The organism is Pseudoalteromonas sp. L23 (assembly GCF_021728455.1).
In the GTDB taxonomy this organism is placed as follows: domain Bacteria; phylum Pseudomonadota; class Gammaproteobacteria; order Enterobacterales; family Alteromonadaceae; genus Pseudoalteromonas.
In genome coordinates, this window is the sequence record NZ_JAKKCW010000002.1 from 288,358 (window position 1) to 346,028 (window position 57,671).

The 57,671-nt window shown below is 42.5% G+C and carries 61 protein-coding genes (2 of these 61 only partly in view); 34 read left to right on the forward strand and 27 right to left on the reverse strand.

Features of this window, described 5'->3' with window-relative positions; genetic code table 11:
- Positions 1–646, reverse strand: partial view of a hypothetical protein gene (locus tag L3V43_RS05065; protein WP_237116072.1) — the 5' portion only. Its footprint begins 59 nt before the window's first position; only the first 646 of its 705 coding nucleotides appear in the window; its start codon is at positions 644–646; its stop codon lies beyond the left edge, outside the window.
- Positions 647–896: 250 nt separating this feature from the next.
- Here L3V43_RS05065 and L3V43_RS05070 point away from each other — a divergent pair, with 250 nt between their 5' ends.
- Positions 897–1,571 carry a hypothetical protein gene (locus tag L3V43_RS05070; RefSeq protein WP_237116073.1) on the forward strand — a complete coding sequence of 225 codons (675 nt, stop codon included), beginning with the start codon at positions 897–899 and terminating at the stop codon, positions 1,569–1,571.
- 34 nt (positions 1,572–1,605) lie between these two features.
- On the opposite strand, the gene L3V43_RS05075 is transcribed toward L3V43_RS05070, so the two are convergent.
- From L3V43_RS05075 to L3V43_RS05085, 3 genes are read right to left on the reverse strand one after another with little or no spacing between them, the layout of a single operon-like run.
- Positions 1,606–4,332, reverse strand: coding sequence for an ATP-binding protein (locus tag L3V43_RS05075; protein ID WP_237116074.1), 2,727 nt, complete (start codon positions 4,330–4,332; stop codon positions 1,606–1,608).
- A gap of 14 nt (positions 4,333–4,346) precedes the next feature.
- Positions 4,347–4,880 carry a hypothetical protein gene (locus L3V43_RS05080; RefSeq protein ID WP_237116075.1) on the reverse strand — a complete coding sequence of 178 codons (534 nt, stop codon included), beginning with the start codon at positions 4,878–4,880 and terminating at the stop codon, positions 4,347–4,349.
- Positions 4,881–4,889: 9 nt separating this feature from the next.
- Positions 4,890–5,393, reverse strand: coding sequence for a hypothetical protein (locus L3V43_RS05085; protein ID WP_237116076.1), 504 nt, complete (start codon positions 5,391–5,393; stop codon positions 4,890–4,892).
- A gap of 140 nt (positions 5,394–5,533) precedes the next feature.
- Here L3V43_RS05085 and L3V43_RS05090 point away from each other — a divergent pair, with 140 nt between their 5' ends.
- The 31 genes from L3V43_RS05090 (at position 5,534) to L3V43_RS05240 (ending at position 34,111) form a co-directional block, all read left to right on the forward strand.
- A complete protein-coding gene (locus L3V43_RS05090; protein ID WP_237116077.1) occupies positions 5,534–5,857 on the forward strand; it encodes a hypothetical protein in 324 nt (107 codons plus the stop codon).
- A gap of 29 nt (positions 5,858–5,886) precedes the next feature.
- The gene (locus tag L3V43_RS05095) at positions 5,887–6,309 is read left to right on the forward strand and encodes a hypothetical protein (protein WP_237116078.1); all 423 of its coding nucleotides are present in this window, start codon (positions 5,887–5,889) and stop codon (positions 6,307–6,309) included.
- Positions 6,310–6,366: 57 nt separating this feature from the next.
- Positions 6,367–7,266 carry a hypothetical protein gene (locus tag L3V43_RS05100; protein WP_237116079.1) on the forward strand — a complete coding sequence of 300 codons (900 nt, stop codon included), beginning with the start codon at positions 6,367–6,369 and terminating at the stop codon, positions 7,264–7,266.
- Positions 7,266–8,912: a Mu transposase C-terminal domain-containing protein gene (locus L3V43_RS05105; protein ID WP_237116080.1), complete on the forward strand. Its 1,647-nt coding sequence runs from the start codon at positions 7,266–7,268 to the stop codon at positions 8,910–8,912. The genes L3V43_RS05100 and L3V43_RS05105 overlap by 1 nt, the downstream gene beginning before the upstream one ends.
- Positions 8,912–10,144 (forward strand): AAA family ATPase, encoded by a 1,233-nt coding sequence (locus tag L3V43_RS05110; protein ID WP_237116081.1) that lies wholly within the window; start codon positions 8,912–8,914, stop codon positions 10,142–10,144. The genes L3V43_RS05105 and L3V43_RS05110 overlap by 1 nt, the downstream gene beginning before the upstream one ends.
- 9 nt (positions 10,145–10,153) lie before the next feature.
- The gene (locus L3V43_RS05115; RefSeq protein ID WP_237116082.1) at positions 10,154–10,615 is read left to right on the forward strand and encodes a hypothetical protein; all 462 of its coding nucleotides are present in this window, start codon (positions 10,154–10,156) and stop codon (positions 10,613–10,615) included.
- A gap of 61 nt (positions 10,616–10,676) precedes the next feature.
- Complete coding sequence (locus tag L3V43_RS05120; protein WP_237116083.1) at positions 10,677–11,027, forward strand: hypothetical protein; 351 nt, start codon at positions 10,677–10,679, stop codon at positions 11,025–11,027.
- Positions 11,024–11,431 carry a phage protein GemA/Gp16 family protein gene (locus L3V43_RS05125; RefSeq protein ID WP_237116084.1) on the forward strand — a complete coding sequence of 136 codons (408 nt, stop codon included), beginning with the start codon at positions 11,024–11,026 and terminating at the stop codon, positions 11,429–11,431. Before L3V43_RS05120 ends, L3V43_RS05125 begins: the two co-directional genes overlap by 4 nt.
- On the forward strand, positions 11,409–11,600 hold the full coding sequence (locus L3V43_RS05130) for a hypothetical protein (RefSeq protein WP_237116085.1): 192 nt from the start codon (positions 11,409–11,411) through the stop codon (positions 11,598–11,600). The genes L3V43_RS05125 and L3V43_RS05130 overlap by 23 nt, the downstream gene beginning before the upstream one ends.
- A complete protein-coding gene (locus L3V43_RS05135; protein ID WP_237116086.1) occupies positions 11,593–11,988 on the forward strand; it encodes a Mor transcription activator family protein in 396 nt (131 codons plus the stop codon). Before L3V43_RS05130 ends, L3V43_RS05135 begins: the two co-directional genes overlap by 8 nt.
- Positions 11,989–12,108: 120 nt before the next feature.
- On the forward strand, positions 12,109–13,557 hold the full coding sequence (locus L3V43_RS05140) for a P-loop NTPase fold protein (protein ID WP_237116087.1): 1,449 nt from the start codon (positions 12,109–12,111) through the stop codon (positions 13,555–13,557).
- A 152-nt stretch (positions 13,558–13,709) separates the two neighbouring features.
- Positions 13,710–13,949: a hypothetical protein gene (locus tag L3V43_RS05145; RefSeq protein WP_237116088.1), complete on the forward strand. Its 240-nt coding sequence runs from the start codon at positions 13,710–13,712 to the stop codon at positions 13,947–13,949.
- The gene (locus L3V43_RS05150) at positions 13,939–14,355 is read left to right on the forward strand and encodes a glycoside hydrolase family protein (RefSeq protein WP_237116089.1); all 417 of its coding nucleotides are present in this window, start codon (positions 13,939–13,941) and stop codon (positions 14,353–14,355) included. Before L3V43_RS05145 ends, L3V43_RS05150 begins: the two co-directional genes overlap by 11 nt.
- The gene (locus L3V43_RS05155) at positions 14,352–14,603 is read left to right on the forward strand and encodes a hypothetical protein (protein ID WP_237116090.1); all 252 of its coding nucleotides are present in this window, start codon (positions 14,352–14,354) and stop codon (positions 14,601–14,603) included. The genes L3V43_RS05150 and L3V43_RS05155 overlap by 4 nt, the downstream gene beginning before the upstream one ends.
- 1 nt (position 14,604) lies before the next feature.
- Positions 14,605–15,108: a DUF1804 family protein gene (locus L3V43_RS05160; protein WP_237116091.1), complete on the forward strand. Its 504-nt coding sequence runs from the start codon at positions 14,605–14,607 to the stop codon at positions 15,106–15,108.
- Positions 15,108–16,847 (forward strand): hypothetical protein, encoded by a 1,740-nt coding sequence (locus L3V43_RS05165; RefSeq protein WP_237116092.1) that lies wholly within the window; start codon positions 15,108–15,110, stop codon positions 16,845–16,847. Before L3V43_RS05160 ends, L3V43_RS05165 begins: the two co-directional genes overlap by 1 nt.
- Complete coding sequence (locus L3V43_RS05170) at positions 16,840–18,321, forward strand: DUF935 family protein (RefSeq protein WP_237116093.1); 1,482 nt, start codon at positions 16,840–16,842, stop codon at positions 18,319–18,321. Before L3V43_RS05165 ends, L3V43_RS05170 begins: the two co-directional genes overlap by 8 nt.
- The gene (locus tag L3V43_RS05175) at positions 18,314–18,928 is read left to right on the forward strand and encodes a DUF3164 family protein (protein ID WP_237116094.1); all 615 of its coding nucleotides are present in this window, start codon (positions 18,314–18,316) and stop codon (positions 18,926–18,928) included. Before L3V43_RS05170 ends, L3V43_RS05175 begins: the two co-directional genes overlap by 8 nt.
- Before the next feature lie 8 nt (positions 18,929–18,936).
- Positions 18,937–19,461 (forward strand): hypothetical protein, encoded by a 525-nt coding sequence (locus tag L3V43_RS05180; protein ID WP_237116095.1) that lies wholly within the window; start codon positions 18,937–18,939, stop codon positions 19,459–19,461.
- Positions 19,462–19,468: 7 nt separating this feature from the next.
- Positions 19,469–20,605, forward strand: coding sequence for a phage minor head protein (locus L3V43_RS05185; RefSeq protein WP_237116096.1), 1,137 nt, complete (start codon positions 19,469–19,471; stop codon positions 20,603–20,605).
- A 540-nt stretch (positions 20,606–21,145) separates the two neighbouring features.
- A complete protein-coding gene (locus L3V43_RS05190; protein WP_010372856.1) occupies positions 21,146–21,529 on the forward strand; it encodes a response regulator in 384 nt (127 codons plus the stop codon).
- Entirely contained in the window at positions 21,526–22,431 is a 906-nt protein-coding gene (locus L3V43_RS05195; protein WP_010604759.1) for an AAA family ATPase, read from the forward strand. The genes L3V43_RS05190 and L3V43_RS05195 overlap by 4 nt, the downstream gene beginning before the upstream one ends.
- A 14-nt stretch (positions 22,432–22,445) precedes the next feature.
- Positions 22,446–23,375: a DUF58 domain-containing protein gene (locus L3V43_RS05200; protein ID WP_237116097.1), complete on the forward strand. Its 930-nt coding sequence runs from the start codon at positions 22,446–22,448 to the stop codon at positions 23,373–23,375.
- Positions 23,365–25,308 (forward strand): DUF3488 and transglutaminase-like domain-containing protein, encoded by a 1,944-nt coding sequence (locus L3V43_RS05205; RefSeq protein WP_237116098.1) that lies wholly within the window; start codon positions 23,365–23,367, stop codon positions 25,306–25,308. Before L3V43_RS05200 ends, L3V43_RS05205 begins: the two co-directional genes overlap by 11 nt.
- Position 25,309: 1 nt before the next feature.
- Entirely contained in the window at positions 25,310–26,638 is a 1,329-nt protein-coding gene (locus tag L3V43_RS05210; RefSeq protein WP_010604756.1) for a Na+/H+ antiporter family protein, read from the forward strand.
- A gap of 149 nt (positions 26,639–26,787) precedes the next feature.
- Positions 26,788–27,387: a response regulator gene (locus tag L3V43_RS05215; protein ID WP_237116099.1), complete on the forward strand. Its 600-nt coding sequence runs from the start codon at positions 26,788–26,790 to the stop codon at positions 27,385–27,387.
- A gap of 2 nt (positions 27,388–27,389) precedes the next feature.
- On the forward strand, positions 27,390–29,288 hold the full coding sequence (locus L3V43_RS05220) for an EAL domain-containing protein (RefSeq protein WP_010604754.1): 1,899 nt from the start codon (positions 27,390–27,392) through the stop codon (positions 29,286–29,288).
- Positions 29,278–30,417 (forward strand): response regulator, encoded by a 1,140-nt coding sequence (locus tag L3V43_RS05225; protein ID WP_010604753.1) that lies wholly within the window; start codon positions 29,278–29,280, stop codon positions 30,415–30,417. The genes L3V43_RS05220 and L3V43_RS05225 overlap by 11 nt, the downstream gene beginning before the upstream one ends.
- On the forward strand, positions 30,389–31,366 hold the full coding sequence (locus tag L3V43_RS05230) for a response regulator (RefSeq protein ID WP_045989674.1): 978 nt from the start codon (positions 30,389–30,391) through the stop codon (positions 31,364–31,366). Before L3V43_RS05225 ends, L3V43_RS05230 begins: the two co-directional genes overlap by 29 nt.
- Before the next feature lie 2 nt (positions 31,367–31,368).
- Positions 31,369–33,660 carry a diguanylate cyclase gene (locus tag L3V43_RS05235; RefSeq protein WP_102056799.1) on the forward strand — a complete coding sequence of 764 codons (2,292 nt, stop codon included), beginning with the start codon at positions 31,369–31,371 and terminating at the stop codon, positions 33,658–33,660.
- A 61-nt stretch (positions 33,661–33,721) separates the two neighbouring features.
- A complete protein-coding gene (locus L3V43_RS05240; RefSeq protein WP_010604750.1) occupies positions 33,722–34,111 on the forward strand; it encodes a hypothetical protein in 390 nt (129 codons plus the stop codon).
- A 34-nt stretch (positions 34,112–34,145) separates the two neighbouring features.
- On the opposite strand, the gene L3V43_RS05245 is transcribed toward L3V43_RS05240, so the two are convergent.
- The 16 genes from L3V43_RS05245 to L3V43_RS05320 all read right to left on the reverse strand — a co-directional run bounded on the left by L3V43_RS05245 (position 34,146) and on the right by L3V43_RS05320 (position 48,965).
- Positions 34,146–34,997: a lysozyme inhibitor LprI family protein gene (locus L3V43_RS05245; RefSeq protein ID WP_237116100.1), complete on the reverse strand. Its 852-nt coding sequence runs from the start codon at positions 34,995–34,997 to the stop codon at positions 34,146–34,148.
- A gap of 54 nt (positions 34,998–35,051) precedes the next feature.
- Complete coding sequence (locus L3V43_RS05250) at positions 35,052–36,104, reverse strand: chemotaxis response regulator protein-glutamate methylesterase (RefSeq protein ID WP_102056797.1); 1,053 nt, start codon at positions 36,102–36,104, stop codon at positions 35,052–35,054.
- Positions 36,104–36,604 (reverse strand): chemotaxis protein CheD, encoded by a 501-nt coding sequence (locus tag L3V43_RS05255; RefSeq protein ID WP_233525237.1) that lies wholly within the window; start codon positions 36,602–36,604, stop codon positions 36,104–36,106. The genes L3V43_RS05250 and L3V43_RS05255 overlap by 1 nt, the downstream gene beginning before the upstream one ends.
- Positions 36,598–37,398, reverse strand: coding sequence for a CheR family methyltransferase (locus L3V43_RS05260; RefSeq protein WP_102056795.1), 801 nt, complete (start codon positions 37,396–37,398; stop codon positions 36,598–36,600). The genes L3V43_RS05255 and L3V43_RS05260 overlap by 7 nt, the downstream gene beginning before the upstream one ends.
- Before the next feature lie 11 nt (positions 37,399–37,409).
- A complete protein-coding gene (locus L3V43_RS05265) occupies positions 37,410–39,644 on the reverse strand; it encodes a methyl-accepting chemotaxis protein (RefSeq protein WP_102056794.1) in 2,235 nt (744 codons plus the stop codon).
- 14 nt (positions 39,645–39,658) lie between these two features.
- A complete protein-coding gene (locus L3V43_RS05270; RefSeq protein ID WP_237116101.1) occupies positions 39,659–41,635 on the reverse strand; it encodes a chemotaxis protein CheA in 1,977 nt (658 codons plus the stop codon).
- 1 nt (position 41,636) lies between these two features.
- The gene (locus L3V43_RS05275) at positions 41,637–41,921 is read right to left on the reverse strand and encodes an STAS domain-containing protein (RefSeq protein ID WP_010604743.1); all 285 of its coding nucleotides are present in this window, start codon (positions 41,919–41,921) and stop codon (positions 41,637–41,639) included.
- A gap of 10 nt (positions 41,922–41,931) precedes the next feature.
- Positions 41,932–42,297, reverse strand: a complete 366-nt coding sequence (locus L3V43_RS05280) for a response regulator (protein WP_010604742.1) — start codon at positions 42,295–42,297, stop codon at positions 41,932–41,934.
- A gap of 8 nt (positions 42,298–42,305) precedes the next feature.
- Positions 42,306–43,493: a methyl-accepting chemotaxis protein gene (locus tag L3V43_RS05285; protein WP_237116102.1), complete on the reverse strand. Its 1,188-nt coding sequence runs from the start codon at positions 43,491–43,493 to the stop codon at positions 42,306–42,308.
- Positions 43,493–44,008 carry a chemotaxis protein CheW gene (locus L3V43_RS05290; protein ID WP_237116103.1) on the reverse strand — a complete coding sequence of 172 codons (516 nt, stop codon included), beginning with the start codon at positions 44,006–44,008 and terminating at the stop codon, positions 43,493–43,495. Before L3V43_RS05290 ends, L3V43_RS05285 begins: the two co-directional genes overlap by 1 nt.
- A gap of 325 nt (positions 44,009–44,333) precedes the next feature.
- Positions 44,334–45,632, reverse strand: a complete 1,299-nt coding sequence (locus tag L3V43_RS05295) for an ATP-binding protein (RefSeq protein ID WP_237116104.1) — start codon at positions 45,630–45,632, stop codon at positions 44,334–44,336.
- 2 nt (positions 45,633–45,634) lie between these two features.
- Entirely contained in the window at positions 45,635–46,216 is a 582-nt protein-coding gene (locus tag L3V43_RS05300; protein ID WP_010604738.1) for a chemotaxis protein CheX, read from the reverse strand.
- Positions 46,213–46,578 (reverse strand): response regulator, encoded by a 366-nt coding sequence (locus tag L3V43_RS05305; protein ID WP_010604737.1) that lies wholly within the window; start codon positions 46,576–46,578, stop codon positions 46,213–46,215. The genes L3V43_RS05300 and L3V43_RS05305 overlap by 4 nt, the downstream gene beginning before the upstream one ends.
- 284 nt (positions 46,579–46,862) lie before the next feature.
- Positions 46,863–47,297, reverse strand: a complete 435-nt coding sequence (locus L3V43_RS05310; protein ID WP_010372783.1) for an acyl-CoA thioesterase — start codon at positions 47,295–47,297, stop codon at positions 46,863–46,865.
- Positions 47,294–48,118, reverse strand: a complete 825-nt coding sequence (locus tag L3V43_RS05315) for a M23 family metallopeptidase (RefSeq protein ID WP_235367436.1) — start codon at positions 48,116–48,118, stop codon at positions 47,294–47,296. The genes L3V43_RS05310 and L3V43_RS05315 overlap by 4 nt, the downstream gene beginning before the upstream one ends.
- Positions 48,111–48,965, reverse strand: coding sequence for a 6-carboxytetrahydropterin synthase (locus L3V43_RS05320; protein ID WP_010604735.1), 855 nt, complete (start codon positions 48,963–48,965; stop codon positions 48,111–48,113). The genes L3V43_RS05315 and L3V43_RS05320 overlap by 8 nt, the downstream gene beginning before the upstream one ends.
- Before the next feature lie 240 nt (positions 48,966–49,205).
- Here L3V43_RS05320 and fabA point away from each other — a divergent pair, with 240 nt between their 5' ends.
- On the forward strand, positions 49,206–49,721 hold the full coding sequence (gene fabA, locus L3V43_RS05325; RefSeq protein ID WP_010372774.1) for a 3-hydroxyacyl-[acyl-carrier-protein] dehydratase FabA: 516 nt from the start codon (positions 49,206–49,208) through the stop codon (positions 49,719–49,721).
- Positions 49,722–49,799: 78 nt separating this feature from the next.
- Here fabA and rmf read toward each other — a convergent pair whose 3' ends face one another.
- The 7 genes from rmf to lrp form a co-directional block, all read right to left on the reverse strand.
- A complete protein-coding gene (gene rmf, locus L3V43_RS05330) occupies positions 49,800–49,970 on the reverse strand; it encodes a ribosome modulation factor (RefSeq protein WP_010372771.1) in 171 nt (56 codons plus the stop codon).
- A gap of 488 nt (positions 49,971–50,458) precedes the next feature.
- Positions 50,459–51,754: a serine--tRNA ligase gene (gene serS / locus L3V43_RS05335; RefSeq protein ID WP_010604734.1), complete on the reverse strand. Its 1,296-nt coding sequence runs from the start codon at positions 51,752–51,754 to the stop codon at positions 50,459–50,461.
- A 7-nt stretch (positions 51,755–51,761) separates the two neighbouring features.
- Positions 51,762–52,142, reverse strand: coding sequence for a fluoride efflux transporter CrcB (gene crcB, locus L3V43_RS05340; RefSeq protein ID WP_102056789.1), 381 nt, complete (start codon positions 52,140–52,142; stop codon positions 51,762–51,764).
- Between the two features lie 2 nt (positions 52,143–52,144).
- A complete protein-coding gene (locus L3V43_RS05345; RefSeq protein ID WP_227387133.1) occupies positions 52,145–53,485 on the reverse strand; it encodes a replication-associated recombination protein A in 1,341 nt (446 codons plus the stop codon).
- Positions 53,478–54,116: an outer membrane lipoprotein chaperone LolA gene (lolA, locus tag L3V43_RS05350; protein ID WP_237116105.1), complete on the reverse strand. Its 639-nt coding sequence runs from the start codon at positions 54,114–54,116 to the stop codon at positions 53,478–53,480. Before lolA ends, L3V43_RS05345 begins: the two co-directional genes overlap by 8 nt.
- On the reverse strand, positions 54,116–56,725 hold the full coding sequence (locus tag L3V43_RS05355; protein WP_237116106.1) for a DNA translocase FtsK: 2,610 nt from the start codon (positions 56,723–56,725) through the stop codon (positions 54,116–54,118). Before L3V43_RS05355 ends, lolA begins: the two co-directional genes overlap by 1 nt.
- A 114-nt stretch (positions 56,726–56,839) precedes the next feature.
- Positions 56,840–57,319: a leucine-responsive transcriptional regulator Lrp gene (lrp, locus tag L3V43_RS05360; RefSeq protein WP_095726862.1), complete on the reverse strand. Its 480-nt coding sequence runs from the start codon at positions 57,317–57,319 to the stop codon at positions 56,840–56,842.
- Between the two features lie 139 nt (positions 57,320–57,458).
- On the opposite strand from lrp, the gene ald reads away from it, so the two are divergent.
- On the forward strand, positions 57,459–57,671 hold the 5' portion of the coding sequence (ald, locus tag L3V43_RS05365; protein ID WP_102056785.1) for an alanine dehydrogenase. 909 nt of this gene lie beyond the right edge of the window; the window shows 213 of its 1,122 coding nt (coding positions 1–213); its start codon is at positions 57,459–57,461; its stop codon lies beyond the right edge, outside the window.

The following is a 57,671-nucleotide window of genomic DNA, read 5'->3' on the forward strand; positions in this document are numbered from 1 at the left end:
GCTCCGGTAGTATATTCCGATTACCACCATTTCCATCTACATCATTACTAGAATCGATGATAAATCTTATGATCTCCTCTGCCTCAAAACTATTAAAACCATAAGCACCTGAATTAATACGAAACTTTAATACATAGCATTCCAATAGTTGAATCATAGCGAGAAGCCAGCATGACAGAATTGAATAGAAGTAAAGATCACTAGGATGCATTGAGTAAATAAACATGGCTAACAAAAATACGAAAGCGATACCTAAAATTAGGTTAACCTTATATGCTGTTTTAAATTTTTGACGCAGATAAACTTCCGATAAGGAATCTTTCTGAGGAGCACTCTTTAACTTTAAAGCCTTTTCAGATGGACGTTCAGAAAGCTCAAAATATGAAATACGAGCTTTTTCAAAGCCTTCTTTGGTTAAATTTTTCCGTGCTGCTACGAGCTGGCCTAGGAGCATTAATCGTTCTTCTCTTAAACTTCGTTTTAAGCTTCTTCTTGAGATGTAAAATTCTCTGCTAATGTGAAACGATATAGAACGCGGATATATACCTAGAAAGAAGCTAAGCACACAAGTAATGAAGAAGTATAAGCCCCCTAATAGAGTTACTATTCGTTCAAACAACGTATAATCTGATAGGTTTTCTAGCATTGATATTTTCCTCTGAGTGTTTTTTCTATATCCTTTTGAGCGTCATCTCGGCTTACTTTTCCAACTTCAGGTAACGGAAAAGTCACTTGTACCTTCGCCCTTTTTTAGATAACTCCAGCCCCTGGGTTCATATTTTCGTATGGCATATGCTTCAAGAAAACATATATCAACAACATGAAAATATTTCTTGGTTTACTAACTTGTTCATAAACTATACTCAAGCAGGCGCTAGATATAAAGGAGATAAATCATGGAAAGCGTATTTAAATTTGTAGAGCCAAAACAGGAAGCGGCATCACAGGGATTGATTAAGTTTTTTGGCCTAGAGCGATGGTGGCTCAATGAGATAGAGCCATACGAGCGAAAGCGCATACACGACCAGTACGACCCACTAGGTGGTAGCAACAAGATTGACGAAGGCAAAGTCCACAGCACATCAACCACCAAAGTTAGGTTCTTGCAAACCTTAGCGGGTTGGTTCCTAAGCAAAGAAGGTGACTTTGAGCTCTGCCAAAAGATCTTAAACAAAGCTGAAGACTCAGTGACCCCATACACCAGCTCTACCGACCTACACTTTTTGTACGGTCGCGCGGTTAAGTTTTACTACAAACATCGCAAGCAAGGTAACAACCTACAAAGGGCTATTTTCTATTGCCAAAAGCAAATAGACAACTCGGCCAAGGCCATACTCTCGATGCAAGGCGAACATAAAGCCATGTTAAAACGGTTAGACGAATGGGGGATGCCACCGAGGGAAACGCCGTTTTATATACCATCGCATCGCGGTTATTACCAATTAGCGATTATCTATAAAAAGCAGCAGGAATGGCAAAAGGTGATCGAGTTATGCCAACAGGCCGACGAACAAGGATGGGCAGGGGATTGGCAGAAGCGGATCGCTGAAGCTAAACAAAAATTAGGGTAACAAGTTAGGTGTAAGTAGCTGGCTCTTACACCTATTAGAAGCTAGCTACTTGCTGATTAACAGGCTTTTTACTCTTAGCTTCAATGAGAGGGAAGTTCATTAATATACAGGTACCATTACGACCCGTTTTAATTTTTAGCTTGGTTTTATACGCTTTTGCTATTTGTCTCATTGTGTAGAAGCCAGCCCCAAAGTGCAGCCTAGCTTTAAGTGGTATTCCTGTACCGTTATCTTCAATGCTTACTTCTATCCCCTCGCGCTGTAACAGCAGGTTGGCTCGCACTACAGTTGCATCTGAATGTTCAATAGCATTCTTAATAGAATGATAGAGAATAGAATATATGTCCCGTTCTAACTGAGATTCGAGTCGCGTATCACCTAGTGCAAATTTAAATTTGATATCCATAGCAGCTTGCATAGACGCTTGGATTTGTAAAAGGTTTAAGCCTGCAGCTAACGTATTATCTCCAAGACTAGCACCACTATGTGCAATCGGCTCCAACGAATCTAGCGTATCTTGAATTTTAACTAGACCTTCAGAAAGCATAGTATCGTTGCCACCACAAAGCGATTTCGCTGCATTTAAGTTCACAACAGCTTGAGTTACACGAGACTGTTGGAATTGAGTTTGGTTTTTCCTATAAACTTTGTGGAAGCTCTGAACCCAAAAGTACAGTATGCTTACACCCAATCCCACAAATAGGATTAGTAGACCAATTGCAGTAAATAGCGCAGCATTTGTGGCATACCAAGCTACAGGTACCTTAAACTCATAGCTTGTTACAGTACTTACTTTATTACCTTTAACATAACGAAAGTCGACTTTATGATGCGTTTCTTTAAGGCCGTTGAGTTGGAGCATTGGGGAGTTTAGGGTAATCCATTTTCCATTGTCTAATCGGTATTGATAGTGGCCTTTTCGTTCTGAATAATAGTCAAACGCGGATACAGCAATATTGAGCCAGTTACCCTCAAGTGAACCGATATAAGAACTAGGGCTTGTACCAGCGTTAGATTGAGTAAAAACGATAGTCGCTGGTGTAGGCTCGACTCCATCATCATTGAAAATAGTCAAAAGCCCACGATCACTAACTGCAAAAATTTTGTTGCCAATATGCCGTATGCTATTTGTACTAAAAGAATGATCTAGCGTTCCCTGAACCGCAACCGTAAAACCTAAGTCTGTATCTAAACTATGTATGCCATTGTTAGTTTGCAAATACATTTTATTTTGTAATACGTTCAGCTCGATAATGAACTTAGGTGACGGTATGCTTTTCCATACACCTTCAACTCTTTTAAAAAGTCCTTTTCCATACGTAGCCAGATAGATTGCATCGTTTAATTTCTCAACATCTGTTACAAGCACATTTTCATTGAAAACTAGTTTTCCATTTTGCGTTTCGTCAAATGCCATTAAGCCCTTTGAAGTGCTAACATAAGTTGTACCGTTAAACTTATCAATGTTAAGCACTTCTAAAGAGGGGAGGACACTGTTTAAGCTGCTGCTTCCTAGCACTTGATAGTTGCTGTCATATCGAATAACCCCCTCTTCATTAGTTGCTAGCACCACCTGATCATCAACCAATGCCACATTGATGATATAACTTGAGGTCAACTGTCTAACTGTTTTACTAGAGATGTTAATTTGGTATGCACCAGCGCTCGTTCCGATAACAACATAACCAGCAAAGACTTTGATGGCGGTGATATCGTATCTCTGTTTTGGCAAAAGCTCATTGAGCCAAGATAGCTTTTCAAGCCCTAAATGAGTGTACTTATAGACACCTTTACTAGTACCTAACCAAATATCACCGTTAACATATTCAATAGAGTTATACTGTGAGTCTAGATTGACATCCAATATTTTATTTTGACCATCAACTCTGAAGAGCTTATTCATAGTGAGGCCCCACAATACATCGTTCTTGTCTGAATAAAGATTTATGTATGAGTGGGTGTTATTTGCAATATTCTTCCTGCTAACTTCTAAAGTAGACAATTTTATTTCGTTCACTTGTCCACCTTCCGTGTAATACAAGAAATATGGTAGTTGGAAAGTTAAGTTCTCTGGGTTGGCGATATCAGAATTCGTGATTGTCACGCCTTGCGATAAAGAGTAATAGAACAACTGTGAATTTTTGGTATAGACAACCCCATGGGGTGTAGCTTCAACTTCACCTTTATCTATACTCTCATTATCTAAAAGGCTCGGACCAATATCACTAACCAGAAACAATCCATCATGAGCAATTACGTATAGATTTCCGAAACCTGCGTCTATGTCTAAAAGTTTTCGTTTATTAGCAAATATAGGCTTAGATGTAGAGCTTACTAAATCAAACTCAGTAAGTTGATTTTCCTCCATCACATAAACTTTGTCCTTCAAAACAGCTAACTTATAAGCGTTAATATTTGCAATTTTTTCTACTACTAAACTTTCAAGGTCGAGAGTCCATAAGTCACCATTTTGATACAGTGCAACCAGTAGTTTAGAGTTATCTGATATTTGTACATCTTTAACCATCCCTCTGGGCAACTCAGTGAAACTACTAAGATTTAGGGAGTGCTCACCATCGTAACGATATACGCCATCATGTGATGAAAGGTACATAAAGCTGGCTTCATCCTGAGCAACAGTATTGAGATGCTGGAGATCCAATGCGACAGACTTATAGCAGATGCATTGAAAAATGAACGCAAGCAAATATTTTAAAGCACGCATAGATGTTATTTCCGTGTATATGCGGCTCAGTAACAAAGCCGCTTTCCTAATTATTGCGCAACTTGAGGGTTGTGAATTTTCGTCCCACAGCCAGCTGCTAGGACAGGAATAAACTGAGCGTCCTCAAAGGACTCCGTTTTGTTAGCAAGTTGACGATCACTTATATATTTACCAAGTGTATCATAAGTTAAGTTATTGTGAATGTTTTGATTTGACTTATTTCTCCACGCAAATTCTTTTTCACGTGGTGCAATAGCAAAAAGGTAAGTTGGTTTTCTTGGGTCATCTTTATTCTTCTTTGTATTCCAAGCATCAATTACCTGTTGACCATACTTTTCTCCATATAAGTGTGTATAGGCAGCTGCTAGCAACATCGCACCTGAATCACTCATAACCATAACTGCAGTGTTATGATAATCACTTCCGCAATCAAATGAGACATCAACGTTTAAGATGCTACCGTCTGGTAACAGTAGATCAGTATTCATCCGTTGTACTACTGCACGATCTTCTAGTGGTTCTAGTGCTTGAGTATTAAAACCACAACTAGCCAAAATGAGCGTTAGTCCTGTTAAAATTTTCATGTAATTTCCTTACAGCATAACTAAAGCTCCCTCCGCGACAGTTTTAACCATAACCTCGTTAAATTGATATTCGAAAACTTTATCGAATAAAACAGGTCGTAACTTAGCACGTATAAAGAGCTCTTTGTCTGCTGATAAATTTTTAGTAAACATTAAGTCGTCAAGAATTTTCTCAACAAGAGTATTTGCTGCTTTAGCATCTTCAACATTCAGACTATTTCCTTCACTAGCAACATCGCCACGAGTTGATTCCTGATCTTTCTTTGTAGAGCTATTGACAGCTGTTTTTGACGCTTCAATACCAAACACATCGTCTAAGGATATTTGCCTTTTAATACACGCACTGACAATGGCCGCATACGGTAATGACCTTTTTCTCTTGGCCATTGCAATCCCACTTTGCGATAGACCAAGTTGTTCCGAAAGGGCTCTATTACTTGTTACACCAAATTTGTGCTGTAACCGACAAATCACCTCTTCAACATCCGTCTCTAAAATACTATCGGTAACCATAGTGACCGTCAACACCTTTTAAATTAAATAAAATAAGTTTCGTTACCGCTTGACGGTAAATTAAATTACCGCTAACCTTTTTCTCGAACTGATGGTAACGATATTTACCAAAACAAATTAAACATAAGGCTAAATTTATCATGACTGATAAGAAAATGACATTCGATGAAATTAAGAATGAGCTAGCTCGTTTAGATGTGAAGCTTGCAGATATAGCAGAGGCTAAAGGCGTTTCAGCTCCGCATGTGACAAACGTTGCTAAGGGGTTGGTCAAGTCAGAAAGGGTAGCGAAGGCCATCTGCCTATCTCTTAACAAAGAACTAGCTGAAGTTTTTGGAGACACATACTCAGCAAAAGGAAAAAGAGGTCCTAAAGATAGAAGCATTAGAAAATTAGAGATCATAACAGCCATTAAAGCCGGTAAGCCAGTACCTAAACCAAGCATGACTTTAAGTGCCAATTAAATCTAGGTTAATTTGGGGAGATTCTTACCATGACTGCAACCGACCTATTAGCAGATATTTTAGACTCAGATATTCCACCTGATTGCGATGTGTACCACCAATTTGTTCACACCGTAAATGCCTGTATGCGCCGCTGTGGATATACCAGAGCAGGGCTAGCTGCTCGAATGAACCAAGCACTTAAAGTGCTAGAAGTAGAAGTTGACGAAACAAAGTTAAACAAGTGGTTTGCACCAAGCCAAACAATGCACATGCCTATTCACCTGCTGCCAGCATTATGCTGGGCACTTAAAAGCATGGAGCCATCGAATATTCTACTTGGCCCTCTTATGTACAAAGCCGTAGATCTAAGAGCCCAAAAGCTGCAGCAGTCTGCTGAATACGATGTACAAATCGAACAGCTTAAACACCAAAAACAAGCACTCCTAGAAGAACTCACAATTAAGAACTAAGGCCAGTATTCACATGACTATCAAAGACCAAGATCTATCTAAAATTTGGGGGTTGCAATGAGCAAAGAGCTAGCCGCCATGGTAGGCGACGAGTCTGCAGAAGAGATTATGCATCAAGTTGAACTTCGGGCAAGTGCTTTACATATTGTAATGCCTTCGAGTGTTGATGAGTGTATGGAACGCATCACTTTTCTTGCAAACCGCCAGTTTACGGATGCTGCGGAAATGGGCTTTATTCTTTTAAAGGTAAAGGCAGCTGTACCACATGGCCAATTAAAAATAGAGCTAGCAAATCGTGGAGTACATGAAAGAACCGCGAGGCGTTCAATGGCCATAGCAAAAATGCTCCTTACATTGCCGAAAAGCAAAACGGACACGGTGTCCGTTTTGAATATGTCTCAAAAACAGCTCACTGAACTTACAAAAGTACCTATTGAAACGCTTAAAGAGCTAGACGACGAAGACTATGAGGTACTAGCAGAAACCGCAAGTAAGAACATTCGAGAACAAGTCGCAGAGCTTATCGACAAAAAGTCAGAGCTAGAAGACACGCTGGCCCACACCATCAATGAACTAGAGCACGAGCGCCTGCGCAAAGTGCCAACCACGCGATTTGATATGCCGGTCTTTGTAAGCGAAATCCGCAAAGACGCTATTTGTACCACCGAGCTATTAAACGACGCGCTGCAACAGGCCCAAGCAGGGGTGACGCAGTTAGTTGAGTTTCGCTCGCTTGATTTACCCGCACGCATTGCAGCGGCGCAAGTAGTGCACCACGCCTACGCCAGCATCTACACCCAAATAGGTAGCTTGCTAAGCCAGCTGCACATGGAATTTGGCGAGCACGTGCAAGGCATAGAGAACCTACCCAAATTCGACGACGCCGAATGGCAATACGTAGACACCGAACGCGAACGCCTACTGGAGTCGTTCCGCCTAAGTAAAGGAGACAAATAATGCATCCTGCCGTAGCTAAATTTAAAAACTTACCTAGCGTAATGACAAAAGCTGACTGGCAAAGCGCACCAGACACAGCGCGTAAAACCGCACAGAGTAGGGCGGCTGTGGTAAAGCATTTGTTGACCAGTAGCAAGGCGCTAGACAAAGCCTTAGAGACATTAAAAGCGGCTTTTGCAAACGGCACTATATCGCCAGCGTTGCACCAGGCATTAACCAGCTTGGGTAAGCTGCCAAGTAGGGCCACCATTTACAACTGGTGCAAAGACTACAAAAGCAATGGCCTTGAGGGGCTATTACCCAACCACAAGGGGCGAGTAGGCCAAGCCCCTATATGGGCCGCCCGAGCACTGGAGTTTTACCACTGCCCAAACTCGCCGTCTTTTGCGTTGGTAGCAAAAGACTTACGCGACGAAGGGTATGACGCGCAAGACTTTCAGGTACGTCGCTTTATTAACTCAATGCCGCACGAGCTAGGCCCGCAAAGCCCGTACCGCATGGGCGCTAAGCTTTACCGCGAAAAGCACAAAGACTTTAAGTTGCGCACCACGGCGCACATTCCATCTGGCTTTGTGTACAACGGCGACGGCCACACCATAGACGTATACGTGGCGCACCACAACAGCGGGCAACCGTTTAGATACGAGCTAACTGCGTTTCAAGATGTGCGCAGCCGTAAAATTGTGTCGTGGGACTTAAGCGAGGCTGAGAACTCACTGGCCACACTTAACGCACTAGTAGAGTCAATTAAAACATACCAACACGTGCCTGCCATTTTGTATGTGGATAACGGCTCTGGCTATAAGTCAAACATGATGAATGACGAGTGCTGCGGGGTGTATGCACAACTCGACATAGACACCATTTTTGCCATACCCGGTAACGCCCGGGCAAAGTGGATTGAACGATTTTTTAGGCACATGGAAGAACACGTAGGCAGACGATTTGAAACGTACTGCGGCCGTGGCCATGACGAAAACTTTAAGAAGTTAGTGCTTAAAGAAATTAAGCAAGGCAAACGTAAGCTGCCCACGCTTGAACAATGGATAACTGAGTTTAAAGCGTTTTTAGAGCACTACAACAATGCACCTCACCCTGAGGAGTCAAACCTTACTCGTAACCAAGTGTGGGAACAAAACCTGTTACAAGAGCGGCCAATTACCGTGGACTTTGACTTTTTACCTAAAGCAAAGATCAACGTTCGCCGAGGCCAAATTAAGCTACACAAGCGCATATACGCGGCAGACTATTTACACCAGTTTAACGGCCAGCAATTGGTAGCGGGTTTTAGCATGAAATCCGATAAGGCCATCAAGCTATACGAGCCAACGGGTGAATATTTAATGACGGCGCGGCTTAAGACTAAATCGCACGCCATTCCTGAGTCTCGTATTGAGCAACGCATTCAAGAGCGCAAAGTCACAAGACTTAAACGCCTAGCAAAACATCAGCGCGAGATTGAAACACAAGCTGCCGAGACCCGAGTGGTAGACGTAGCCTCGGTTGAGGCGCTAGCGGCAGCCACGCCAGAAATAGCACACCAAGAACCGCAAACCATAGACCTAAATATTAATGACTTTGCCGTGGAAATAGAGGAGCCGGCAGGCATTTCCGTGGCTGAGTTTTTTGAACTGGAGGACGAGTAATGAACTTTACGGAGCACTATAGCCCACTACAACAAATGCAAACCCGCATTCTGAACAATGAGATTGAGCTGTTTAATGTGCAACCTGCTGAGTACTGCAATGGTTGGGCATTGGATAACGTGAGCAAAATACTCAGTGGCAACAGCCCAGTAGACCCAAAAAAGGTGCTTGATGCACTGTGGAGCCGTTTTTTTGGTGACTTTGACGCTGAGCAATTTATGCCTGATGCGCCCATTAGTAATACCTACAGCGAAGACGACAAAATATTGCTTGCTCGCATTAAAAAGCGCATGAGCGACAAAGAACTACAAGGCCAAGGCGTAACGAGTAGCACACTTGCCAGCCGCTTACGTAAAAGCACAGCCACAGTAAGCCAATTGCTAAACGGCAAGTATGGCGCGTCACCGAGTAAATTTTTACATGAAATTTGGAGTTTAATTGAGCCTACAGAGGTTGAGGTGCCAGAGGCGTCAGCCACAGAGGTTGCGCCTATCCGCATTCGCTACGGCGAAGTGCCTTACGTAGAAACCAGCGTACCCCATTTAATTAAAATGGCGTGCGAGCAGGCCCGAGAGCGCCGCCGTATTACGGTGTTTAGCGGCCAAGCTGGTATTGGTAAAACCACCGGCGCTGAACGCTACAAAGAGTCGCACGACGATGTACTGCTGGTATACGGCTGCGAAGATACTTCATCCACGCAAGTACTTGAGAGCTTGGCCTTGCAGCTGGGCATATCTAAAACGGGTGGCAATAAAAAGCTACGCGAGAAGATTTCTGACACGCTGCGAGACCGTGGCGGGCTCATTATTTTAGACGAGGCCGACAAGTGTAAACCCAATGCGCTTGATCCGCTGCGCACAATATCAGACCGCGCCTATGTGGGCGTAGTACTCATCGGCAATATTCAATTGGTAGACAAACTACAGAGCATGGAGCGTTATGAGCTTATTTCTAGCCGCGTTTGTTTTTGGCCGCGCCCCGTGGGCGAGCTACCAGTTGAAGACATTAAATCGTTATTTGAGTCATTAACCCAAAACACATTAAAGCTGGCAGATGACAGTGAGGAGTTTTGGAAGTGGCTACATAAACGCGTTGAGGGTAACGCGCGCTTTTTAGTTGAAAACGTGCTGCCTCACATCCTCACGCATACCCGCAAAAACCCTGACAAAAAAGTCGACAAGTTGATGGTGAACTCCATCTGCTCGGCAGTGTTAAACAAACCTACTATTTAAGGACTTAACATGACTATCATATCAACACTTTATGACTCCGCTTTTGAACAAGCTAAAGCAACTGGCCGCTTTGCGGTGGTGTCTACAAATTTAGACGCTAACCAATACAAAGCGCATTGCGAAGAGCACTGCAAAAACAATGAAAATACAATGGTCATTGATGGAAAAGACCTAGTCGCTAGCACGAACATGACAGACTTTTTGCTGCTACACCTTGGATTAGACCCAGACGAAAGCGAACACCTTGACCGTAATAGAGTTATCAAATCACTCATCAACTCAAAATTCATTTTCACCGTTTACAACGCTGACAAATGTCGTTCAAACACTTTAGAGCAACTAGCGGCAATTGCCGATGCCGCTCGTGTAGGAATGGTACTTCTTTGTACCACTGAGTTTGCAAACGGACTAAAGACCTCTGAAAGATATCGTTTCATTGTAAACCGTACACTCACTTGGCTAGAGAGCTAAAACAAAACACAAAAGTAATCAGCCTTGCTGCAACAAGGCTAAGTAAACAGGAATAAAGACAATGGCATTTTCAATCGAAGTAAACGAAGGTTTTTTTAGCGCCAAATTTGCGGTTAGCGATACCAAAAACAATACCAAAATGTTGGCGGCAATTTGTAAGCACGACACACAGGGCATGATTCTCGACAGCGTAAACGGCAACATTAAAGCAGCGTTTGCCATCCTCTTGGGTATAAAGCTATACGAATGCAAGCAGTTAGAAAAGGTAAAATCATCGGTAAGTTTTACCAACGAATTTACCTTGCGTTATTCAGATATTGCCCGTTTACATACCAGTGACGACAAGCCATGGGATGTAAAAATCATTAAATTCAGCCTGTTACCAGACTTTACAATCGAGGAGGTAGCATGACGTTAGTCCAGCAAATTAAAGCCGCACAGCACTATGCAAACATTAGTGATGATGCCCACCGCCAAAATGTATTGGAGGTGAGCAAGTTTCGCGTGTCTACGTGCACCAAACTCACAACAGACGAGCGGAAAGTGCTGCTAAAGCGCTACCGCATGCTAAACCCAAACACGCGTAAACGTAAGCGCATGCCCTCAGCGCTGCGCCATATATACCGCTTGTGGGGATTATTGGCTAAGGCTGAGTTGGTAAAGGTAGACAGCAAAGAAGCATGCGAGACGTTTTGTAAAAAGCACACCGATGGCGTGCCGTTACAAGACGCTAGCGACAACTGGCAACAGCTGATTGAAATACTCAAAGGCTGGTTAGCAAGAGGGCAAGGCAATGGCAAACAGCAACGGCTTTAACAAATTTACGATTGTAGAAAACCGCGAGCGCTATAGCGAAAACCTAACCGCTCGCAAGCCAAGTAAAAAGGATATAGCGCTAAGCCGAGCCCGCCATCGTTTAGAAGCACTACAAGAAAGGCTCGACATAGAGCGCGAATACAGCTTGGAGGGCCTGTTTGATGAGTGACTTAAACATTGACTTACGGGCGCTGCCTGCAGGCATTAGGCAGTTTGTAAAAGTACTGGGCGTTGAAAAAACCATTTTTCTACTTAGTGAGCACCAGGGCCAGATGTTTTACATACCAAAAGCCGCCAACCCAGAGAGCCACTTTGTAAAGGTATTTGGCGAGGAAATGTGCCTAGCACTGGCCAACTATGCAGAGACTCAGTACCAAGTGCCCATGCTAAACAAGGTGCTAATACAGCTACGCGACCAGGTGATAGTTGAAGAGGTGAAAAACGGCGTAACCATTCAAGCTCTGGTTAAAAGGTTTGGGATCACTCGCCAATGGATAATGAAAATCCTAAACGAGCACAACGCTTACAAGGAGCAACAGATGGAGTTTAAGTTATAACAATTATCCAAAATCACAAGTTTCAATCGCTATGTGATTGAAACTTGGACTCTTCCAAGCTCACTCATTTTACTCTACTCTACCTATCTAAATCATAAATACAAAATTCGAAGGAAAGTTATGTCAGCAGATCAATTTCAGAACTGGAAAGAAGAGTACAAATGGGAAAACTGCCAACTTGGTAATAAGGAATACGGTATGTTCCTTAGCAATTACATTAAATCGCAGAAACAGGCATTGACTCTAAATATTAATGGCCAGTGGGGTATAGGAAAAACCCACTTTTTAAGACAGATATACACACAACTGCGCTATGAGGAAAAGCTACCAACTATCTACATAAATGCGTGGGAGTCTGACTTTTCAAATGACCCGCTACTAGTAATCTTTACAGAGATTCTAAAGCAAATTAAGACATTTGATACTAAACAAAAACTTAAAGGTCACATTGCGTATTGTTTTGACAAGCTAAATAGTTTTTACAATAAATCTATCAAGACCATTGGAGCAGCTGCGTCAATAACATTTGCAAATTCTGCGTTTTATGACATATCTAAAGACTTACAGACGAAGAAAAAAGATACTCCTGATGACTTGTCTTCCCTGTATTTAGAGCAACAGAGGTCATTTATTGAATTAAAAAACTTGCTTAAAGATGTTGTAAATGCCACGGAAAATAATCAAGTATTTGTCTTAGTTGATGAACTAGATAGATGCAGACCAAGCTATGCAGTAGAGTTTTTAGAAACTATTAAGCATATCTTCGATATTGATGGGTTAGTCTTTGTAGTCGCCACAGATACAGAGCAGCTAAGTCACTCTATTAAAGCTATATATGGCGCAACCTTTGATGGCAGTGAATATTTGTCTCGCTTTTTTGAGAGAAGTGCGAAACTTCCTGAACCTAATAAAACTATATTTTCAAAGTATTTAATCGTTCAATCCACTATCTATCCAAGTGTTGAAAAAATATTTTTACCTTTAAGGGGAGGGCAAGATAAGGTTGAGCATCTTGCTACTATTTTCGGCGACATAGGGACTTACTACGGGCTTTCACTTAGGAGGATAAAGCAGTTATTCGACAAATACGAGTCTATAGTATTAGCTTTGGAGCCAGGGGTAAAATTTGATTCTCATTTCTTAGTACAATTACTATGTGAGTTTTCTCACCCTCGATTCAACTTTTCTTATGAACAAAAAAAACAAGGGACTAATAGAGTATCTCGTGAAACAAAAAATCAGCTTAACCTTACTACGGTGCCTGAAGGCGGAACCATTCAAGCAGCTGCAAAACTATATGATATCGAAATTAGAAAAGAGAAGCTTGAGTTTTATAGACCTATTTTCCAACTTCTTTTCAGTGTTAATGAAAAAGGAGGCGACTTTAGTGTGAATCTGCGACGAGAAGTGATTGACTCTGCTCATAATTCAAGAAATAGGGACCCTAGTGTCGAAAGTAGATTAAATACACTTTATTTTCATGAGCTAGAAAAAAGTGGTGGTAAAATCTCTTTTTTAAAATTTGATGATTACTTTAAATATGTAGAACTTGCCGCTCATATCTCCTAGGCTTTGCGAACAATGGACAAATAGCTCAGATTTAAACGGCCAGTATTGCAGTATGGCCGATTTTAATTTAGCCTAATTTAACAATTTTATTCCTTCCTTTGAAAACTACTTTCCATATGTTTGGCCTCTGATGATTACGCGATCATCACCCCATGAGCAAAGCAAAATCATTGCCTGTGTGGGTGTTGGCGGAGCTAATCGTTGCAGCAAAAACGCGTGAAGAAAAGCAAGCGATTGCAGCAACTTGTGAGCCACGATATTTACAGCTGTTACGCAATAGTGTGAAAACACTGATTGCTAAAAAACGTGCCGTAAAACCACCTAAACCTGTGCCTGAGTGCTTTGTAACAGTTAAAACCAAACTCAAGCGTAGGACTGCCCATGGACTTTAACCTATTTAACCAATTAAAACGGCACGAAGGCGAGCGCCTAACGGTGTACAAATGCCCTACGGGGTACGCCACAATCGGTGTTGGTAGGAACTTGGAGCAGCGCGGCATCTCTGAAGCCGAGTCGGACTATTTACTCAGCAATGACATTAAAGAGTTCACCCAAGCCGTTCGCAACAACATTAACACCACAAAATGTAATCCGGCACGAGAAGCGGTGCTTATCAATATGGCCTTTAATCTTGGCATTACTGGATTGCTCAACTTTAAAAACACGATTGCAGCAGTTGAAGGCGGAGATTGGGAGCTAGCAGCCCATGAAATGCTTAACTCACGTTGGGCCTCACAGGTAGGCAGCCGCGCAGATGAGCTCGCCGAGCAAATGGCCTCTGGGGAGTGGTACCTATGACCCCAGAACAAGAAAACCAGTTATTCCTATCTATTGGCCAGATTCAAGCCACACAAACCGCAATCCTCAAAGAGGTCACCGACATTAAAGCCGATTTAACTAAGCGAGTTGACGGCCTAGAAACGCGTGTTGAAAAGGTTGAAGGCCATGTGACCAACAACCGTGTAAAAATCGCGGGTCTTGGCGGTGGTGCTGGGCTTGCAGTTGCCATAGCCGTTGAGCTGCTAAAGTTGAAAGCCGGAGGTTGATATGGCGCACTCTGCTGATATTAAAAATGCAGTGCGCCACAGCTACGTTAATGAGCTATTGGCGCTATCTGTTGCGGCTGTAAAACATAATGTAGCCGATGGCACAGCAAGACGCTGGAAAGCCGAAGCCAAAGCCAGTGGCGATGACTGGGATTTAGCCCGAGCAGCTGCTCGCAAATCAGAAGGCCCAGTAGGGGAGTTTACTCAAGATTTTATCGAAGAGTTTACAATCCAAGTAAATGAAACCTTCAATTTGCTAAAAGAACAAAGCGCTACGCTCACACTAGAACAGCGAACTAAAACACTAAACTCGCTCACAGATATGATGAGCAAAGTAATGAAAGTGAGTGGCGGGAATAAGCGCTTGGAAAAGCGCGCCATCGCTGCAGAGGTTATTAAAAAGCTCGCTCAGTTTGTTTCAACTCATCATCCTGATTTTGCTGAAGCGCTAGTACAAATACTTCAGGCATTCGGCCCACGTTTAGACAAAGAGCTAGACGACTAATGGCGGATATGAACTCAAAAGAGTTTTTAAAAGAGCTCGAAAGCATTACAGGCACACTACGCCGTGATATTGAAGCTAAAGAGCGCAATATTGATCCAAGCCCAGCCGCCATTTTAGAGCGCAGAAAACGTGTGCTAGGTGGCGACTTTGAGTTTTTTGTTTATACATATTTCCCACATCATATGTGGCTTGATGAAGGGCAAGAAGCCAGCGAATTTCAAACATATTTTATGAAATGGTTTCCAAAGGCCCTTGAACTAGATAATGGCTGGAAAAACTGGTTTGTAGCGCCTCGTGGCGAAGGGAAAAGCACATTGGCAGCAAAAATTGCACCTGTTTATGTGTGTATTCAAGCCCTAAGACAAGATGTAGAGCTGTGCGAGGAGCTGAATTTAACACGTCCAAATATCTTTATTGATAACGTAATTTTATTCGGCGCAGAGGCAAAAATGCCTGCAAAAACGCTGGAAGTGGTTAAAACAGAGCTGCTCAACAATAACAACTTAGCATTAGATTTCCCTGAAGTTTGCACCACATCAACCACCTGGAAGATTGGCGAGTTTGTGACAGCCCAAGGCGTTCGCTTTGAAAGCAGAGGTGCTGAACAAGGCGTAAGGGGGACATTCCACGGGGCTAGCCGTCCTAAACTTTTGCTATCTGACGACATCATCACTGACAAAGAAGCTAAATCACCTACCGAGAGAGACAACCGTTGGGGATTTCTTGAGGCTGCAGTTCAATATCTCGGTCCGCCAGATGGCTCCGTAAAGTTTCTAGGCATTAACACAGTGCTTAACAACGATGACCCTATTTCTCGTGCTGAAAACGCGCCCGGTCACATCGTTCATAGATTTAAAGCTATCACACAATATCCAGAAAACATGGAGCTTTGGAAGGAGTGTCGTGAACTCATGCTCTACGAAGATAAAGAGTTTGAAAAACGTGCTGCTAAAAATGGTGATGCTGTTAGCACCGAGGATAAACCAAGCTTTAAATTCTGGCTGAAGAACAAACGCGCGATGAGTAAAAAGGCAAAAACAAGCTGGCCCAGCGTTCGTTCACTATACAAAACGATGGAGATGTGGGCTTCAAATAAGCGTGAATTTAACCGTGAAATGCAGGGTATTGCTAAGAGCGATGAAGAGCAGATCTTCTTTCAATTTGAGTTTTGGGTAAACCGACTAAACCTATGGACGCCCTACGGCGCATGTGACCCAAGCATGGGTAAAACGGCTGGAGCAGACCCTAGTGCATTAGTTGTTGGCCTGTTTTGTAAAGAGCTGGGTAAGCTACATGTTGAGTACGAAAGCCGCAAGGTGCGCGGTACCAGCAAATTACTCAACGATCTAATAAGAGCTCAAAAAGAATATAACTGCTTAGTGTGGGGGTTTGAAAATAACACTGCATTTGAATACATGCGCACTGACTATATAAAGCGTGGCTTGGACGCAGGTATTGCACTGCCGCTTCGTGGCGTAACCGCCACTGTAAGTCAAGAAGAGAGAATTGAAGCACTAGAACCTTTCGTAACAAATGAACCTGCTCAAATCGCTTTTCACTCCAAGTGTACATTGCTAATGGATGAGTTAGAAAATTGGCCTAGCAAACAAAGTATCCACCATTATGACCTAAGCAGTGCTTTATCTATTCTGTGGATGATTGCCAGCACGGGTGCAGGTGGTATGCCCAGAGTACGCAGCAAAAAAGTGACTAAATCAATAGGGGGCTACCATGTCTAAACCTCATTTAAGTTATCGGGGTTATAGAGCCCTGCAAAAAATGTTCAACATGAGCCAAAGTGACCCAAATCACTGGGCCATGATGCGTGAACTACCAAACCCAGACCCAATACTGCGTAAAGCTGGCAAAAGCGCCCTAATTTATGACGAAATTGCCGCTGATGCACATGTAATTGGTGAGCTACGCACACTGTGCTCTGGCATGTTTGCGTTTACGGCCGAATTGGTGCCTGGCGGTGATGATGCAGCGAGTAAAAAAAGCTATGAGCTAGCAAAGACGCTAATGGCAAGAAAGCCAGCAGTAAACACCGAATGGATGGACGTAGACTGGCACAACTACAGCGCTATTTTGCATGGGTTTGCTGTGACCCACCTCGGCGCTTATGAAAAGGAAGAAAATACTTGGCTACCAAACAAAATTGAGATGTGGCCAGCAAGCAGATTCGTGTTTACCCCCGACCACGAACTACTACTCAAAACCCGTGACAACCCGCACGGCGAGGAGTTGGTAGACCAGCGCTGGACGTGTGTTAGACATATGCCGAGTGCTAAGAACCCGTACGGTGTAGCCCTATTGAGTAGCTGCTTTTGGCCGTGGATGTTTAAGCATGGTGGTTTTAAGTTTTTTGTGCAGCTTTGCGAGCGTTTTGGCGTGCCATTTCCTGTTGGCAAGCACCCAGTCGGGAAGACTGACGACCAGGTGGATGAGCTAATTGATGGGTTAGCAAAACTCATTACCGATGGTATCGCGACCATACCGGATGACTCGTCAATTGAAATCATCGAAAGCAAGCTAAGCGGTGAGCCCGTACAAAAACAGCTGATAGATATGTGCAATGCTGAGATGAGCAAAGCACTCACTTCACAAACGTTAGCAACCGAGCAAAAGTCTGGCGCACGCGCTGCGAGCGAAACACACGCTAAGCGCGCTGGCGAAAACCAACGGGCGGATAGGGCACGTGTATCGAGTTATCGTAATCAAATTTTAGAGGCTATTCACCATGTGAATTTCGATGGTGGCGAGCCCCCGAAATACATTTGGCGAGACAAAAAAGAGATCAACCTAGACGCGGTTAATGTCATTAGAGAAACCGCCAAGTTGATAAAAGTAACGGAAGATCACGCCTATAAAACACTAGGAGTACCAAAGCCACAGGAAGGTCAGGCGGTGTTAGAAGTAAGGGACGATGGCGCTGGAATTGCCACGGCTGCAAAACAGGATTTTGCAGCGAAGGATAACCACATGGATGTGAACCCCTTTGATGAGTTTGACCAGGCAACCGATGTTGAAATTGCCAAGATATTTGAGTTTACCAAGCACTCAGCAAGCCTAAACGAACTAAAAGACAAAATCCTTTCTGAATTCCCAAACCTCAGTGGTACCGCACTGGCCGACGTAGCCAGTAAAGCGTTTGAACTGGAGTTTTTACAAGGGATGGATGAAGCCAATTCTACGGAGATAAACGATGACTGATATACCTGAAGGTTACATGAAAGACGGCAAGGGCAACTTAGTCGCCATCGCCAATATTAAGCAAACCGACCTAATTAAAGACGAGTTTGTAAAACAGGCCGTAGCGTTGGCTGAAAAACAGCAAAAAGAGCTGGCTGACTTTAAGCGGCTGCAGATGGAACAAGCCGATAATTTTATGGAGTTATTAGCCCAAGAGTACGACGTTAATCTGGGTGGTAAAAAAGGCAATGTAACGCTGCGCTCGTTCGATAATAAGTTAGCAGTAAAGATACAAGCGCAAGAGCGCATTGAATTAGGCCCAGAGCTACAGCTAGCAAAAGAGCTCATTGATAAGTGCCTAGATGAATGGACCGAGGGTGGTAACCAGAATATTCGCGCCATTGTGAACAAGGTATTCGCAACAGATAAGCAAGGTACGCTAAACCCGCAGCGCATATTGAGCCTGCGCCGCCTTGAAATAGCTGACGACACAGGCAAATGGCAACAGGCTATGGACATTCTAGCAGAGTCAGTAACGTCAATTGATAGCTGCCGTTTTATTCGCTTTTACAAGCAAGATGATCACGGTAATGACAATGCTGTTTCGCTTGATATAGCCAAGCTGTGAGGTGAGTTATGGAACCAATTACGATAGCACTTGGCCTAGCTAAGTTAACAGGCCTAGATAAAAAAATTGGCCAATGGATTGGTGGTGATAATGGCGCGGAGGTAGCCACAAAAGTGGTTGATATGGCGCAAACCCTTACAGGCGAAGGCGATGCAACAAAGGCGTTTGATAAGATAAGCAAGAACAGCGAGTTACAAACCCAATTTAGACTAGCGGTACTAAATAAGGAAGAGAACCTAGCGGAGCTGGCATTCAAAAATTTGGATAGCGCTCGGAATATGCAGAACAAAGCGCTAGATCAAGATGACAAAATGGCAAAGCGATTTGTTTACCAGTACGCGTGGTTTTTAACGGTCGCAACCTTCATTTATATAGGCTGCATTACTTTTATTGACATCTCAGAGCCCGCAAGGCGCTATGCCGATACCATTTTAGGCTTTTTACTCGGTACCACACTTGGTGCAATCCTGCAGTTTTTCTATGGTTCAAGCCTTGGCTCCAAGGATAAAACCAATAAATTGCTGAGTAAGTAGGGCACGTATGCCAGGTTTATCTCCCCAGCATGGCCAACTCGTTAAATTCGATGAGGCCATTTCCAACCTTAAACAAAAAGTCCAAATACCCACCGAGTCATATAAAGACCTACAGGGCCATATTCACGCGCGAGCATTTACAGTTGCAGGTGCTACAAAAACAGAGTTGTTGGATGACCTATATAAGTCAGTAGTAGCTTCTATTGAGCAAGGTGAAACACTAACGTCATTTCGAAAGCGATTTGATGAAGTAGTTGCAAAACACGGTTGGTCATATAACGGTAAGCGCGGCTGGCGAACTCGTGTAATCTACCAAAATAACAAAAATACAGCGCGAGCAGCTGGGCGCTGGCAACAACAAGAACGACTAAAGCATAGACGCCCGTATCTTTTATACTTAACGGCAGGTGATCAGCGCGTAAGAGCAGACCATCAAAAGTGGCACTATATATTACTGCCTTTAGATCATAAGTTTTGGGACTCGCATTATCCACCAAACGGATGGATGTGCCGCTGTAAAGTTGTGAGTCTAAGTGATGCAGATATTAAACGCATGGGCTTAACCGTGACGCCGGACAATGTAGTCGACCCATTATTAAAACCGTTTAAAGTGGCTGATCCACAAACTGGTGAAGAACTAGATAAGCTAACGGGTATTGATTTAGGTTGGAACTACAATCCAGGCAAAGCATGGTTGGGCGCGGACAAAGCCACGGGCGAAATGCTAGGGCGCTTGGATAACAATTTACGTGAAGTAGCTACGCCAATTTTTAATGAGATCATCAACCAAGGTGAAAGTCATTTCAAAAAGCAAATGGCTACCGCAGCTGCAAAACAAGTATTAAACAAGGTAGACTCAGGAACCGCATTTACGCTTGGTCACATGCAAAGCAAAGTATTCGACCATATAATAAAGGTAGCACCTCAAACCAAGAGCACACTCATCGTCATCGAGCACTCGGTACTGATGACGGCTATCAATTTATTGGGGTTTGAGAAAGCATCTGAATTGATGCGCATTGTACAAACTGGCGAGTTCATTTCGTTTAATAAAAGCGTGGTCAAACTGGCCATTGATGGCGTGATGATAACAGTGCAAATTGGCAGTGACTTTAATCGCGTGGTTGCTTTAAACAAGATTTAAACCGTGTTTAATGTCCGTTTAAAGGTCGTTTAAACTCAATTTAAAACGGCGAATTTCGATCTAATTCTAAACGTACAATGAGCAGGAATGATCGCGAAATGAGGCAAAACGATCAGGTTTTGTCTAAAAACAAATGCCTGATGAGATTTTAAGGATTTAAAGCGAAATTATCTGAGGTCCAGATTTAATAGGGGCTTCAGAGCATCCATTCATTGGAATCCGATCCATACTCAAATCTAGAAATGAACAACCCCTTACAATAAGCAGGTCAAAAATTAGTCCGTAAACATCCAGCGAAATTTTGATTGTACAAGAGAGTAAGTTAATCTCTCTTTTAATTCACTGTATTTAACATAACGTAAATTATAGGCTGTATAGTTTGTAGTAATTGTAGTGTTAAGAAAGCCAATTTAATCACCCTTAATATGTCCAATACTAGACGGTATCGGACATTAATAAAAAGTTTACTGTATTTTCTATTGAGCTATGGTTTCGCTTTTTATAGTATGTGGTTGAATTTGTAATTTGAAGTATCGACATATGGAATTTGTAAGACCGCTAGAACCAATCTTGATAATTGATGACGCTGTTGAGATCAGAGATTTTCTGACACAGATTTTGGAAAACTTAGGGTTTGAAGAAGTTTATGGTTGTGAAGACTTTGATTCTGCAAAGCCGCTACTAAAGCATAAACAACCCAGTGTTGTCTTTTTAGATATTGAGCTTCCCGATACAGATGGCACCGAAATTCTTTCCTACATCAACGAAAACTTTCCTGTGGCCCATGTCATCATGTGCTCTGGCCATAATAGTATGGAGAATGTTCAAAACACTTGGGAGCTTGGTGCTAAGGGCTTTATCGCTAAACCTTTCAATGCACATAAAGTGGATTCAGTTATGAAGCGTTTAGAGCTGGTTACATGAATGAAGAAATAAAGAAACTTACCGATGCGCTCTCTACCGTTATTTTAGAAAAGCCTGAACAAATAAAGCTCGCGATCTGCAGTCTTTTGTGTCGCGGTCATCTCCTTATTGAAGATTTACCAGGTATGGGTAAGACGACGCTATCTCATTCTCTTGCTGATGTGTTAGGTCTGACATATCGTCGCGTGCAATTTACTAGCGATCTACTCCCAGCTGATATTACCGGCACTTCTATTTTTAACCGTGAACATCAGTCTTTTGAATTCCATCCTGGTCCAATTTTCAGCCAAGTTTTACTGGCCGATGAAATCAACCGCGCAAGTCCAAAAACTCAAAGCGCGTTGTTGGAGTCCATGGAAGAACATCAAGTAACCATCGATGGCGTAAGCCATGAGCTCCCTAGCCCATTTTTTGTGATTGCAACGCAAAATCCTCAGCATCAATCTGGCACGCATCCACTGCCTGAGTCACAACTAGACCGCTTTTTTATGCGTATAAGCTTAGGATACCCCTCGGAAATGGCAGAAGCGCAGCTAATTAAATTAGCTGGAAAAGCGAGAAAACTGACTCAAGCACCACAAGTGATCGATGGTAAAACACTGTTAGCCTATCAACAAGTTGTGCCTAACATTGTGCTAAGTGACGCTATTATTGATTACATCCTTCGCTTAGTTAACTACACACGAAGCTCAGGTCAATTTAGCGATCCTTTGTCGCCAAGAGCTAGCATCGCACTTGCAGCCGCAAGTCGTGCATATGCGTTTATTAGTGGTCGAGATTTCGTCATACCCGATGATGTTCAAGCCGTTTTCACTTCAGTCTGTGCCCATCGACTTGGCGTTACCACGACTAATGAAGCAGAAGTTCAGACACAGGTCTTTCAAAACGTACCGGTACATTAAGCATGATTAACCGCTTGAAACGGAAAGTTAAGCAGCATATTTATCAACGACATCAACGCTCAGAAATACGGTTATCTCATAATAATATCTACATACTGCCATCTAAGGATGGCGGTTTTTTTATCGCTGTGGCTTTGCTTAATTTTGTATTGGGGATCAACTATCAAAATAATCTAATCCTTGCAGTGTCCTACATTATGGCTGTGATGATGATAGCCGCCCTATTTTTAGGTTTTTTCAACTTGAACAATACAAATGTCCGATATTTGGGAAGTAATGCTAATTTTAGCCCATATAGTTCATCTATTAGGCTCAGTATTTCATCTAGCACAGAGATCCAATCACTCAGACTTTCAAGTGAATACAACCAAACGGCTACCTATATTTCCAAAGTGAGTGATGAGAAAATTCTCGAGCTAAGTGCCTCTGAATTACCTCGTGGCGTATATGATACGGGGGTAATTAAAATCCTCAGCTACTTCCCATTTGGCCTTATTCGTACCTGGTCGTATATAAAACCAAACGATGCTTTCTACGTGTACCCTACTCCATTGCCCGTTGTAGACACAGAGTTTAGCTTCGGCAGTGCCTCGAATACTAGCCAAAGCATACAACAGAAAGAGCGTTCAGTTGAGTTCGACCATCTCTCGCAATATCAAAAAGGGATGAGTTTAAGCCGCGTTTCTTGGAAGCATTACGCCAAGACGGAACAGATGTTAATTAAACAGAATGCACCGGAGTCGGCCGATTTACACCGCATTATTTTCGATTATTCTAAACTTTCAGGCAGCAAAGAAGAACGTCTGAGTAAACTTTGTACTATGGTGCTTGACGCCGATAAGCAACAAACAAGTTATGCCCTCTTACTGCAACAAAACAGGATCCCGTTCGGTCAAGGTGAAACCCATAAACTATGTTGCTTGGAGGCATTAAGTGAATTCTAGCTTCCCAAAATGGTACTACAGCACGTCACTATTTTTATGGCTGCTGAGCATTATTCTTGTCGATGATTTTGGTATCGGTTTTGTCGGGTTATGTACCGTTTTAACACTATGGCAAGCATCGAGGTTGGTGACTAAACCAAGCGTGTTAAGCATTCGCTTTATCAACTTGGTCACTTTACTCGGCGCCATTGCAACGGCCTCATTAATAGGTATAAAAAACAGCGTGAATGTTTTTGTGGCTTTGATGTTGGTTGCATCGCTACTGAAACAAGTGCATGCCACGCAAGCTCGCCAATTTACACAAATATGTATTTTGAATTTCTTTACTTATCCGTGCTTATTTCTTTTTACACCAAGTATATTTGCAGCATTTCTTGTATTGATTTTGCTGGCTGTTAATTTAGCTATCATGCTTAATCTCGAGCAAAACCTAAGGTTCAAACCTGCGCTTAAGGTAAGTGCAAAGGGATTGGTATTGGTGCTGCCTGTAGCTACCTTATTAGTCGTTTTTTTACCAAAACTCCCGGCATTTTGGCAGTTACCTGCACCGCAGAATCAAGCAAAAACAGGATTATCTGAGAATGTAGATCCTTTCAATATCGCAAACTTATCCCAGTCCAGCGACTTGGTGTTTAGGGCGTCATTTGAGAACACTCAACAAACTGGACCTTTCTATTGGCGTGCAATTATTCATGATGAATTTGACGGACGGCAATGGAAAGTCTCTGAGTATCAAGGTACTAATATCAGAGCGTTGCCCAAAGAGCCGATCGGCGCAGCAACCATTATTGCGCAGCCAAGTCAACTTCCTTGGTTGTATGGCCTGTCATACTCTTATTCGAGAAACGCTAAGTTGAATAGTAACGTGTTTGGCACGGTCTATTTGAAAAACCTATCAGCAAAACCTGTCGAGTATCAAATCGATTTCACTGACTTTGAACCCCAAGACTCGTTAAGGCCTTGGTATTATAGGCGTAACACCGCATTACCTGACGGCATTAATCAACAGGCAAGGCAACTGGCGCGCGACTGGGACAGTCAATCGACAACAACGAGCCAATTCATTGAATTAATGAAGCGCTATTTTTTGCAAAATGGTTTCGTCTATACCTTAACACCAACTACAGCCCAATCGAGCGATAGGATTGATGACTTTCTATTTAGCTCGTTTAACGGTTTTTGTGGTCATTACGCCTCTGCTGCGGCTTTTCTACTGCGAAGCGCGGGTATCCCCGCTCGCTTAGTATCAGGCTATCTGGGCGGTGAAAAAAATGACAATCAAGGCTATTACAGCGTTTATCAATATGACGCACATGCTTGGGTTGAATATTTTACACCGGGAATTGGCTGGCAACGCTTAGACCCAACTGCCTGGATTGCCCCAGAACGCATGACAGGGAGTCTTTCTCAGTTAGAACAATTATCGAGCGAGTTTAAAAGTGGTTTGGGCTACAGCTTAATTGGGTTGTCTAATTGGCAATCTATTAATTGGTTGCGATTACAGCTCGAGGAGCTTGACTATCAGTGGACTCGCGTCGTCATTAATTTTGACAAAGAAAAGCAAGGCGCACTGTTTAAAGAGTGGTTTGGGAGTAATGGTCAATTTTGGGCTGGGATATTTTCCCTGTTTATGCTGCTTTTGCTCTCAATTGCGCTATTTTACCTTAGCAAGCAGCTTACTCGGCATAAACGCCCTATCGAACTTGTCTATTACAATGCTATAGTGTCCGATTTCAAAGAGCACCTAAGTGGCACTACGGCGAAACAACATATTGTTGAGTTATGTAAGTTATTTCCTGAGTTAGAAGCGTCGCTTTGGCAGTTTTATCAATTAATTGAAAAGTCACAGTATCAACAAAAACCACTTAATAAACTTGAGCTTGGTGAGTTGAAGAGGTTGTATAAATCAATAAAAAGAAAGGCAAGAAAATAGTATGAATGCTGTTATTTTGGGCGTCTTGCTCATGCTGGGGTTAACCCTCTTTAGAATAAATGTAATTGTCGCCATGACAGTTAGTGCAATAGCTGCGGGCTTAGTGGCCGGTTTAGATTTGAAGACAACCTTAAACGCCTTTAATGATGGGCTATCTGGCGGCGCAGAAATAGCCTTAAGCTATGCCATGTTAGGTGGGTTTGCAGTTGCTATTTCAAAGTCTGGCTTAACTCAAATCCTCGCGCAAAAGCTGCTCAAATTGGTTAATGCCAATGATAGCGAAGGTTCAACGTTTTTAAGCATGTTTATAATGGTCATCATCTTGGCTTGCTCGATTGCCTCGCAAAACCTTGTGCCTGTCCATATTGCGTTTATTCCGATCCTCATTCCACCGCTATTAGTCGTACTGAACAAGCTGACGATAGACCGCCGTGCGATTGCGTGTATTTTAACGTTTGGCTTAGCGACCAGTTATATGGTGTTGCCATATGGATTCGGTGGCATTTACCTTTACTCTATTTTGCATAAAAACCTTGTAGATAATGGTTTAGAATTGGTTAAGTTCGACGTGCCATACGCTATGGTGATCCCAGCGCTTGGTATGTTGATAGGACTGTTGGTTGCCGTTTTCATTACTTATCGTAAAAAGCGAGATTATGAAGTGAGTCAACAGCAAAGTACTCAGTCAAACACTGTACCTGAAGGCCAAGAAGCAACTAAAGTCATGATCGTCGGCGGTGCTGCGGTGCTGGCTTCTCTCATTGCACAAAATAACAGTGGCTCAATGATATTAGGTGGGCTCGTTGGCGTGATGATTTTTAGCCTCTTTGGCATTGTGAAATGGGAGCAAAACTCCGATGTTTTCAGTAAAGGTGTGGCAATGATGGCAATGATAGGTTTTATCATGATCTCTGCTCAAGGCTTTGCTTCTGTCATGAAAGCAACGGGCGATGTGGCAAGTTTAGTAGCAAGTTGTGCCGATTTTGTTGGCGATAATAAACCTCTTGCCGCTGCGATGATTTTGCTTGTTGGATTACTTATTACCATGGGAATTGGCAGTTCATTTTCAACCGTGCCAATCATTGCCACGCTATTTGTACCTTTGTCTCTAGAGGTTGGCTTTTCCGCTATGGCTACCGCCGCTTTGGTGGGAACCGCAGGTGCATTAGGCGACGCGGGCTCTCCTGCATCAGATTCCACACTTGGACCCACTTCTGGCTTAAATGCCGACGGCCAGCACGATCACATATGGGATTCCGTGGTGCCAACATTCATTCACTTCAACATCCCACTACTCTGCTTCGGCTGGATAGCCGCGATGGTGTTATAGGTTTATATATCCATGATGGTATCAAGGCTCCCCGCCTTGATACCTTTAGCTCACAAACATACTCTATTTTCTTTGTCTCTAATGTCGCTTTTGTCTTATTAGTTTTCTTGTGCTATACCAATAGGTAAGAGAATTAAAGCAATAAGACTATGCAAACACTTAAACCAAGCGAAATCGCCAGCTACTGTAACGTACACCAACGCAGTGTAAGTCGTTGGATTGCCAATGGCGAATTAAAAGGTCATAAGCTTCCTGGACGCGGTAACTACCGTGTCTTACTTGAAGACTTTTTATCCTTTTTAAACAAGCACAAAATCCCCCTTTCGCAAGACTTTATTAGCGACTATCAAATCGCAGAAAGTGGTCTACACTCTGATAAAGAACGGGATTTAGCTAAGGTGCTTATCATTGATGACGAGCCCCATTATAGAAAAGCGATAAGACGAGTGATAGGCAACGATTATTTGATACAAGAAGCTGGAGATGGCTTTATGGCAGGCATTGCCATCTCTGAGTTTAAACCAAGTTTAATCACGCTCGATCTTTCCATGCCGGGAATGGATGGCTTTCAAGTGATCTCATTTATCCGCGAAAAAGAAGAATTTAAAGCGATTAAGATTTTGGTGATCTCTGCGTTAAATGATGTAGAACTTGAAAAGGCCAAAGCGATGGGCGCCAACGATGCCCTTTCTAAACCGTTTGATAACTCTATTCTGTTAGAAAAAATTAATGCGCTAATCCAGGGGTAGCTATGAATGCACCTATCATGTTGGTTGATGATGAAATTGATATTCTAAAGTCGCTTAAGCGCACTCTGCGTTTACAGCATTATGAAGTGGTATATACCGATGACCCAAGACAAGCGCTCGGTTTAATACAAGAGCACAAACCGCATGTGCTTATTACTGATTTCAGAATGCCCAACATGAATGGCCAAGAGCTTATCCAAGAAGTGAAAAAGCATGATCCCAGTATTGAATGCATCGTGCTCAGTGGGCAAGCTGATTATGACGATATGAAGTCGCTGATCAACGCGAATAACACCTTTAAGTTTTTATCCAAGCCTTGGAATAACGAAGAACTGTACACTACGATAGAAGCGGCACTCACAAACCATCACAAAAACGAATTAAAAACCCAGATATTGCGTAACAATAATGCACCTTTAGTCGAAGTTAATACCATAGGTAATGTCATTGACTGTAATTACGCTTACACGGAATTAGTGTTGAACGAGGTCAATAAAGGCAACTTCTTTCAACTGTTTAATTTTGAAAGTGATAAATGCCTTGATGATTTTACTGAACGCAGAATTGCAACATTAAAAAGCTCTGGGGTGTTATGTCAAGTTGAGCTCAAGCTAAAAACAGAATCCAGCTACCTACTTATCATTAAACCCCTCTCCAGCGAGCAGGATAAATATCCTAACTTTTATCAGAGCAAATTGGGCTTTCTCGAACATATCAATCGCACCGATAACTCTGTCATGATCTGCCTGAAAATTCGAGACTTGTTGGTTAAGAATATTATTTCTAATACCCCAATATATTCAGATACGTTTAAAAAAATCATAGATCATGCTCTACTGAGCGAAGCGACTCATTTTTCGATGCTTGAAATCAGCTTTGACCAAGCTATTTTCTGGCTAGATTCAGTACAAAGTGAAATTGAGGTACACAAATTTTTAGATGAGTTAATCAACTCAATTAAACAATTTTTCATTCGCAAAAATATCCAAATCAAGTTCTCTGTCTCGTACACCATGATTGAGCCTGAGCAACCACTATCGGAAGCAATAGACAGCTTAGTTATCTATACCCAATTTGTTTGTGAGTCTCGCACTGACTTCTATATGCGTTATTCGCAATCACTGCTTTCAGAAAAGCTAAACGAGCATAAAGTCTCTGAGGCATTATTTAACGCCGTTGATAATGATGAGTTTTATCTAAGGTTCCAGCCTAAGCTTAATTTAAATGAACATTCAATCAATAGTTGCGAAGTGTTAATTCGCTGGAAGAACACCCAGTTTGGCGCTAACTCACCAGATTATTTTATTCCGTTGGCAGAAAAAGACGGACAAATAGTCAAAATAGGAACTTGGGTACTTGAGCAGGCGTGTATCGCACTGTGCGAATGGCAAAAGGAAGAACTTGAGATCCAAAAAGTTGCAGTGAATGTTTCACCTTATCAACTTTCCGATCCCTGCTTTGTACAAACCATGTATTCGATTATTGAAAGGTATTCGCTCAAACCCGAGCAATTCGAGTTAGAAATCACCGAGAACTTTGTTTTAGAAAATCTCGAGCAAGCTAAAACTAAATTACTACAATTAAAAGAAATCGGATTCTCCATTGCCATCGATGACTTCGGTACGGGATATTCCTCACTGGGCTATATTTCAAAATTGCCAGTGGATGTTATCAAAATTGACAAAAGCCTGATTGAAAATATCGACAGTTCAAAATCAGCTCGAGATCTTGTCCAAAATGTTATTCGATTAGTTCACGACCTTGAATTAAAAGTTGTCGCTGAAGGTATAGAAACCGTGGAACAGCTTGAAATTCTAGAACAGTTAAAATGCGATGAAGTACAAGGATATCTCATCGGAAAACCTGTTTTGCTTGAGGAGTTTACTCACTATGTCTATTAAAAGCCAAGTGCCACGGATTGTGCTCGTTGATGACGATGAGTTAATGTTGAAGTCGCTCCACCGCCACTTCAAAATCAGCATGGAAGGCGCTGAGATACTGACCTTTTCATCACCTAAACAATTCATAGAATCCCTAGATACGTTAGCGAGCATAGACATCTTTGTGAGTGACTACCTTATGCCATCGATTAACGGTGTTGAATTAATCAATATCGTTAGACGCCGTTATCCGCAAGTCCTCACCGTGTTATTAACGGGCGATACCACGGGCAAGGTACTGTGCAAATCTTCAATTTCTGCGACCTTTATCATCGCTAAGCCATTTCGAAGAGAAGAATTCGATGAGGTTATCACCGCTTTTTATCGACTCAATGAGCTGCCTTTAAGAGAAGCAATAAAGCGTGCGTTAAATGAAACTTTCATTGAAAACGAATTGCCCATCTTGCTAAGTAAAATTGAAGACATTGATTTAGATTTTCATAAGCTTGAAGCGATGCTAGAACAAGAGGTGCTCATTCAAGCTAAATTATTCCACCTGTGTAACAGTGCTTATGTGGGATTATCGACGAAGCAATACTCCCTCTCTACCGCGATTAAGACGCTCGGTGTAGATTTAGTGTCTGCAATTATTGTCTCTGTGTGTTATCACAATATGGTCGCAGCCAGATATGATATCGCGAACTGTGAGCAGTTAAGCGATATTAACTTTAAAAAGGTCAAGTTACTTAAGGAATTGGTACACAAGCTACATGACGCATCAATTGACTCTGAGCGTGTTGTTTTTCTTCAATCCTTATTATTTCTAGGTGAGCTCGGCTCAGAAATAGCTCAGCTTATTACCGAAAGTCAATGTCATTCCCCACAGAGTTGCTATATCGAGAAATTACACATCGCCCTTTATACAGCCACGTTAATTGGCTACGAGTCAGCCATCACAGATCAATTGTATGCACTCATTAATGCCCTAGAAACGGCTAGCTCAGATTGCAATGCCACTAAGCTATTGTTGCTTATAGACACTATCACCAATAAAGAAGTCAATCAGACGGTGATCAACACCTTTTTTGATCAAAAGAGCCAAGATTGGTTGGAGCTTTTCTATGAACTCAGAAGCAAATACTTTAGTTAGTTACAAAGTACTGATATTAGACGATGAAACGTCAATACTTAAGGCGTTAAAACGAGTCATACGGCTGCCTTCGGTAGAGGTTGTCAGTTTTGATAATCCTTTTGAAGCTCTTGAGTACATAGACACGCACCCCGTTCAAGTTATTATCTCTGATTTTAGAATGCCGCTAATGAATGGTGGAGATTTTCTAAAACGAGCCAAAAAAATAAACCCTGGTGCAATTGGCCTAATTCTTAGCGGTTATACCGACTCCGATATGCTTATTGATATGATTAATAGCAAGGTTGCGCATAAGTTTTTATGTAAACCATGGGAGAACGACAAATTACTCGAAGAAGTTAATGCAGCAATAGACGTATACAATAATAATTATTTTAAAACGGTTTTACAGGAACAACTAAAAAAGCGTGATTGCCCACGGGTATTAATCAATAATGAAGGCCAAGTTGTCGAGCATAATCTCAGCAAAGACATAGAATCTCAGATACTTGCAGAGTTCTCGGCATGCTTTAGTGGTAATGGCATCTACCACACTCCTCTTGGTGTTTTAAGATGTGAGATCCGCAGCAATCCAAAAGACGAAGAGTTCTATCTGATCACCATAGAAAAAGTCGAAGTAACAGACGAAATTAACGTCTATGAAGTTATCACCGAACTGCTATTATGTTACTCGATAAACCCCGTTCTCACTTACTATGCGTTGCCAACTTGCGAACTCACCACACCGAAATTGGCAGCTGCGGCGCAAGAAGTTTTCAGAAACTACAAAATATTACCATCACCGACCCATAACTATCTATTCGTACTGGATAACATAGAGCAATCCTTACTGCCAAGAAAGCAGATAGAGCTAGAAATTCAGTTGGAAAAGTTACTCGATACCGCACTACCTCACGAGATACAAAGTAATACCACTCAACTCGCTGCATTTTTAAATAACGGAGAGTAGGCGTGGATACTTTTGCAAAAGTTGAATTAACACAAGATTTAGTTGAATCAAGCTTTCCGCTCGCCGACCTCAATACGCTACTTACCTCCCTATCTGATTATTTTGAGGTACCAATAACTTTAGTCACTGTAATCGAAGGGCAATGGCAACATCTGATCGCCAGACATGGGATCCTAGCCGATAGGACACCGGAGCAAGATGCTTTTTGTAAGAGCTTAATCAAACATAACAGGTCTTTGCTTGTTCCAGATACCGCCTTGGATGAAAATTATGCCAATAACCCGCTCGTGACTGGCGAGCCCTACATTCGCTCATACTTGGGTGTACCTTTTAGACTCGACGGCAAGCCAATCGGTGGCGTATGTTTAATCGATACCAAACCGAAAAACTATGCCGAGCGAGATGTTCATTTACTCGAGACGATCAGCGGTCTTATCACCAATATTTTAGAGCTACAAAAAAACTATTCGTTATACCTCGAAGATCAAGAGTTAATCCGCTTTTCACCAATCGTGTTAATTAAGTGGAAGTACAATAATGGGCTGCGCATTCGTACGGTTTCTCCGAATATTGAGCGCGTGATTGGTATTGACGCCTTTCACTTATGCTCCGGGGAATTGCATTTTGAAGACTTACTCACCGAGCCAAGTGTTGAGAAATTTCATTTTAACTTACAAAACCACTTGGATGGTTTAGAAGCGTCTGAAATTTTGCTAGAGATGGCATTAGACTCAAAACAGATTTGGATCCGTATGATCACCGTGGCGCATTTTAACCACGACGGCAGAATGACAAGCATTCAGGCTTTTATTACCGAAAATACTGCGCAAAAGTACACCGAAGACAAACTCAATGAGACGAACCGACAGATGCGCCTATTGTTAGAAGCCTCGGAGCTAGGTACATGGGATTGGAATATTCCAGCAGATATCAATAAAGTTAATAAAAAGTGGTGTGATATGCTTGGAATTGAATTTGAATACGTTGAGACCAGTGTTAATTACTTCCGCCAACTTATTCATCCAGCCGATCGTAGTCACGTAGAAAGAGACCTAGCCAAACACCTACAAGGGTTAACCGATGCCTACACCACGTCCTATAGAATGAAACATGCCGATGGCCACTGGGTGTGGATAGAAACCTATGGCAAAGTGGTTGAACGCGATAATAGTGGCAGAGCACTGCGCCTTGCTGGTACTCACCGGGATATTACCTACCGGATGGAAGCACAGTTGCAAGAGCGAAAGCAAAAGCAATTACTGTCTTTTATCAGTAAAGCACAGTCAGCCTATTTAAAAACAGGTGATCTGTCTAAATCATGCCGTGAAATTCTAGAAGAGCTCATCGACATTGCGGATAGCCAATTTGCGCTGATCGGCGAGCTTGAGCATACCGCCGGTGTACCAAGGCTCTTTATTCATGCCATTTCAGAAATGCAGTGGAATGATTTAAGCTCTCAATTGGTACAGAGATATTATGATAACGATCTCTATTTTACTGATTTTAATAATCTGTTTGGATCAGTGATCCTGACGGGAAAAACCGTCATTAGTAATGAACGAGGCAAGCACCCTGCGTCGAAAGGCACGCCAAAAGGACACCCAAGGATCTCTAAGTTTTTAGGGCTGCCGATAAAGCTCAATGGCGAATTGGTCGGTATGATAGGACTTGCGAATAAGTTTTTTGACTATACCGAAGAAGATGCAAAATTCTTACAACCACTGGTCGATTCTCTAGCGGGTTTATACTATGCGGTTAAACTCGATAAAGAGCGCCAAGAAGCAGAAAACAAACTGCTTGAACTTGCAATGACCGACACCTTATCAGGCCTGCCCAACCGACGTGCCTTTATGGAAAAAGCCGCCGAAGTTGGTGAGATATCCTTCCCCTATTTAATTGGTATGGTAGATATCGATAACTTTAAGTCTATTAATGATACCTACGGTCATGATGCTGGTGACAAAGCTATTAAACTGATTGCTTACACCATAAAGGATGCGCTACGCAGTGATGATTTTACCGCGCGAATGGGAGGTGAGGAGTTTGCATTTGTGTTACTTGATGCCACACATGGATCATCTAGCGCACTGATCGAGACCATCAGAGAATCCATATCTAACTTGGAAATTACACTGTCAGAAAAAGAGAAAATACATCTCACGGTCAGCATTGGTGTAAAAGCGGTACTTCCCGAGATGGAAAAAATGTCTATTACAGGACATTTAAATGATGCTGATAAAGCTTTGTATGAGGCTAAACATACTGGCAAAAATAAAGTAGTTTGGTTCGAATAACAAAATATTTCATATTGCTTGATATACTTTAATTTCGCGTCAGACATAAAAATGGAAAATGATGAAACAGCTCTCACTTAACCTAGCTGCACTTGGATTTTTAGTCACCTCATCTGTAGCTTATGCCGATTATACTGCTGAGTTAGAAATTGACAGAATGCAGGACACACCGTTTAAAGAGTGTAGCGACTACACTTTTCGCCAAGTTATGAATAATTTTTTTACCGAACTCACTTGGGATTATCTCACAAGCGATTGGGGCAGAAACTACATAAATATTGATGGTTATGTAGAAGAAGAAGGCGAAAAGTTTGATTTTCTTCTTCAATACGAAGTCAAATCTGATGGGACGTTTGAATTTAACGCTATGGAGTTCTTAGGAAAAGCAAAAGACGACTCGTTTATTATCATGATGCTCGACAAGATTTGCTATCATTCAACCGGTGATTAGCGCTTCAACTAGAAGCGCTAATCTGCTTCTAAATTTAGTCTACTGTAACTTTGCACTGGATGGGCTGTTGATAATAACCCCAAGTTAATATTGCTACATTACTTTGTACTTTAAGGTGATAATCGCCACCGCGGTAATGAGTATCACTGGCGGAGTTATCGATGAACATCAGCTTTTCACTGTCATTAAATTCAGCGACTATGCTTAGTGGCTGAGTATCGTAGTAAAAAACGGATAATAACTTATCGTTACAGAGATACGTCGTATGCCCGGAGCTAGTCACTAATGCAAAACGAGCCTCAAGCTCGGCAATACGGTGAATATACGACTTCTTCAAGCAATGCGTGATATCGCTAGATTTCCAACACGCATTGCGCCCTTTTATCCACCCTCTTTGCTCGGCTTTAAGCTGCTTCGAATGCGGCTCTTTTACAATTTTTTTATACACAGAATTTAGCCTGCGATCCAGTCGAGACAACGCCGCACTATCACAAATAACGGCTTCCATGCTTCCTGCTCTTACCTCGTTACAAGCGAATGAAGGCGTATGTAGGGTATGTTGTTTTAAGTGTTCGTCAATATAGCGACACCAATCCTGCGTGCTACGGTCAGGCTTATCCGAGTAACTTCTTACACCAAGTTTAAACTCAATGACCGATTGCCATTCTTGGCTGCCAAGATCAGGACCATGCCCGCTACCATCGCCACTTATTAAAAGATCATCGACCTCTGTCATCCACTGCTCGCCACAGTGAAACGCTTCAACGTTCAATTTCTCGGTGGGTGTTAAAACTGTCCTATTTTGTGACGCACATCCAAATAGAGTGATGGCTATAGCTACAGCCAATCCATGATAAAAATTACGGGTTAATGTAGTCGCTTTCAAGCTAATTTCCTTTTAATCGCGTAAACAAGAGTTGAGCTCACCCCAACAGTAACGTTATGAAAAACATTGAGTTATTGTCATCGGCACATCCGCTAGAGTCACTTCTTTACTGTGAGCATTTAGCTTAATGGCCTCTTTTGGCATTCCAAATACAATGCTGGAGCTTTCATCTTGTGCATAAGTCTTCGCCCCCGATTTCTTCATTTCTAACAAACCAAATGCACCATCTGCGCCCATTCCGGTTAATATAAATCCGATAGCATTACTTCTAACTTGCTTCGCAACAGATTGAAACAATACATTGACCGAAGGCTTATGGCGCTGCACTGGCGGCCCATCTTTGAGCTGAGTGTAATAGAATGCACCACGACGAACAAGCTGAAGGTGATGGCTTCCTGGCGCGATGTACACATGGTTAGCCAGTACGCGTTCGTTATGCTCAGCCTCCTTAATCTTTAATTTTGAAATATCATTTAGCCTTTGAGCAAAGGCTTTAGTGAAGTTGGCTGGCATATGTTGTACCACCACAATACCAGGCAATTCGGGTTCTAATTGACTAAATATGTACTCAAGCGCTTGCGTCCCCCCTGTCGAAGTGCCGATGGCTACCACTTTATCAGTGGTATTAATGGCAAGGTTGGTATTGCTCATTGCAACATCGATAGCAGGCGCACGGCTTATGTCTTCCGTAGAGGACTTTGGTCTGTAGAATCTCGCTTGCTTAACCACTTTAATAAATTGCTCGCGTTGAGACTCAAGAAATGATTTTAAGCCACACTCTGGTTTAGTTAAGATTTCAAATGCGCCAAGAGAGAGTGCCTCTACCGACAATTGAGCTCCTGTGGTTGTTAGCGATGAACAAATGATCACGGGGATAGGTTTATTGGCCATGAGCCAGCGTAAAAAGGTAATACCATCCATCTGTGGCATTTCTATATCAAGAATAATTACATCTGGCGGCTCTGCCAACACGCTGGGCTGCGCCAAGACAGGGTTGCTAAACACCTTAGTCACGCAGATTTCAGGCGAATACTCCAACATCGCAGTAACCGTTTGCCTTACCACAGCAGAGTCATCGATAATATAGACGGAAATTTTATTCGACATCAGGTTGCTCTCCTACTCGATAACGCAACATGAAAACGGTCTACCCGGCAAGCGCCATCCTTGAGATCCACTTGAATTCTCCGATAATAAGGGCCGCCAACATCACGCGCGACAAGCCTAAATCCATAATCGTCAATCAGCTTATGACTCATTTCGATGTTTCGCATACCGACAGTCTCTGAACAAGACGTTTTGAACATCTCTCCACCACCAAAAAGCTTAATCTCCACACAATCCTCAGGGATACTAAACCGCTCTAAATATTGGCGAACCAACGAAAAAGTCTTATCGACATATTTAGCGGGCTCATCGTCATTCGGCTTTTCTGTGGTTGGCAATAGCATATGACTCACAACAACTAGTTGGTGCTGCTTAGACACTAAAACAAATGAAACACAGGACCCCAGCAAGGTATTGAGCGTTGCTGGACGAAATGACTCAATCGCCAAACTACCCGGCTGCAAAAATATTGATTCAACGTCTCTGCTCGGCATCAACATTTTGCATACACCGCAGGGGCGATTGATTCAAATTTGTCATACACGCCATTTAAGCTCTCGGAGTGTCCTAAAAACAAAAAACCTTGCTTCGGCATCGCCCTATAAATATTTTCTAGGATTTTTACCTTTTCATCTTTTTCAAAATAGATCAGTGCATTACGGAGAAATATTATGTCAGCTTTACCACCGATATAAGGCACAAGTAGATTATTTTTGAAAAAATTAACTTTATGATAGAGCTCATCATTCACCATGATATAGCCGGTCTTCTCTCCGACGCCATTTAGACAGTATTTCCTTAGGTATTCGTCAGGAATGTTTTTAGCACGATGTAATGGGTAAATTGCCTTTTTCGCTAAATCCAGCATCCGCTCAGAAATATCGCTGGCACGCACCACCCAATTCCCGTTACCATAATGCTCCTGCGTGCACATGGCCAAGGTGTATGCCTCTTCGCCAGAGGAGCAAGCCGCACACCAAATATCTGGTGCAGACTTTTGGTAGTAAGTGGTAAACAGCTCTGCGAGCTTTTCAAAGTGTTTACGCTCTCTGAAGAAATAGGTTTCATTGGTAGTCAGCAAGTCGATGCACATATTTCGCTCACCTTTGTTATTGGGTATTTTTAGATACTCAATGTACTCACCATAGCTACTTAATCCTAAAATCCTCAGTCTTTGATTTAGTCGTCCACAGACTAAGTTCTTTTTATGATCCCTAAGATGTATTCCTGATTCGGCTTTGAAGAAGTCAGCAATACAGGTAAATTCTTGATCGCTAATAAAGTCCCCAATCATGTGGCACCTCCTTAGAACTGTTCAAAGTGCTCTTTTGAGCGAGCTTGCCCAGCACTAACTTCTTTTCGCTCGGCGACGGGTTGTGCTTCTGTTTGCGGCTTGCCTCCTTCTAACACGCGCATTTTGCTTTGGCTTTCAATATCTCCGATTTTAAAATAGGCGACGAGCTGGGTAAGCGTCTCTGCTTGACTGGACATTTCTTCCGCGGTGGCTGCAAGCTCTTCTGACGATGACGCATTTTGCTGCGTTAGCTGGGTGATTTGATTCATCGAGTCGTTGATTTGGCCAACACCTGCCGCTTGTTCGTCTGACGCTGCGGAGATCTCTTGTACTAAATCAGAGGTTTTACCAATTGCAGGTACGATTTCAGCAAGTAGACTGCCTGCCCGCTCGGCTTTGCTCACTGAGCCAGATGCTAACTGAGATATTTCCTGCGCTGCAAATTGAGAACGCTCAGCAAGCTTTCTGACTTCTGCAGCCACCACAGCAAACCCTTTACCATGCTCTCCAGCTCGAGCCGCTTCTATGGCAGCGTTGAGTGCCAACAGATTCGTTTGATAAGCAATGTCATCGACAATACCTATCTTAGACGCAATTTGTTTCATGGCCGATACGGTCTCTTCCACGGCGCTACCGCCCTCTTGTGCTTCACCTGCCGCTTTTGATGCCATACCGTCAGTGATTTTGGAGTTTTCTGCATTTTGGGCAATGGATGCCGTCATTTGTTCTACAGAGGCTGATGTCTCTTCAACTGACGAGGCTTGTTCGCTTGCACTCTGTGCCAATGACTGTGCTGTAGAAGAGACTTCGGTAGATGCCTGCGCTAACGACTCTGAGTTAGAACGAACATCACAAATAATGCGACTTAAACTGGAGATTGTACTATTGACGCTTTGCTTCAACTCGTCATAGACACCTGAATAGCTTCCTGCAATCTCAACATCAAGGCGACCTTCTTTTAACCCCTCCATGACGTTAGCAATTTCTTGAATTGGCTTTTCGGTCGCTTCCAATACCTCGTTAAGACCATCAGTCATGGTTTTAAATGCGCCGGCATAGTTTGAGGTGTCTGCGCGATTTTGGATGTTTCCTTTGACCGCTTGTGAAACCAACTCGACGATATCGGTCGCTAAGGTATCTAACACATCGGTGAGATTGGCTGTACGTTGCGCCAGCTCACCTAAAAGCCCTTGTGCTTGTACTTTGGGCTTTAATGATAAGTTACCTTCACTCACTGCGTTGAGCACGGCAAAATTGTCCTCAAGTACCGATTCCAGCACTTCCATCGACTTATTATATGCCTCAGCAATTCTGCCTATCGATCCCTCTAACTCATTGGCTTCAATGCGTCTGTCAAATTCCCCGCAAGCTACCGCTTGGAAGGCAACACCAAACTCTTCTTCTAACAAGCGCTCTTTGCGCTTTTCATCAGTTACGTCTTTCCACTCAACCGTAGTAGAAATACGCTTATTGCTTTCATCAAATACGGGGGTGATCATGAGCTCCAAGCTGTGCTCGCCAAACCCGAGCTTTGCAACGTGCGTAGAGGTTAAACTCGCTAACATAGTGCGCTGGTGGCTTGGATTTCGGTGGAACTGGTCAATACTTCCTCCCACCAGTTTGTCGACGCAAAAGGTAGGTAACGTGCTTTGGATCGCAGTTTCTAACCTGAGTAACATGTCTCGCATGGCACGATTTATATAAACAATATCGTAATTTTCATCAGCCAGCATAATACAAGCGGTACTGTAATCCATGGCTTGCTTATAAAAATCGCTATTACTTCCAGCGCTCAAACTCGATTGGCTGATTAATTTAGCCACGAAACTACAGTTAGAAATGGGCTCTGCTAATTTCATGATTTCTAATTGATAAGATCCACTAGGTATATTAACAGTGGTGGCTTTGTCTATCAGCTCGGAAAAGTTATTGTGCAACGACAGCATATCAGTAATATATCCACCATCACTTTGTGCGTTATTTGCAATAAGCCGGGTAAATTGATTGCTTTGATGAACAATCCGACCAGCACCATCTAGGAGAGCAGCAAATGTGCCTGTGGTCTCGATAGCCGTTAATTCTGCATTACTTTTAAGCAAACTTAATATATTGGTCGCGAGTGTTTTGGCTTCCCCTTCATATAAAGCGGGGTTTACTTGGGTAAGATCTGAGTGTTCAATCGCGTTTACGACTGCCTTCGACAGTTGAGTAACTTGTTTGTCAAAGATTGCTGGTAAAATTCCCATTATGTATCCCCTTATTAAGAGTTAGCTAATTTTCTAGATTCAGGTTCATGAGCAAAATCATGAATAAGCTTTGGTACATCAAGAATGAGCGCAATGTCTCCTGACCCTAAAATACTTGAGCCACTGATCCCCGACATCTTTTCAAATAACGCACCGAGTGGTTTGATGACCGTTTGAAACTCACCTAACAGCTGATCGACGACGATGCCTGCTCGCAACTGACCGTACTTCACAACGACAATACTTGGTCTGATCTTAGGGTTCGTTGGTAAGTCGAAAATACGACTCAAATGAATAAATGGCAGCACCGTACCGCGAAGATTAATGTAATCGGTTTGACGAGTTGCCCCATTGCCAAGCGGAAGTTCAATACACTCTGTAACCATATCGAGTGGAATGACGAACTTAGCATCCGCAACACTCACCATAAAACCATCGATAATGGCCATGGTTAACGGCAACCTGAGTTGGAAACACGTACCTTGGTGCTCGACAGATTCAACACTCACCGTTCCACGTACCGCTTCAATGTTTTTTCTCACCACATCCATGCCAACGCCGCGTCCCGAGATATTTGATATTTTTTCGGCTGTGGAAAAGCCTGGCTCGAAGATTAAGTTGGCAATTTCTTTGTCGGTAAGCTCAGTATCAGGTGAGATCAGATTACGCTGAATTGCTTTTTCTTTAATTTTTTCTTTGTCTAGCCCGCGTCCATCGTCACTGATCTCTATTACAATACTGCCTGAATCATGAAAGGCTTTGAGTGATAAAGTACCGTATTCAGGCTTTCCACTGTCCGCTCGTTGTGCTGGTGACTCCATACCATGATCAATGGCATTGCGAACTAAGTGCGTAAGGGGGTCGACTATCTTTTCAACCATTGATTTATCAAGTTCGGTTTCAGCCCCCATAATTTCTAAAGAAACCTGTTTTTCTAACTCCTTTGAGGTGTCGCGCACTACACGGCTAAAGCGATTAAACGTTTCACCTATCTGTACCATTCTGAGTTGCAGTGTACTGCTTTGCACATCACTAACGAGTTGTTGAATATGCTCAACAATTTCGGTAAGGGCCGAGTCGCGTATTGTTTTGGTGTGATCTTCGAGTGCCGCAGACACGATAACCAGCTCGCCAAGTTCATTGACTAATTCATCTAGCTTCTGCGCCGGTATTTTCATCATCCGCTCGGGATTCTTTGGTTTGACTTTGTTATTTTTGGTGGGCTGTTTATCAGTTTTGACAAGTGTTGGCGTTGGCTTATCATCTTCAATTGGGGCTATCTCAATATTTGATTCTGCAGCAATAAACTCAAATGCTTCATCGATATCTTCTCGCGTAGAGTGATGTATCTCTAGCTGCATTCTAAAATAGCATAATTCTAGTTCATCTGGTGTGACCGCGTTAAGCGCAGGTACCTCATCAATTAGCCAATCTACTTCTACCGTACTACCTTTACTTTCGATGTAGCGAATAATCGAGAGCGGATCAAAACCATCCACCATGCAGGCCTTATAAAACTGCGCTGAGACTCGAAAGCTCTGCGTTGCTTCTTGATTTTCGACAACGGTTTGCTCACTTGAGACTTGGTCTTGCAAACCACTATATGACTTTAAACTTTCTAGCAGCCCAGTTTCAGCATCGGTCAACGCCTGAGGAAAATCTTCGTTTGACTCTAAGCACTTAATTAACGCATTTATATGGTCATTACATTCGAGCAAAGTCGAAATCAGTTTTTCGCAAGGATTTAGCGCGTGATCACGAAGAAGCTCCATTGTTGCTTCAACAAAATGCGTAAAATCGACAATATGGTCATAGCCAACAACACCGGCTGAGCCCTTTATGGTATGTGCAGCACGAAACGCCTCGTTTATGATCTCGTCGTCACTATTTGGCAGTATAGACTCCATTGCCAAGAGACTTTCTTCAAATTGAAGTACCAACTCCTTGGCTTCTTCAATAAAGACCGCTTGAATTTCGGATAAATCAACCATCTTACCTCCTTTGCGCGCAGTTTGATGCAACTAAGGTATTGAGTAGCCATAAGGCACAAGGTGAGTGATGCTCATCGACACCTATCACAGATAACGGCTTTTCCGTACAACACTGTGCGAGTGCTACAACTAATTGAAAGCCTGCAGCGTCCACCTCCAACAGCTCGCTAAGGTCAATTGCTATCGCCGTCGTGTCATCGCTTAACATGAGCTGCCATTTTGCTGCCACTTTGCTCACTTCATAAATGGTCAATACTTCTGGCAGCACAATGGTTAAGTTGCTCATATTTATGCTCCTACGCCAAAATACGTGAAACGGTATTAATCAGCTTTTCGGGTTTAAACGGCTTTATCATCCAAGCCTTTGCTCCCGCTTGCTTGCCTTGACTCACGAAATCCGAGCCCGATTCTGTGGTTAGCATCAAAAATGGCGTAAAGCGATATTGACCCATTTCTTTCACTTTCTTCAACAAGCTCAGCCCGTCCATGTTTGGCATATTCAAGTCACTAATGATCAGGTTGATTTTGCCTTCATCTAACTTGTTGATTGCGTCAAGACCATCACAGGCATCAATGACTTCATAACCTTCAGCGAGTAGTGTCATTTTTGCCACCTGACGAATTGAAGCCGAATCATCTACTATCATAATTTTCTTAGTCATAAGACCTCCTAGAAAAATGTTACTTCGTCTTCAACATGGTCGTGTTGAGACGTATTTTCAGTGGTTGAAACATGACATTCCCTTTCTTCTTTCATGGTGTAAGAGTTGAACATTTCTTGCTGTAATGTAGCCAACCCTTCCTCGCCTAGCTCACCTTCTGTCCTGTATAGTGAGACTAATGAAGTAAGCCCTTTGCAAATGTGTTCTAGCTTTTGGCTCACTCTATCTTGGAATTGAAAATCGGTTATCGCGTCGTCGACGTTCGCTTTTATCTTGCTTGCGGTATCATCTAATCCATGTACCGATTGCGTCAGCTCATTAGCGACCGTCGCCATCTCATTGAGCACTTTTCGGATATGTAATTCAGCATCATCCATAAGCGTAACGTCTTGTGCTTGTGATTCGGTGAGCTTTTCAGTATTGTCAGCAACGGCATTGGTTAAGCCATTCATCTTTTCAATAATAAGTTCTGCAGCTTCAGAAGTGATATCCGAAAGCTCACGCACCCTTTCCGCTACCACGGCAAACCCCCGACCGGCCTCCCCTGCTCTTGCAGCTTCAATTGATGCGTTAAGTGACAATAACGTAATCTCTTTTGAGATTTTTTGAATAGATTTGGTTTGCTCAGTTAGTTCTTTGGCAGCATGACTTACAGCTTGATTGGAATTGACGACCTCGAGTTTTGAGCCGAGAGCCACGCGCAAACTATGCAGGACTTCATTGAGTTCTTCTTGACTGTGTTTGGCAAAACAGTGTTCATCATCACCAAAATTTTCTACAGAACCTCGTGCCGATTCGATCGTGTTATTTAGTGCCTGTCTTAGCTCTGAAAACTGCAAGGTCAGCCCTGAAACCGAGTCATTACCCAAGGTCTTAATACTGTAGACCTGATTAATAACGGTTTCTAAAATCGCGGCAACAGATTCTGTATTGTGCTGCTCTACCTCGCAATGCTCTTGCATCTCACTCGAATAACTAGCAAATGCCTCACAATCAAGAATGACTTTTGCAGTTAAGTGACGCTGCCTTAACGTTACCGCTAAGAGTGCACTGGTGATGAGCACAGAAGATAGCGACAAAATATCAACGCGAACACTGAGCAATAGCGTGAGAGACAATACTAGGCTGAGCAACACCGCAGCGCTAATGTAGTACTTGTAGATTGCCTTTAGCTCATTGATTGGAAGTATCTGCATTATGCTGACTCCCCAAGGTGACTACCATGCTCGCTTAACTCTATAAGCTCAGCCATCTCTTCAACTGAGAGAACTTTTTCAAGGTCTAGCGCGATAAGTAGCTCATCTCCGCGTCTTACCATGGAAGCGATGAAGTCAGCTCTGATTTGCGCGCCAAACTGAGGTGAGTTAGTTAGATCTTTTGCGTCAACTTCTATGACTTCATTAACGCCGTCAACAATGACACCCATCTCAATGAAGTTATCAGAAATACTGAATTCACAAATGATAATGCAGGTTCGTCTGCCCACTTCTATTACTTCTCCACAAAGCCGAGCTGACAGATCGATAACGGGTACAACTGAGCCTCTTAAATTAATCACTCCTTTAATAAACTCAGGCATCAAGGGGACTTTTGTCACGGAGCCCAGTTCAATAATCTCTTTTATTGACAGGATTTCAATTGCATAGCAATCCTGTCTTGACTGAAAAGTGAGATATTGTAATGACTGTGTGTTTTCTGTGATCGCTTGCATATTTCACCCGTCTCATTTGTCTTATATGTTACTTTAGTCTTGTATTTCTTATCTGTCAAAATTTGAGCAATAATTTATTTTATCTATTTTTGAGTGGTAAAAATAAGTTTAAAAACAGGTGGTTATAAACAATTCCTTAGTATTAAGTATTACCGCGGTGACGGATTTATAATGGATTTTTTGACAACGAAACCTGTGGCAGAAAGCTAAAGCCAACTGATTGAAAACTGGATAATCAGAACAAAAACAATAAGGGAGTACATGAATTGCAAAGAAACGCTAACCTAATGAAGGCTAATTTTATTTATGAACTGGGTTTGATTGATTAATTATCCGTAAATTCGTCGGAGAAATCTGCTTCGCTGAGCTTAGGAAAGGATACCGTAAACGTTGTGCCGACACCGACTTGTGAGTCAACTTGAATGCGACCCTTGTGCTTGGCGACGATGCTATATGATAGAGACAGCCCAAGGCCAGTGCCTTGACCAACAGGTTTGGTGGTAAAAAATGGATTAAAAATTTTATTGATGTCCTCAGCAGGGATCCCTTTGCCAGTGTCTTGGATGGCAATAACCACCTCGTTTTGTTTATCTTCGATAGAGATAGTTACCGTACCGCTTGACGCTATTGACTGCGCTGCATTGATAATTAAGTTTAAAAATACCTGATTAATCTGCATTGGCTGACAATATAGCAACACTTCATCATCGAGAGAGTAAGTTTTGTTGATAACCGCATGGTACTTAATTGAGTTGTTGGCTATTTTCAGCGTACTTTCAATCCCTTTAATGAGATCTGCCTCTTGCCACTCCTGGTTATCAACATGAGAAAAGGATTTTAAACTCTCAACTATCTTAGAGACTCGGTCCAGCCCTTCTAAGCACTCTTGCAGTAATTCAGGCACATCCTCCTTTAAAAAGTCGATACTATGCTGACTTTGGAGCTGCTGCTCCTGCTGTGCTAAATCACTGTCGGCAAGTGTACTAAAATTCGATTCATAAAAATCGAGCATCGCAAACAGTCCGCTAGCCTGGCCTTCTAAACTTTGAATATTGGAATTCACAAAACCAATTGGATTGTTGATTTCATGCGCCACGCCAGCGGCTAGTTGGCCAATTGCTGCCATTTTCTCAGACTGTAGTAATTGGTTTTGTGCAGCTTCCAACTTAAGGTTGAGTGTTTTTAACTCCTGCTTTTCTATCTCCAATGCTTCGGTTAGACGTTTTTGCTCTTGATAATAGCTCGCAAGCTCCGTCACATCTTGTATGATCACGCATACCTTTTTCACTTCTTCAGAATGCTCAAAAATCGGCACATATTGAATATTCTGATACATTGAAGTTTCATCACCAGTAACAGGACGGCTGCTGCTTAGTTCAAAAACATGAGGACGATGCTCCCAGTAGCTAAAACTTGCTGCTTTTAAAGCAAAAACACTCTTCAATTTCCGCTTAATGATTTTTGCAGCTTCAGGAAATACCTCATCGATAGACATGCCCTCAATATTTTTGGGAGTGTTATCCGGTAGGCGGTTTTTCAAAAATTCATTCGCAAAAACCACCGTATGTGATTGGTCGAGTACACAAATTCCAACCGGAATATAACGCTGCAATTCGTTAAACACAGTCAGTCCTCTATTCCAAGCATGGCATTGAGTTTTTGGATCACAGTTTTAATGGATTTCTCATCCAAACAAATAATCACTCTCGAATCAAAAGCAATAGACTCGATTATAAATGCAATTTTCATCACCAATGTGGTTTTCCACTCGGCAATGTCGTCGGATAGTTGATGTTTGTAAATAGTCGGCATAGTCAATGAGGTTTTAAGCTCTAACTGACTAGAAAAGCCGTTTAAACATGCACCAGCCAAGATATTAGATAAATCTAATAAGACTTCATTAAGATCAGAGTCATCCAGTGGACTATCGTAGTCCATAAGTTCGGCTATTTCTTGTAAGCCTTGCGGTGACAATAGATTAATGACTTCACCTTTAATTTCCCCTAAAAATGACTGCCTCGTTCTGTAAACATGTGCGGTATTACAGATCTCATTGAGTTGATTTGGGCTGACCGAAGTAATTTCAGGGATAGATAAACTAATTTTCGTTTCAATTAATCGAGCTAAAGAGTTCGCTGCTTGGCCCATGGATATATTCATTAGCTCTTGCAAGCCGTCCCTTTGCTCTTCACTGAGTGGCATGTTCATAATAAACCTAGCTCTTGTAGCGTGTTATGTAACTCTTCTTTTTGTAATGGCTTTTGCAAAAAGCGAAATGCGCCGAGTTTATCCACCAACTTCTTCGCTTCGGGCTGAATATCGGCGGAAATAACGATTACCACTGTTTTTGCATGGTGTTCGTGTAGATGCGTAAGAACTTCAAAACCATCCATTTCTGGCATAGTTAGATCCAAAAATAACACCTCTGCTTTGCCCTGCTCAACCATCACCAATGCTTCTTTGCCATTTTTTGCCTCACTGACTTCGACATCCCAGCCTTCAGGTATTGCCCTAAGCACAGCCTTTCTCGACATCATAGAATCGTCTGCAACGGTTACTGGAATTGCCATGAGCACCACTCCTATTTCACTATATTGGTAAAAAGTATGGTCTTTGGCTTTTTGACTGTCAAAAAATTATGAGTAAAAAATGACTCATTTGTCCTCTGAACGAAAGAGATTCAACTTAGAAATAACAAATAATGGCTCGATTAATTATCGTAAATGAGTTTTAGCGGTTCTTGACGAGTAGCAATTTTACAATTTTGTATGATGTGTTCTTTTGGGTCGGTAAAATATAGGGCTTAGCCCTATATTTGCTTTAGAGATTTTAAAAATAAAATCTTAGCGAAAAACTAGCTATCAAAGCCGTTTAGCATTTTGTCACAAACAACAGGAGTTGGCCTATGATTGTCATCCACGGCAACAAAGGTAAAACTACCTGTAATTGCTAAGTGTTTATCATCTTTGTGCATTCTTTCAAGATAGATTTCAACATCAACCTTTAAGCTGGTATTACCAACATGCACTACCTTCGATACTAATTCTGCGAAAGTACCTGCAGGAATTGCCTCTTTGAAATCAACTCTGTCTGAAGAGATAGTCACCAAAGGTTTGCGGCAAAAACGCGTTGCAGCAATAAAGGCAACTTCGTCCATCCAAGCCAGTGCGTCTCCACCAAATAAAGTGTTATGGTGGTTTGTTCGGCCTGGGAAAACGGTCTTTGTTACATGTGTGATTGAGCTTTTGATGCGTTGCTCAACAATGGCTTGTCTTTGTTCGTCTGTCATTTTTTTACTGCTTTATCCGCTAGTGTATCTTTCATAAGTAGAGCTGGATCGAGTCGTTCCCCGAACCAATTAAAGCGCCAATCCAAATGCGGGCCAGTTACCCTGCCCGTCGCGCCAATTTCAGCGATTTTATCGCCTGTTTTTACCGTATCGCCAACCTTAACATCCAGTTTACTAAGGTGGATATACGTAGAGGTAATGCCGTGACCGTGATCGATAATCAAAGTGCCGCCACTGTAATAAAGATCTGGATTTGCAAACACCACTTTACCCGATACCGGCGCTAAGACCGGCTCACCCGTTTTATTTGCGATATCCAATCCAAAATGTGGTCGTTTTGGCTCACCATTAAAATACCTTTGGCTACCATAAACACCTGAAATACGGCCCTTCGCAGGTCTGAAAACAGGGTCTTTAAAGAATAATAAATCCGAATTGCCTTGTCTTGCTTTTGACACAGCTTGTGCTTCTTCACGTATGCGTTTTAGCACCGACTCTGGTGGCGAAACATACTTTTTCGCCACCCCCGTGATCTTGTCTATATCGTAATCTCGTTTCGTGATCACTATCGCTTGGCGATGCTTTTGGCCATCATCAGATTGCCAACTCAAGATGTGGTTAAGTTCAGCATCACGACCAAAACCAAACACGAAATAGCCATCTTTAGAGCGCTTTAATTCTGTTTCGTTTAGCTTTATCTCAGTTGCATTTTCAAGCTTGCCGACGACCATGCCACCTTGTGTCAGGTTACCTTTTAATTCAAGCGCCTCAGCAAATAAAGTGGTGCTCGCAAGCAATATGACAATTGCACGTTTAAGCATACGCAATCGCTCCTTTTCCAACCCCTTCGTATGCTCTTACTTCAACCTTATCATGTGGGTTTTGCAGCTTTATTTGGCCAGCAAGATACTCCGCAATACATTCAACTGTTGTATCACAAGGTAATATATCGCAACGTGATTTGCTGATCGCCAACTCAAAATATCCCTGCGACGAGGTATATGCGAACGCATAATCTTTATCATGCGCGGTTACGTACTGAAGCAAACTAGGATCAATCAAGTCTTCTTCACTGCCAAGATAAATATCCTGCCATTTATCCGCCCATTGTTTTTGTAATCTAGGCATGCTGATATCGTTGAGCTTTACACCAATCAGTGAACGATGACCATGAATAATACGCTGACAGTTGCCATCGTGTTTCTTTAAGCCATGGCTATAGTGATAATAGAAGCCAGTTGCGGCCTCTGGACGCAGTGTTATATCTAAATCTTTCACGTTTTCAGGCATATGCGGCATAATAACAGACTTAAGGTAAGCGATTGCATTGGCTTCATTGATTTCATCCCCTTCCACTACACACACCGCTTCTTCTGGTGCATTCATGGCTAAGTGATTTCCATCAAATTGCATATCAAATTCAAATCGGCCTTCACTGTGTTTTGCATTACACGCAAGTGCACTGGGCACCGCTAATTTGTGGTCCAGCTTTTCGTCGATAATACGTTTGATTTGCTTTTTAACTTTTGCAAAGTCTAACACCATAGACTCTTCGTTTAACTCACCATGCAGCACAATATCGGTGATCCAACTTTCACCTACCGCACCACGACGTGGGCAGAGGTACGAAAAATCAATTACGGTCAAAGAGTCAACAAAAAGGATCATAGATCACCCAAAATAGCCTGCTAAAAAATCATCCCCGATTATAATGATTTTCACATTATAAATCGCCCCTAATTGGAACTGATTTGCATTTAATCTCTTCAATTTTTTGAAATTTAATCAAATAGACATATCTTTAGCGCAAAATTTACAAGTCTCCGTACGCTTTTTAACTGTTCGGAGTTGTTTAGCGTACATCTGTACGCTAAAGTAGCGTCAATTTGCAAGCTAAGAAGAAGATTTATGGAACCGAAGAACAGCTATACAAAAGAAGAACTTATTTTATGTGGTCGCGGAGAAATGTTTGGTGAAGGCAACTGTCGCCTACCTAGCGACAACATGCTAATGATGGATCGCATCGTTCAAATTAATGATGACGGTGGTGAGCATGGTAAAGGTCAAATTATTGCTGAACTCGATATCAACCCTGATCTGTGGTTCTTCGACTGCCATTTTAAAGGTGATCCAGTAATGCCTGGTTGTTTAGGTTTGGATGCGATGTGGCAATTGGTAGGCTTCTTCCTTGGTTGGTCTGGTGGTCCAGGTCTTGGTCGTGCACTCGGTGTGGGCGAAGTGAAGTTTACGGGTCAAATCTTACCGACTGCTAAAAAGGTAACTTATCGCATTGAAATGAAGCGCGTTATCAAACGTAAGCTATTTATGGGTCTAGCGGATGGTATCGTCGAAGTTGATGGTCGCGTGATTTATGAAGCAAAAGATTTGAAAGTAGGTCTTTTCCAAGATACCAGCGCATTTTAACTTTTTCGCTGTTATCGTTTTATAGCTTTAAAAACACACAAAGCCCCATCTGGGGCTTTGTTCTCCTAAAATTCGGTATCAGGTTTTAAAGATGTTGCGATTATCCATCGCTTCTCGCCATCCGCCTAACCATTCTGATCTGTGTTCTACTTGTTGATAGGGACAATTTTCTTTCGACCGACCGGCTAATCCTGCCTTAAATCCTTGTGAATGTGCTCTTTCTAAACGGTCTCTTTTCTGTCTCTTCATAGGTAATATCCTCACCTTTTTCTCGATCAGCATTAGCGTTTCTAATACTGTGTAGTTCAAACTTGAGCGAACGTCATTCAAAACGAAGATTGTGACTTACGGTATAATGACAATTCGTACTAACAATTTAAATTAAAGATTTTATTGAGAAAAGTTAAACACGAGCGACATCGTATTTCATACAGATGTGCTACTTACCGATGAGATTTGGCCAAACCCATACCTTCAATAAATCACATCTCAGCGAGTCATGCAACGATCAGAAATGTAATTCTTGTACAGCTGAGCACAAAAAGCATATTTATTTTAATTTTATATAGATACCTAGATATTCAAGACTTAAATTGTTGGTTGACGATCTTGTTTTTCTATATTTCTCTGTAAAAAAACATTCATAATATAGTAATAAAAAGAGGCTGGACGAATCCAACCTCTTTTCAATAACTTGAGTTTTTAAATCGAGCAAAGCTCAATTAAGCAGTACTATCTTAGCTTGCTTTAATCACCTCTACACCACCCATATATGGTTTTAGTGCATCAGGCACAACAATTGATCCATCTGCCTGCTGGTAGTTTTCTAAAATCGCAACTAGCGTACGACCTACCGCTAAACCAGAACCATTAAGAGTATGAAGCAGTTCTGGCTTCTTCTCACCACTACGGCGGAAACGCGCTTGCATACGGCGCGCTTGGAAATCCCACATGTTTGAACAAGAAGAGATTTCTCTGTAAGTATTTTGCGCTGGTAACCAAACTTCCAAATCGTACGTTTTCGTCGCACCGAAACCCATGTCTCCAGTACAAAGCACCACTTTTCTGTAAGGTAAGCCAAGTGCTTGTAAAATTTGCTCAGCATGGCCCGTTAACTCTTCAAGCGCTGCCATAGAATCTTCAGGTTTTACAAGCTGGACAAGTTCAACCTTATCAAACTGGTGTTGACGAATAAGTCCGCGCGTATCACGGCCATAGCTACCTGCTTCGCTTCTAAAACAAGGCGTGTGCGCCGTCATCTTAATCGGCAGCTCTTTTTCGTCATAAATAACATCGCGAGCGCAGTTAGTTAACGGTACTTCTGCCGTCGGAATTAGACTAAAGCCATCTTGGTCTTCAGATAATGCTTCTGTGTGGAATAAATCTTCTGCAAACTTAGGAAGCTGACCCGTGCCAAACAAGCTCGCTTTATTCACAAGATATGGTACATACATTTCTGTATAACCATTTTGCTCCGTGTGGGTATTCAGCATCAGTTGTACAAGTGCTCTATGCATACGTGCTACGCCACCGCGCATCACTGTAAAGCGAGAACCACTTAGCTTAACACCAGTCTCGAAATCGAGACCCTTATCAAGCGCTTCACCAAGGTCAACATGATCTTTAACTTCAAAGTCAAATTGCTTTGGCTCACCCCAAGTGCTTATTTCAACATTCTCAGACTCATCAGCACCTGCAGGTACCTCTTCAGCAGGGAGATTTGGCAACGACATTGCGTAGTCATTAAGTTCAGCAAGAATTTTATCCTGCTCTTCTTTCGCTGCACTTAATTGGTCGCCCAAGTTTGCAACAGCATCTAGTAAAGGTTGAACGTCTTCCCCTTTCGCTTTAGCTTGACCAATCGCTTTGGAGGAACTGTTACGCTCACTCTGTAATTCCTGAGTTTTGGTTTGTAGCGCTTTGCGCTTTTCTTCTAATTCGGTGATCTTAGCAACATCGAGTTCAAAACCACGCTTTTTCAAACGCGCAGCGGCTTCCTCGATGTCTTGACGAAAGTATTTAGAATCTAACATTGTTTTTTTAACCTTTTTGCATGATGAGGCAAAGACCAACCCAGGTCATAAAGATACACGCCACCACGTTTAATGTGACGTTAAACGCCATTTTCACATATTGCCCTTGTTGAAGTAACAACAAGGAATCCATTGAGAATGTAGAAAAAGTAGTCAGCGCACCTAAAAAGCCAATACCTATCAACGTTTTAGATGGAGAAACTGAAATAACTTCTTTTTCAATTAAACCGTAAAGCACACCCATCAATAATGAACCAAGAATATTAACGATCAACGTCCCAAAAGGGAATCCCTTACCTAAGAGTTTTATCGACATATCGCTGATAAAAAAGCGTAACATTGCACCAAACGCTCCACCTAGGGCAATTGTGAGATAATTTATTAGCATCGCTACTTGTACCTCTTGGTGCTACTTTGCGCATTTTGCGTCTGTAGATAGTTGAGCTTGTCGGCTATTTGTTTCTCAAGTCCCCGATCTGTCGGATGATAGTATTGTCGCTCTTGAATGGCTTCTGGAAAGTAATTTTCTCCTGCGGCAAAGGCGCCAGGTTCATTATGTGCATAACGGTATTCTTCGCCAAAACCGAGCTCTTTCATTAGTTTTGTCGGTGCATTTCTGAGATGTTCAGGTACGGGGTAATTCGGATCACTTACAGCATCGCGTTTAGCTTGATTGAACGCCATGTAGACCGCGTTACTTTTTGGCGCACTCGCAAGATAAAGCGTTGCCTGTGCTATCGCACGCTCTCCTTCGCTTGGCCCAACACGATGAAATATATCCCAAGCATTTAACGCAACTTGCATCGCTCTTGGGTCTGCATTGCCGATATCTTCCGTGGCGATCGCAAGCAATCGCCTTGCAACATAGAGCGGATCGCCTCCGCCTGCTAATATCTTGCAATACCAATAGAGCGCTGCATCTGGTGCGCTGCCGCGAACTGACTTATGAAACGCTGAGATTAGGTCATAATATAAGTCGCCCTTATTATCATAACTTGATAATTGGCTGGGCAACACTTGTTTTAGTACAAGTTCATTCACCAAATGAGTGTTTGAATTTGGCTCAAAACTTAAGTCAACCGCCTGCTCCAGTAGATTAAGCGCCTTTCTCGCATCTCCCGAAGCGGCTTTGGCAATGAGTTCAAGTGCGCTGTCATCAATGGTGATGGCTAATTTCGACAGCTGTTCATCTCGTGACAACGCGTCTTTAAGTACTTGACCTAGTTCGTCCTCTACAAGCGATTGTAAGGTATAAACACGCGCGCGGGACAAGATCGCGTTATTCAGTGCAAAAGAAGGGTTTTCAGTGGTCGCGCCAATAAAAATAAAGGTGCCATCTTCAATGTGAGGTAAAAATCCGTCTTGCTGGGATTTGTTAAAGCGATGTACTTCATCAACAAATAACAGCGTACGTCTACCAAATTGAGCTAATCGGTTTTTAGCATCGACGACCGCTTCACGAACCTCTTTAATTCCTGCACTGACAGCGGAAAGCTTGATAAGCTCTGCATCCGCATAGTTGGCAATGATCTCAGCAAGGGTGGTTTTACCCACTCCGGGTGGCCCCCAAAGGATCAGGCTATGACAGCGTCCAGATTCAATCGCACGATAAAGTACAGAGCCTTTGGACAAAATATGACTCTGCCCAACATAATGCTCTAACGAGGTTGGCCGCATTCTTGCGGCCAACGGTCGTACATCTGGTGTAAAATCAAACCCTAAACTAGTCACTGCCTCTTTGGTCGTCTACGACCACTCCTTGTGGAATTGTAAACTCAAACAAACTCTCTTTTACTGGCGCATTGACTTTGCTTTCCTTAAAGCTAAACGTAGAGACTTGACCTGAAATATCGTTCACTTTCAATAGTGTTAAACCATCGTTTTTGTCATCAAAACGCAGTGTTAATTGCTCTACCTGCGAGTCTACTTTATTTTTTGGCGTGATCAGATATTCTTGACCGTTAAGTGCTACGTTGTACTTCAACCATTGACTGTCCTCTTGTGTCGTAAGTAGCACAAATGGCGTAGTATCAATAAGTTTAGTCGTATCTAGGATGGTCACTTGCTCAGCAAACGTATCATAGTAATAGGTTGTTGCTCCGCTTGATACAAATAAAGTGTCATCCGGCATCTCTTGTTGCCAGCGGATTTTAAGTGGCTGCGCTAAGGTTATCGCCCCTTCACCGGTTTGCAACTCATTGCCTTCTTGATCTTTAACGATTTGCTCAAACTTACCTTGAAAGCTGGTTAATTCAGCCAGTCTTCCTTTTAGACTTTGCATCGCAGCCTCATCAGCCCACACAGGCTGAATAAAGAGGTTTGATAGTACCGTTAGCAATGCAATTTGCTTAAATTTTTTCATTAATTGGCTCCACCTTTTACCAATACATCTCGTGCACCATTATGACCAGGAGCACTTACCACTCCCGACATTTCCATTTGCTCAACTAATCGAGCGGCACGGTTATAACCAACTCTTAACTTACGTTGTACACTCGAAACAGACACTTTGCCTGTTTCAATAACAAACCCAACGGCTTCATCATAAAGTGGGTCAGACTCTTCATCCCCACCTTCCGGTGCTTCGCCTGGTAGTAAAATATCCTCGGTTGCTTCACCGCATAGAATTTCTTCTACGTAGTTTGGTTTGCCTCTTGCTTTCCAGTCACTCACTACCGCATGTACTTCATGATCGTCAACAAACGCGCCATGCACACGAACCGGAACACTCGTTCCTGGCGGCAGATAGAGCATGTCACCCATACCCAACAGGTTTTCTGCACCTTGCTGGTCTAAGATTGTACGTGAATCAATCTTACTTGATACTTGGAACGCCATTCGCGTTGGTATATTCGCTTTGATCAAACCCGTAATGACATCCACTGATGGACGCTGTGTTGCCAGCACTAAATGTATGCCGGCCGCTCGCGCTTTTTGTGCAATACGTGCTATTAACTCTTCTACTTTTTTACCAACAATCATCATCATGTCGGCAAATTCGTCTATAACGACCACGATACTCGGTAATTTATCTAGCTCTTGTGGTTCATCCGCCATACCGTCTGTATCTTTAAAGAGTGGATCTAAGATTGGATGACCCGCTTCTTTGGCGTCTTTAATCTTTTGATTGTAACCTTTAAGGTTACGGACACCGAGTGCCGACATCAGCTTGTAACGGCGTTCCATTTCCCCCACACACCAGCGTAGCGCGTTTGCAGCCTCTTTCATATCAGTAACCACTTCACATAATAAATGTGGGATACCTTCGTAGACTGAAAGCTCAAGCATTTTTGGGTCTATCATGATCATTCGCACATCTTCTGGCGGCGACTTATATAACAAGCTAAGGATCATGACATTAACGCCCACTGACTTACCAGAGCCGGTTGTACCGGCCACCAGCAGGTGCGGCATTTTGGCTAAATCAGCGACGACCGGCTGGCCTGCGATATCTTTACCAAGCACCATAGTCAAAGGAGATGGATTTTGTTCAAACTTAGGGGCATCTATCACTTCGGACAAACGTACGATTTCGCGGTGTTTGTTAGGCAACTCTAAACCCACATACGTCTTGCCAGGGATAACCTCAACTACGCGCACTGAGACTGCAGATAATGAACGCGCTAAGTCTTTTGCCAGACCGGTGATCTTAGCAACTTTAATGCCCGGCGCGAGATCTAACTCAAAGCGCGTAACGACAGGGCCTGGATACACACCAACTACCTGTGCTTGGACATTGAAGTCTAATAGTTTAGTTTCAACTAACCGCGAAACCTGATCTAACTCTTCTTGCGAAATTGGATTCTTAGCCTTGTCCGGCCTATCCAACAAATCTAATGAAGGCAATGGTTCTGCAGGTGGCTGAGCCTCTAGAAGCGCTTCAAATTGCTCTTTTGCGCTTGGTGGAGGCTGATAACCATTGGCCGCCTTTTCAGGTGCTTTAGGCTTAAGAGGCCTTGCCGGAGAAACCACTTTGGTTTCGTGCACAGGTGCTTCATCCAAGGCATTTAATGCCGCGACAGTATCCAGTGGCTCATCCTCTATCGCTGAAAAGTTGATTTCTTGCTCAAGGATATCATCTAGCTCATCGAACACCGACGGTTCTTTCTTCTCTTGTAGATCAGAGTGCGGTGCAGACGAAGTTTGAGGTGTAGATTCAGTGTTCGTTTTGCGGAACAATTTATCTTTTAATTTACCAAGTCCACTAGGTTCTTCTTCAGCATCGAAGTCAATATCAGTTTCAGTATCGGTTTGCTGCTGGAGAGCCTGCTCATAATCATTTTTTTTCTCGGGAGCTATTATTGGTGTCTCACTGTCTACTCTATCCGCTTTGGTGCTAGCGGCCTCAGGTTTCTGTGAAACTGACTGCGTTTGCTCTATATTGCGCTCTGCTGTCAGTCTATCGCGTAACCATCTAAAGCCGGCGAGTACCTTTTCACCCAAATAATCAACAAATTCAACCCAAGACACACCGGTAAGTAGCGTCATTCCTGCAAAGAAAAAGCATAGTAACAGTATAGAAGTACCGGTAAAGTTAAAGGCGGGCATCATGGCCCCTGCAACCACATCCCCTACTACCCCACCAGATGAGAAATTATAGATATCATCAAAGTTGATACTGCTGATTGCACTCGCAGAGGTGATAAACAATGTTGCGCCAATAAGGCGTAAACCTAGCGTGGTGTAATCGAGTTGCAGTAGCTTATGCGGTTTTTTAAACAGTAGATAACCAAGAAACTGCAGCGCCGCGGGGATCAAAAACGCCAGCCACCCGAAACTCAGCAGCATAATGTCTGCCAGCCAAGCTCCGGCAGCACCCGTTATATTGTTTACTTTTACGTACTCACCGGATTGAGTCCAAGCAGGGTCTGCTGGGTCGAAACTTATCAACGCACACAACATAAATATTGCTGCAGCCGTGCTTACAATCAAACCTGTCTCTAAGAGGCGTTGCACACCATTTAAGCGCATTGTAATTAAACCTTTTTTCTGTTTCTTTTCTGGACTATGTAAGCCCAAAACGTCAGCAAATTAGTGATTTGCGTTAGTATTGCTGTATATACTTACACCTTACCAAGAAATACCTCAAGGTGCACAAGGTTTTATTACTTCTCCTTCTTCTCCTTTTACTTCTTCCATGACCACAAAAGTGCGACTTTCACTGATACTTGGCAGTTTAAGTAAAATTTCTCCTAATACTCCTCGATATTCTGACATGTCAGTCACTCGTGTTTTCAATAGATAGTCGAAACTACCGGACACAAGATGACATTCAATAATTTCGTCATGCTGCTTTACTGCTTGATTAAATCTATCGAATACATCAGGCGAGTTTTTATTCACTGTAACTTCAACAAACACTAAAAGTCCCTGTCCAAGCTTAGCAGGATCGACTACGGCTTTATAACCCCGAATAAATCCTTCCCGTTCCAGCTTTTTAACGCGCTCCAAGCAAGGCGTAGCGCTCAATCCTATGCGTTTGGCTAATTCTACGTTTGAAATTCTGCCATCTTTTTGAAGTTCGACTAAAATCTTTCTGTCGATTCTGTCTAGTTGTTGATACATAGTGTAGTTTTTTATCCTGAATGACTCATTAATTCAGAGTATATCACTACATTAAAATATTAAAACAGTGAGACACACTGGCTATAGGTAAATATAATAGTCAAAAATTTTACCCCGTTCTTATTTTGAGGCGAATATTATGATTATTGGTGTACCTAAAGAGATAAAAAACCACGAATACCGCGTAGGTATGGTTCCTGCGAGCGTTCGTGAACTAATCAATCACGGTCACGAAGTCGTTGTTGAAACAAATGCTGGTATCGGCATTGGTTTTACTGACGAAGATTATGTTCAAGTTGGTGCTAAAGTTTTAGACACTGCAGCAGACGTTTTTGCTACTGCTGATATGATT

Coding starts and splice junctions, on each gene's coding strand:
- L3V43_RS05285 (WP_237116102.1), bottom strand. CDS start 43,493: ATGCAGATACTTCCAATCAATGAGCTAAAGGCAATCTACAAGTACTAC.
- L3V43_RS05280 (WP_010604742.1), bottom strand. CDS start 42,297: ATGACTAAGAAAATTATGATAGTAGATGATTCGGCTTCAATTCGTCAG.
- serS (WP_010604734.1), bottom strand. CDS start 51,754: ATGTTAGATTCTAAATACTTTCGTCAAGACATCGAGGAAGCCGCTGCG.
- L3V43_RS05195 (WP_010604759.1), top strand. CDS start 21,526: ATGAATGAAGAAATAAAGAAACTTACCGATGCGCTCTCTACCGTTATT.
- L3V43_RS05230 (WP_045989674.1), top strand. CDS start 30,389: ATGAACTCAGAAGCAAATACTTTAGTTAGTTACAAAGTACTGATATTA.
- L3V43_RS05300 (WP_010604738.1), bottom strand. CDS start 46,216: ATGAACATGCCACTCAGTGAAGAGCAAAGGGACGGCTTGCAAGAGCTA.
- L3V43_RS05120 (WP_237116083.1), top strand. CDS start 10,677: ATGGCATTTTCAATCGAAGTAAACGAAGGTTTTTTTAGCGCCAAATTT.
- L3V43_RS05190 (WP_010372856.1), top strand. CDS start 21,146: ATGGAATTTGTAAGACCGCTAGAACCAATCTTGATAATTGATGACGCT.
- L3V43_RS05225 (WP_010604753.1), top strand. CDS start 29,278: ATGTCTATTAAAAGCCAAGTGCCACGGATTGTGCTCGTTGATGACGAT.
- L3V43_RS05170 (WP_237116093.1), top strand. CDS start 16,840: ATGTCTAAACCTCATTTAAGTTATCGGGGTTATAGAGCCCTGCAAAAA.
- L3V43_RS05130 (WP_237116085.1), top strand. CDS start 11,409: ATGGCAAACAGCAACGGCTTTAACAAATTTACGATTGTAGAAAACCGC.
- L3V43_RS05220 (WP_010604754.1), top strand. CDS start 27,390: ATGAATGCACCTATCATGTTGGTTGATGATGAAATTGATATTCTAAAG.
- L3V43_RS05085 (WP_237116076.1), bottom strand. CDS start 5,393: ATGGTTACCGATAGTATTTTAGAGACGGATGTTGAAGAGGTGATTTGT.
- L3V43_RS05320 (WP_010604735.1), bottom strand. CDS start 48,965: ATGATCCTTTTTGTTGACTCTTTGACCGTAATTGATTTTTCGTACCTC.
- L3V43_RS05165 (WP_237116092.1), top strand. CDS start 15,108: ATGGCGGATATGAACTCAAAAGAGTTTTTAAAAGAGCTCGAAAGCATT.
- L3V43_RS05255 (WP_233525237.1), bottom strand. CDS start 36,604: ATGTTGATGCCGAGCAGAGACGTTGAATCAATATTTTTGCAGCCGGGT.
- L3V43_RS05215 (WP_237116099.1), top strand. CDS start 26,788: ATGCAAACACTTAAACCAAGCGAAATCGCCAGCTACTGTAACGTACAC.
- L3V43_RS05270 (WP_237116101.1), bottom strand. CDS start 41,635: ATGGTTGATTTATCCGAAATTCAAGCGGTCTTTATTGAAGAAGCCAAG.
- L3V43_RS05135 (WP_237116086.1), top strand. CDS start 11,593: ATGAGTGACTTAAACATTGACTTACGGGCGCTGCCTGCAGGCATTAGG.
- L3V43_RS05175 (WP_237116094.1), top strand. CDS start 18,314: ATGACTGATATACCTGAAGGTTACATGAAAGACGGCAAGGGCAACTTA.
- lolA (WP_237116105.1), bottom strand. CDS start 54,116: ATGAAAAAATTTAAGCAAATTGCATTGCTAACGGTACTATCAAACCTC.
- L3V43_RS05275 (WP_010604743.1), bottom strand. CDS start 41,921: ATGAGCAACTTAACCATTGTGCTGCCAGAAGTATTGACCATTTATGAA.
- lrp (WP_095726862.1), bottom strand. CDS start 57,319: ATGTATCAACAACTAGACAGAATCGACAGAAAGATTTTAGTCGAACTT.
- L3V43_RS05105 (WP_237116080.1), top strand. CDS start 7,266: ATGCATCCTGCCGTAGCTAAATTTAAAAACTTACCTAGCGTAATGACA.
- L3V43_RS05265 (WP_102056794.1), bottom strand. CDS start 39,644: ATGGGAATTTTACCAGCAATCTTTGACAAACAAGTTACTCAACTGTCG.
- fabA (WP_010372774.1), top strand. CDS start 49,206: ATGGAACCGAAGAACAGCTATACAAAAGAAGAACTTATTTTATGTGGT.
- crcB (WP_102056789.1), bottom strand. CDS start 52,142: ATGCTAATAAATTATCTCACAATTGCCCTAGGTGGAGCGTTTGGTGCA.
- L3V43_RS05080 (WP_237116075.1), bottom strand. CDS start 4,880: ATGAAAATTTTAACAGGACTAACGCTCATTTTGGCTAGTTGTGGTTTT.
- L3V43_RS05185 (WP_237116096.1), top strand. CDS start 19,469: ATGCCAGGTTTATCTCCCCAGCATGGCCAACTCGTTAAATTCGATGAG.
- L3V43_RS05355 (WP_237116106.1), bottom strand. CDS start 56,725: ATGCGCTTAAATGGTGTGCAACGCCTCTTAGAGACAGGTTTGATTGTA.
- L3V43_RS05150 (WP_237116089.1), top strand. CDS start 13,939: ATGGACTTTAACCTATTTAACCAATTAAAACGGCACGAAGGCGAGCGC.
- L3V43_RS05155 (WP_237116090.1), top strand. CDS start 14,352: ATGACCCCAGAACAAGAAAACCAGTTATTCCTATCTATTGGCCAGATT.
- L3V43_RS05210 (WP_010604756.1), top strand. CDS start 25,310: ATGAATGCTGTTATTTTGGGCGTCTTGCTCATGCTGGGGTTAACCCTC.
- L3V43_RS05180 (WP_237116095.1), top strand. CDS start 18,937: ATGGAACCAATTACGATAGCACTTGGCCTAGCTAAGTTAACAGGCCTA.
- L3V43_RS05310 (WP_010372783.1), bottom strand. CDS start 47,297: ATGACAGACGAACAAAGACAAGCCATTGTTGAGCAACGCATCAAAAGC.
- L3V43_RS05115 (WP_237116082.1), top strand. CDS start 10,154: ATGACTATCATATCAACACTTTATGACTCCGCTTTTGAACAAGCTAAA.
- L3V43_RS05260 (WP_102056795.1), bottom strand. CDS start 37,398: ATGATTGGGGACTTTATTAGCGATCAAGAATTTACCTGTATTGCTGAC.
- L3V43_RS05290 (WP_237116103.1), bottom strand. CDS start 44,008: ATGCAAGCGATCACAGAAAACACACAGTCATTACAATATCTCACTTTT.
- L3V43_RS05145 (WP_237116088.1), top strand. CDS start 13,710: ATGAGCAAAGCAAAATCATTGCCTGTGTGGGTGTTGGCGGAGCTAATC.
- L3V43_RS05240 (WP_010604750.1), top strand. CDS start 33,722: ATGAAACAGCTCTCACTTAACCTAGCTGCACTTGGATTTTTAGTCACC.
- L3V43_RS05250 (WP_102056797.1), bottom strand. CDS start 36,104: ATGTCGAATAAAATTTCCGTCTATATTATCGATGACTCTGCTGTGGTA.
- L3V43_RS05095 (WP_237116078.1), top strand. CDS start 5,887: ATGACTGCAACCGACCTATTAGCAGATATTTTAGACTCAGATATTCCA.
- L3V43_RS05160 (WP_237116091.1), top strand. CDS start 14,605: ATGGCGCACTCTGCTGATATTAAAAATGCAGTGCGCCACAGCTACGTT.
- rmf (WP_010372771.1), bottom strand. CDS start 49,970: ATGAAGAGACAGAAAAGAGACCGTTTAGAAAGAGCACATTCACAAGGA.
- L3V43_RS05070 (WP_237116073.1), top strand. CDS start 897: ATGGAAAGCGTATTTAAATTTGTAGAGCCAAAACAGGAAGCGGCATCA.
- L3V43_RS05125 (WP_237116084.1), top strand. CDS start 11,024: ATGACGTTAGTCCAGCAAATTAAAGCCGCACAGCACTATGCAAACATT.
- L3V43_RS05315 (WP_235367436.1), bottom strand. CDS start 48,118: ATGCTTAAACGTGCAATTGTCATATTGCTTGCGAGCACCACTTTATTT.
- L3V43_RS05100 (WP_237116079.1), top strand. CDS start 6,367: ATGAGCAAAGAGCTAGCCGCCATGGTAGGCGACGAGTCTGCAGAAGAG.
- L3V43_RS05305 (WP_010604737.1), bottom strand. CDS start 46,578: ATGGCAATTCCAGTAACCGTTGCAGACGATTCTATGATGTCGAGAAAG.
- L3V43_RS05090 (WP_237116077.1), top strand. CDS start 5,534: ATGACTGATAAGAAAATGACATTCGATGAAATTAAGAATGAGCTAGCT.
- L3V43_RS05140 (WP_237116087.1), top strand. CDS start 12,109: ATGTCAGCAGATCAATTTCAGAACTGGAAAGAAGAGTACAAATGGGAA.
- L3V43_RS05110 (WP_237116081.1), top strand. CDS start 8,912: ATGAACTTTACGGAGCACTATAGCCCACTACAACAAATGCAAACCCGC.